Below are 57,002 nucleotides of genomic sequence, written 5' to 3' on the forward strand. Positions count from 1 at the left end.
ATTTCTCAGGCCAATTTGCAGGAGGCCGTCCGCGAGGAAATCATCCAGCATGTGCTGCCTGAAGAGTGGCTCCACAAAGGCACCCAGTATCATATCAACCCCACCGGTCAATTCATTATCGGCGGCCCCATGGGTGACTGCGGGCTCACCGGTCGGAAGATTATCGTGGATACCTATGGCGGCATGGCCCACCACGGTGGCGGCGCCTTCTCCGGCAAAGATCCTTCCAAGGTTGATCGCTCGGCCGCTTACGCCGGGCGTTATGTGGCAAAAAACATTGTCGCTGCCGGGCTGGCCGATCGCTGCGAAATTCAGATCTCCTACGCCATTGGCGTGACTGAACCCACGTCGATCAGCGTCAACAGTTTTGGCACGGGCAAATTGACGGATGACGAAATCGCACTACTGATCCGCGAAAACTTCGATCTGCGACCCCAGGGCCTGATAGAAATGCTCGACCTCAAACGCCCAATTTATCGGCCAACAGCCGCCTACGGCCACTTCGGTCGCGAGCTTGATAATTTTACCTGGGAAAGAACCGATCGGGCTGAAAGCCTGAAACGCGCTCTGTAATTCTCATTTAACAAACAGGAATTCACTATGACAAACATGGCCATCAAGAACGATTACAAGGTTGCGGACATTTCCCTCGCCGAGTGGGGTAACCGCGAAATTTCCATTGCTGAAACCGAGATGCCGGCACTGATGGCACTGCGAGAAAAGTATCGTGCAGAACAGCCCCTCGCTGGCGCAAAAATTCTCGGTTGCATCCATATGACGATTCAGACAGCCGTACTGATCCAGACACTGGAAGCACTGGGAGCCCAGGTGCGCTGGACATCCTGCAATATCTTTTCCACCCAGGATCACGCTGCAGCAGCTGTTGCAGCAAACGGTACACCGGTTTTTGCCTGGAAAGGTGAAACAGAAGAAGAGTACGAATGGTGCCTGGAACAGCAAATCCTCAAGGAGGGTTCCCCCTGGGAAGCGAATATGATTCTGGATGATGGCGGTGATCTCACCGCCATGCTTCATGAAAAGTTTCCCCAGGTGCTCAAGGGTGTGCACGGCGTTACCGAAGAAACCACAACCGGCGTGCATCGTCTCTACGAGATGTTGAAAAAGGGTGAACTGAAAATACCCGCCATCAATGTCAATGACTCCGTGACCAAGTCGAAAAATGACAATAAATACGGGTGTCGCCATAGCCTCAACGATGCGCTGAAACGTGCCACCGACCATTTGCTGTCTGGCAAGAAAGCGCTGGTGATCGGGTACGGTGATGTGGGCAAGGGTTCCGCCCAGTCGCTCCGCCAGGAAGGCATGATCGTCAAGGTTACCGAAATAGACCCGATCTGCGCCATGCAGGCCTGTATGGACGGTTTCGAGGTCGTCTCTCCCTACCTTGAAGGAAATCCCGAGAATGGCGTTAATTCAGCGCTGTTGGCGACAACAGATCTGCTGGTCACCTGTACCGGGAACTACAATGTCTGCGATGCCGATATTCTTCACGCACTGAAGTCCGGCTGCGTGGTTTGTAACATCGGTCATTTTGACAATGAAATCGATACCAGCTACATGCGCAAAAACTGGGCGTGGGAAGAAATCAAACCCCAAGTACACAAGGTTTATCGAGACCGTGGCACCAATGACCATGTGCTGCTGCTCTCTGAGGGGCGACTGGTCAACCTGGGTAATGCCACCGGTCATCCAAGTCGTATCATGGATGGTTCTTTTGCCAATCAGGTTCTGGCCCAAATTCACTTATACCAGCAAAAATTTGCCGACTGCGACCAGCCTACAAGACAGGCGTTGTTGCGCGTCGAGGTATTACCCAAGAAACTGGACGAGGAAGTGGCCACCCATATGGTTTCTGGCTTTGGCGGCGTACTGACAAAACTGAAGCCCACACAAGCCGCCTATATCAATGTGCCCATGGACGGTCCATTCAAGGAAGACAGTTACCGTTATTGATTACTACACCACCACACTTATCATCGCCTCAGGGATTATTGATCAGCCATGAATGATCGACATTTAAGTTTTGAATTTTTTCCACCGAAAACCCCCGAAGGGCGCGAAAAGCTGCGCCTGGTTCACAGCCAGCTGGCCCGATTCAATCCGGAGTTCTTCTCTGTGACCTATGGTGCGGGAGGTTCCACTCGCGACTACACCCGGGATATCGTCCTTGAAATAGCCCAGGCCGGTTCAAATGCCACGCCACACTTATCCTTTGGCGGAGACAGCAAGCAGTCGGTTTTATCCCTGCTGGAAACTTACCGCGAAGCAGGCATACACCGTATCGTAGCCCTGCGTGGTGATTTGCCCTCGGGCATGGGCGGCGCAGCACAACTCATCTATGCCAATGAACTGGTTCAGTTTATTCGTGAACATTTTGGCGATACATTCGAATTGCTTGTGGCGGCCTATCCGGAGATTCATCCCGAGGCCGAAAACTACCAGAAAGACATTTATTGGCTCGGTCAAAAATTTTCGGCAGGGGCGAGCCGCGGTATTACGCAATATTTTTATAACATTGATGCTTATTTTTATTTCCGCGATCAGTGTCTGGCAGCGGGGATTCAGAACCCGATAATCCCCGGTATTATGCCTATCACCAACTATCAGAACCTGATCCGTTTTTCAGATAATTGTGGTGCTGATGTGCCCCGCTGGATTAGACAGCAACTGAAATCCTATGGCACTGACACCACCAGTATTCGCGCTTTTGGGCTTGATGTTGTCACCCGGCTTTGCGAAAAACTCTTGGCGGGCGGTGCACCCGGTTTACATTTTTATACCATGAACCAGGCTGATACCTGCACAGCCTTATGCCGTAATTTGGGATTTCCCATAACAGATGCGTGATATCAGGGTATTCACCAATCAATCTCTGGCAGTAGATACTGAAATAGTGCTTGAGGAAAACAGTGCCCATCATTTAACGGTCGTGCTGCGACTCAAAACGGGCGCAGGGATTGTTCTCTTTAATGGAACCGGAGGGGAATATAACGCCACACTAGGTCAAGCTACCGGTAAACATGCCCGCGCTTTCATCACCGGTTTTACAGACACCAATAGACAATCACCCCTGTATATTTCCCTCGGCATAGGCTTGTCTCGCGGCGACCGCATGGACTGGGTTATTCAAAAAGCAACGGAAGTTGGTGTTGCTGAAATTACTCCGCTTTTTACTGAGCGCACGGAGGTGCGTCTGAGGGGTGATCGCGCTGACAAAAAAATCCGCCACTGGCAAAGGATAGCCATTAATGCCTGTGAGCAATGCTGCAGAAACATCCCCCCCATCATTAATGCCCCGACATCCCCCGGTCTCTGGGCTCAGCCTTTATCTACAGACAAAAAGCTTGTGTTGCATCACCGCAGTGAACAAACCGTTACTGACCTCCGCAGCCAGCAGATTAATAGCACCGCGTTACTGATAGGACCGGAGGGCGGACTCACAGACGCTGAAATTGCATCATCGCTGCAGAGTGGTTTTGAAGCGCTAGCAATAGGTCCTCGCGTCTTGCGGACCGAAACAGCGCCCATCGTCGCAATAACTTTGCTGCAATCCCTTTGGGGAGATTTCCTCTAGAAGCCCACCTGCACCAGCTATGGGATCGCACAGGTATTTACCCGCCTTTCAGATCAGCGAGAAAACGCTGACCAGAAATTCTGATCAGCGTTAGCGACATCGTATTCCAAAGAAACTATAACAAGACAATAAAACGTGAGGCTAATCCCTCGACAGTCCTCAATTGAGTTTTGCCTTTTTCTCTCTGTACAGTGCATCGAAATTGACGGGGGCCAACATTAATGGCGGGAAACCACCTTTCAATAACATGTGATCCACTGTCTCGCGCAGGTAAGGGAACATAATGGCCGGACATGCCGAACCCAATGCCTCTTCAAGGCGTTCATCTGGAAAATTGCTAATTAGAAACAATGCTGCCTGATCGATCACCAAACGAAACGCAACTTGGCCTGCATTGTTTGCCGTAATAGAAATCGACAGAATGACTTCATACCGGTCATCTTCTAATTTTTGGTCTTTTATATCGAGATCCAAAGTCACCTCTGGCTTCCAATCCTCTTTAAACACTGAAGAGGGATTGGGTGCTTCATAATCATTTCTTTTCAGATAAATCTTCTGCATTGAAAAATGTGGAGTCGTTTGCGCTTTCTCATTCTGAGACATAATTTTTCCTCTGTATGTCGTACAGGATACCAGATCACAAAACACACATGCGCAGCCTGTTTATTGCGTCTTCGATATCTTTATGAATGGTCTAACCGGCCCAATACTATTCGGATCGAGTTTCAGGTGGTATGAAAGGAAGTGTGTAAATACATTTGCCCGCCAACCAAGAATCTAACAGTCAGGGCATTTAACATAGAAATTTAGTACTAAAGTTTTTGCATCAGGCATAAAAAAAGGTCCCGGCCAAAGGCCGGGACCCAGCACCATTAGATTTTAGCCGGTGCAGGCATTTCCAACCATTCGAAGAAAGTCTTCAGATCTGGTTCGATGTCATGCATAACAGGATACCAGGGAGTGGGTGCTTCCACGTCGTGCATAATGCCACACGACGGGCAGTAGTACTCACGATATACCTGCCAGCTAGTGTCCGGAGCCATCAGCTCTGGATAAACTTCCTTCATCTTCTCGACGCTGTCGCGCACATAAATCAACGCACCAAGCTTCCAGTTTTTGCTGTAGTGACCGAATTCGTGGCCACAGTCGCACTTGATGATGATTTCCTGGTCTTTGGCTGACTCAACAATATTCAGGTGAGGACCAACAGCCAGAAGGATTTTGTCGTCATAGGAGACATTTTCCTGTAGCACTTCCATGTACAGTTTATAACGATCTTTGTCTTTCGGCATGGACAGCATCAGGTGAACTGTTTCCCAGTCCAAAGTGCCTTTGACCAGGTCACTAACCTGCTTCTTAGTGTAATTAGACATAACTAAACTCTCTTATATTCTGTCAATTCGTCAAGTGATGGAGCGGACCACCGGAGTGGCCGCCCCGTTCATAGGCAGATTAATACCTTATTCTTCTGTCATGATCACTGGGTGGACGTCAGGCAGTTCACCAATTTCCATGGTGTGTCTTGCACCGTACATCGGGGTACCCAGCTCTTCTTCAGGCAGTTCCCAATCTGCAGGAAGATCCCAGAACTCCTTGAACTCGCCAAGGAATTTGGGCGACAGATAGAAGCTTGACGCAAACATCTGCTGAACTTGCAAAGACGCATCTTTATCAATGATCTTGGCGCGCTCTGTTTCCATCCACTCGCGTACTGGGGCACCGCGAGCAATACGCTCTTTGCGGATTTCAGCTTGGCGAGCTTTGGTTTTTGCTGCGTCGAGTGAGTAAACACCTTCGTCATCTTTGGTGAATACTGCACCGTAGATTTTCACAGCAAACTCTTCCAGCAGGAAGTTTTGGTTAAGGTCTTCTTCGATGTCTTTGATTTCGCGATCCAGGGGATCACCAAAACCAGGACCACCGCGCAGATAGTTCAAGTACAGGTCACCATTGTCGTACATGTCTTCAGTGGTGATGCACTGCTTGTCACGCTTAACAGTAGCATTTGGTCCGAGGTGTTTTTCATACTCGCAAAGTGAAGGATCGCGATCCTGTCCAAGCGGCAGAGATTTACCTTCGGCGATACGCTCTTTCAAACCGGTGTTGTGAGCTTCAAAACGGTAGCCGGTAGCTGAAGGATAACCACCCATCAGGCCCCAGTCACTGTTCATGTAGCCATTACCCATGAAGAACATGGTCCAGTCGGCAGAGTTCCATACCATACGCAGGGTTTCATAACCCAAACCACCACGGTACTTACCGTAACCACCGGTGTTGGTTTTGATACGACGACCCAGGTACAGCAATGGTTCAGCCAGTTCCCAGATCTCGATATCACCCATGTCACCTTCGGGGTTCCAGATCGCAGCAGCGTGGTTCAGACCGTCTTTAACAGCACAGGCACCAGTACCACAAGCAGCAGTTTCAAAGCTGTTAACAGCGTGAACTTCGCCGTCCTGGTTTACACCACCGCCTTGCAGCCAGTTACAAGGGTTGGAGTTACCGGCGTTAACTTCTTCCAGGTAACCGCGACCGAAGTAAGTACGGCTGATACCGCGCCACAAGGAGCTCCAGGAAGATACCAGGAAGTGCCATGCGTCAGCGTGAGCTGTACGGCGGTCATCCGGATTGGTCCAGGTGCCTTTGGGCAGACGGAAGGTAGTCGCGTAGCGAGCACCGTCATTGATGCGTTCTGTAGGTACCAGAGACTGGGTCATCATTACCCAGATACCGGAGGTGAACGCAGTGGGGTTGGCGTTATAGGTGTGCCAGCCCCAGCGACTGCAGCCTTCAAAGTCAAGACGCCAGGTGCCATCGCCATTGACAGTGATTTCACAAGGGGCGTGCATGATGGAGTCCATTCTTGCGAAAGTGGACGGTACATGGACATCCGGGTGGTTGTAGGGCACGTCGACAAAAGCAACGGTTCTCACCTTACCAGGTATACACATTGCCTTGATGCGGCTAACCAGACCACGGCGTCCGTCTTCAACCACTTCGTACATGAACTTATCAACAGCTTCTGCGCCTTCTTCTTCGATAACTTCGAGAAGCATCTTGCGGATCATGTGACAACCGGCAATACGGGTTTTCTCATCGAGAATCCAGTATTTGGTCGTGCGAACAGCACGTTGGCTTTCGTGCAGCCAGTCGCGCAGCGGGGTGTCGTTGACACCTGTTTTACGACAGGTGATCTGCAGACCGTCACCAAAACGCTGGATTTGGCCATTGGACATGGAGCCCGGACCCACAGCACCTGTATCGATTACGTGAGTTACGCCACCGACCCAAGCTACCAACAACCCATCATAGAAAATAGGTACGATGGTTGCGATATCACAGGGGTGAACGTTACCAGTTTGGCAATCGTTGTTGGTGAACATGTCGCCATCGGCAATACCGGGGTTGGTTTCCCAGTTGTTCTGGATCATGTATTTGATCGCAGCACCCATGGTACCTACGTGGATGATAATACCAGTAGAGGTGGCAACACAGTCACCGGCCACGTTGTACAGGGTGAAACAAAGTTCACCTTCCTGCTCAACGATAGGCGAAGCAGCAATTTTCTTGGCCACTTCACGTGAGTTAACCAAACCCGCACGAATTTTGGAGAAGATACGCTCGTAACCGATTGGATCTTTTTCCTTGAACTCAAGCTTTTCGAGAGCGTTATAGAAACCAGTTTTGGTTGTACGCTCCAGAACAGCATTACGGTGGTCGTCTAGGGTCAGGCCGTTTTTCAGCAACAGGCCCGGGGTGTTACCCAACGCATTTTTCATAATAGTCATAATTATTCCTCTGTATCTTTTTCGTCTATGTAATCGACGTTAGCAGTTATCTTTAGTAGATGTTTGCTATTTATTCAACTTCGATCAGGTGGAACAGACGGTGTCCATCCAACCAGGTTTCAAAGCCAGTCGGGACTACATATGTGGTCGCATCAGACTCAATTACTGCGGGGCCAGTCACTCTGTTGCCTGGCAGCAGATTTTCCATTTTGTAGAGCTTCGCATCGACCCACTTACGGCCGTAGTAGAACGGACGCGTTCCAGTTATTGCTTCAGCTGGAGGATTCGGGCCGGCATCTGGCTCAGAAGGAATGCTTGGCTTCTTGGTTTCAACAGACCCACGCATGATAGCAGCCGTTACACCAAAACCGAGTTCAGGAGAACGAGCGGCATCGGCATAAACGCGAGCATAGGTTTCATCAAACGTTGCAACCAGTTTATCCCAGTCTTCCGGGGTGCCGATTTGAGTCAGCGGAGAGTTCATTTCCAGGTCGTTCAACTGACCCAGGTACTGCATGCGATAACCGGGCGTGAGAGTAACGTCGTCTTCGGTAAACCCGTTGATTTTGAACTCTTCCATCACCTTGTCGGCCAACTCTTTCCAGGCAGCGCCCAGAGTGTCGACGGCTTCCTGCTTGTCAGCGGTCGTAGAGTCTTTGGTGATACCGATATCTGTACTCTTATCGTAACGGTATTCAAAGTCTGCAGTCGCACAACCAAATGCAGAGAAACCAGCAGCCCAAGCGGGAACGATAGTTTCTTTAAAGCCGAGGCCCATGGTGTAGCCGTAGGCGTGAACCGGGCCACCACCACCGTATGAGAAGCATACGAAATCACTGGGGCTATAACCTTTGGCACTGATCATGGCGCGCAAATGCTGACGCAAGGAAAGGTCAAGCAGCTCAATAACACCCGCTGCAGCATCTTCCAGGGACATACCAAGCGGATCAGCGATCTGGTCTTTCACGCACTGACGCGCACGTGGAACATCCAGCTCCAGAATACCGCCGAGGAAGTTGTCGGGGTTCAGATAACCGAGAATGATGTGACAGTCAGTTACAGACACTGTGTCAACACCACCAGCAGGCCAGCAAGTACCCACGCGATAACCGGCACTATCAGGGCCGAGTTTCAGAGAGTTGCTGTAGGGATCGATACGCACAAAGCTACCGGCACCTGCACCAATAGTATCCATAGATACCAGCGGCAGGGACAGTACCAGACGGGCCATATCGCCATCCTGGTGCATGGACACCTTACCTTTAACAATCAGTGCCATATCAAAACTGGTGCCACCGATGTCAGAACAGGCAACGTTTTCGTAACCGAGCTGCTCAGCCAGGTAACGAGAACCCATAACACCACCGATAGGACCGGATACGAGTGTACGAGCCAGTTCTTTCGCTTTCCAGCTGATGGTGCCGCCGTGGCTAGCCATTACACGTACATCGTACTTGGCGCCGATGTCTTTCATGCGATCGCTGAGGTTAGCCAGAATGGCGCGAGAAGGCTCAGCAGCGTAGGCTTCCAACAACGTGGTGTTGGTACGGTGAGTTTCTTTACGAACCGGGTAGTAATCGACGGAAGCAAATACTGGGATTTTAACGCCCATCTCTTTGGCAACTTCAAGACATACATCGCGAACAGCGCGCTCATGAGTACCATTGAGGTAAGAGCTCAGGAAGCTGATCACAATCGCCTTACAGCCTTGTTCGATCAGCTCACGGGCAGCTTCACGGGCTTCATGCAAACGGACTGGGATTACCACGCCGCCTTTGGAGTCAACACGCTCGGTAACACCGCGAGTGTCATGGATATGGGCCAGAGGCTCATCATAACGGTGAGTGTTGAGGTGAAGACGGTCTTCAAACGCATAACCCAGGTAACACTGGATAGCACGCCCCATGCGGTGGAAGTCTTCAAAGCCTTTACTTACGATCAGACCAGTACGCAGACCCTTGCGGCCGACAACGCGGTTAAGCATCGCAGTACCAGAGAATACGCAGGTGACCATTTGCGGAAAAACCTCTTCAGGGGTTTTGTCCCAGTGAGCCAGTGCGTCAGCACTGGACGTCAGCACTGCATTGGCTTCATCGACGTCACTTTGTGCTTTACCGACGACGAAGGTGCCATCTGCACGCACAAAGAAAGTATCGGTCATCGTGCCACCGGCATCGATACCCAGAACTTCAACGGGATTGGTTAAATCATTCAAGTGTATATCCTCTTATGTTGATTACTTCTACCCCTGCCCACCTTTTTGATCTGCTTCTTATAGTTAACACTACAAATCATTCGGGGACTGAGGTGCCCTCGCATACGACTATAGCAATAGTCGTGCCAATAAAAATTTATTGTTAAATTTTATTATGTTATAAGAAATATCAAATTAATGTTTAGCAACAACTGGTTATAATCGTTCGAATATCAGTCGCCGGCCGGACATTAATCGAACTAGATTAAAACACGGCTTAACAGTTCATGTCTACGATATTGCTGACTATAGTGGGCCACCCGGCCAACAGAAACCAGGGCTTTAGCGTCACCTGGACCATTATTGCAAACCACTTGTAATTGAACGGCTTGAACGTGATTATATTTAATAAGGCCCAAAATCCAGAAACGTCCTATAATCGTACAACGACTATGTATCCATAATAACAACCCGGTGAGATAAGAGTGTCATGAGTTATGAACCGTCCCTTAAGGGATCCACTGCCGTTTCGCACCCGACGCGAGTCGCTTCCGCACGCGAGAAGCTTCTGACAGACGGCAATCTGCCGGACAATACCGTGCGGTCCGTCATCGAAGCCTCATGGCAGCGCTGCGTGACGAGTCAGGTTGATCCGCTAATTGCAAAACGGGCACTGGAACTCAGCGGTGAAGAACTGATGGGTATCAGGCGACAGCACAGGGAACTGCTCTCCGCATCCGAAATCATCATGCGCGAGGCCAAAGAATTACTGGCGGAATCCGGCACCATCATGCACCTTGTGACACCCTCCGGGATGATACTGGATTACGAAGGGGATCCCGACACACTGGAACTGGCCAACAATTACAGTTTAATCCCAGGTGCCAACTGGAACGAGCAGGCAGCGGGAACAAATGCCATTGGTACGGCACTCAACATCGGCGCACCCGTGCAGGTGCACGCCTTTGAACATTTCTGCGAAAACATCAGCCGCTGGACTTGCTCTGCGGCCGTTATTCGCGACCCGTTCGAGAAACGCCTGCTTGGTGCACTGAATATTTCAGGTTTGAAAAACACATTGCATGATTACTGTCTGGCACTGGCCATTTCCGGTGCTCGCAGAATCGAAGGTCAGTTTGCACAACTGAAACTGGCAAAGAGAGATCTTCTGCTCGGCACAACTATTGATCATTTTGCTTCTTCAGGAAATGATGGCGTACTGCTGTTTGATATGGATGGCAAATTGGTTCGCACCAACACTATGGCTGACAAGGTTCTGGCGGCCAGGGGCATAAGAATCAATCTGACGCCATACAACCCCATTCTGACACTTAACAGTGAGGGGGCGTACACTCCCGAACAGGATACCGCACTCAATCAGATAGACCAGCAATGGGTTCAGCCTGTCACCCACCAGGGAGAGCAAATTGGTTACCTGGCCGTCATCCCTCTCCCCGCCCGCTCATCACAGAGAGTATCAGGCAACCCGACAACTATCCCGCCCCCCTCTAAATCCACCGGTTTTTTCCGCCTGGTAGGGCAGAGCGCCCCTTTCCTGAAAGCAGTTCAGCAAGCGAAGCGGGTGGCCAAAGCACCCATACCCGTTCTGCTCCAGGGAGAAACGGGGGTTGGCAAGGAGCTTTTTGCCAGGGCGATGCACGAAGAGGGACCATCCAACACAGGTGAGTTTGTTGCGCTCAACTGTGGCGGACTTTCCAGGGATCTGCTGGCAAGCGAGCTGTTTGGGCACATTGAAGGCGCTTTCACCGGTGCCCGTCGCGGCGGCATGATTGGCAAAATAGAAGCCGCTAACGGCGGCACACTGTTTCTGGATGAGATAGGCGAGATGCCCTTCGACCTCCAGCCAATGTTTCTCCGTGTACTTCAAGAATCAGAGATCTGCCGGGTAGGCGATACCAGACCGCGCAAGGTCAACTTCAGGCTGATCGCCGCCACCAACCGGGATCTGGCTCAGGAAGTGGCGGAAGGTCGCTTCAGGATGGATCTTTACTACCGAATCTCCTCAATGACACTGACGGTGCCGCCATTGCGGGAGCGAACTGGAGATGTCTCACTGCTGGCTCACAATATATTCGCTCACCTGCTGGAGCAACATTCCGGCGACCAGAAACGACTCAGCAAACCACTGCTCGATCTGCTTGAGAAGCACAGCTGGCCGGGCAATATTCGCGAACTGGGCAACCTGATTACCGCCGCTTTCTTTCTCTCCGATCGCGAAGAACTGGGGCCGGAAGACCTCCCCAAGGATTTCCTCGCCGCGAATCTGGAGGGCCATGAAGGCGAAGAAGTGGCCAACCCCCTGGACTTTGCCGAAAAAGAGGTGATTATCCGATCCATTCGGGAACAGGGCGGCAACCTGACAAAGGTGGCCAAACAGCTGAACATTGCGAAGAGCACCCTGTACATCAAACTGAAAAAATACAATATCAAGCGCGCCTGAATAACCTTTTCACAAACTCTCTGTGAAAAACCCTGCCGCTTTGCGTAAAACTCATTAGGGTGCAAACAGGTCCGTTTACCTGGCACCCATATCCTCAAAGGAAAACTCTCTGGCCACCCCCAAGGTGCGAATAGCCAACTGAATCTCTTTGAGAAACAACATCAACGCAACAATTAACAGCACCAGTGCCAACACAAAGAATCCGATAATCAGGCCGCCTATGTGCAACTGCCAGAAACCGCCTACAAACAGACTGACAATTAATACGCAGACCAGCAATCCGGCTGCCGTGCAAAGCCCAATTGACCAGTTGGTGACTTTGGTCCTGCGCCAAAGAAACTTAAGCTCCTGCTGGCAAACCGCTTTCTGTTCGGGGTCACTCAGGCGAATCTCCCGCTGACCCACGAGCCTGGCACGATCAACAATTCGACTTAGCCGGCCGGATATAACATTGAGAAAGCCCGCTATGCCCGCCAGCAGGAATACCGGCGCAACCGCCAATTCAATAATCAATGCCAGATCAGTTATCTCAATCATCGAATTCATCTTTTACTCGCTCCTCGCAATCGATTGCTGGCCCGCGCTGAAATACACCCTGATACGCTCACCCGTGATATAGATCGAGGGCACCAGCAGCAGAGTGACAAAAGTAGCCAACAAAACGCCAAAAGCCAACGAAATTACCATGGGTATCAGGAATTGAGCCTGGGCACTGCGCTCAAACAGTATCGGTGTCAGGCCAAAAAACGTAGTCAGTGATGTCAGCACGATTGGCCGGAAGCGGTCCCTGGCCCCCTGAACAACCGCATCCACTGCATGCCAGCCCTCTTTTTTCAGCTGGTTGATGCGATCAATCAACACAAGATTATCATTGACCACCACCCCGGCGGCGGCCAGCACTCCCATCATTGAGGGCATGCTGATTTCCTTGCCGAACAACAGGTGGCCAATAATGGCTCCGGCAATACCAAACGGTACAGCGCTGAGTACAATAACCGGCTGCCAGTATGATCGGAACTCCACGGCGAGCAAGGTATAAATGGCCAATAGTGCCAGCGCCATCATCTGTAAAAAGCCTATTTCAAAGGCTTTTTGATCTTTCTGTGCGCCGTCAATTTCCAGCGTTAATCCCGGGAACTTCTTCACCAGCTCGGACCAGTGGTCCCGCATAAACACTGCCACGATCTCATCAGCAGAAGCGGCCCCACTAACCAGCTCACCTTCTATCTCGACCATTCGCTTGCGATCACGGCGCTTGATCTCCGTATACCCCGGCACAAACGTGATATCCGCCACAGCATTGAAAGGCAACTCACGACCATCATCCGTCCGGATACGCAACTCATCCAGTGACGATACCCGGGCTCGCTCCGCTTCAGGATAACGAACCATGACTTTGACATCCTCCCGCTCCCGTGGAATGCGCTGAGCCTCGACACCATAAAATGCATTGCGCAACTGTCCGGCAATATCACTCAAACCGACTCCGAGCGTGTCCGCATTGTCTTTAAGACTGATTTCGATTTCTTTGCTCGCTGTACGAAACGAACTGGAGACATTGAAGATCCCGGGGTAATCCAGCAGCAGGGACTCAATTTCCACCGAAGCCAAACGCAACTCATCAATCTGCTTGCCCCTGAGAAGCAAGTTGATCTCCTTGGGCCGCCCCATCAGGGTATATTCAACCCGGTAGTCCTCGACATTTTCAACAGCCCCGATATGTTTCTGCCAGAGCTCAGCCACGGCCTTTGACGAAATCGAGCGGGTTTCGTTACTGGATAACTCCAGAACAACCGAGACGGTGTTTTCCCGACTTTCGGCATAGTGATTTTCAATGACCGAGCGCCCATCCTCGCCAATCAACAGAGGCTCCTGCTTTAACCCCTCTACGCCCCCTTCTATCTGTCGCATAACGGCCAGAGAGCGATCGAAACTGACACCTTCCCGCAGCTCGGCTGATGCCCGCAGGTACTCCCCCTCAACCACCGGGAAAAAAGCGACGCGCAACCAACCGGTAAAGAAAACCCCCAGTATGACAATCAGAACCGCCAGAAACAGCGCCATGGTAATACCGCTGTGACGCAGGCAACTTTCCAACGCCGGCCGGAACTGATGATCCGCAAACTGCTTCATCCACCGGGAAGCCCCGTTTCTCGCCCTCTGCAACCATTTTGCAAACAGCCATGTGGCCTCTTTCTCGGGTTTCAGATGGCGCAGGTGAGCCGGCAAAATCAGGAAGGACTCCAGCAGCGAAAATGTCAGCGCAATAATCGCCACCTTGGGCATTTCTGCCATCAGCTTGCTGGAATCACCAGGTAACAGCAGCATCGGCACAAACACAATGATCGTGGTCAAAACAGCAAAAGTGACCGGCTTTGAAACCGCCAGGGCCCCCAACGAAGCACTGTCATTGCCGCTCAGACCGCGCTCGTGATGCGAGTAGATACTTTCACCCACCACAATGGCGTCATCCACTACGATGCCGAGGATGAGCAGAAAAGCAAATAACGAGACAATATTGACGCTAATTCCCAGGTAGGGCATTAACCACAGGGTGCCCACGTAGCAAATACCAATGCCCGCCGCCACCCAAAAAGCCAGCGCCGGACGTAAAAACAGCACCAGCAGGCCGAACACCAGCAATAACCCGCCGAGAGCATTTTTGGACAGCAGATCAATTCGACTACCCAGGTAAACTGACAAATCGCGCCACACCACCAATTCGACGCCCGGCTGAAGACTGGGCAACTTCTCCGCAACATAAGCTCTGACGGCCTCTGAAGAAGACACAACATCGGGATTGCGGGTATTGAAGAGATTGATAAATACCGCGGGCTTGCCATTGAACATGGATACCAGATCCTGCTCTGCAAAACCGTCGTTAATACGGGCAATATCACCCAACAGAACCTGGGTACCGTCGGTATCCCGCAAGACCACAATGCGTTCAAAATCTTCCCGCTGGTAGGCTTGCCCCCGGGTCTGCAGGACAATGTCGCCCGCTTGCTCACGCACCTCACCGGCGGGCAAATTGACCGATGAACGCCGGATGGCGGCAACAACGTCCTCGAACGTCAGTTGGTAACGGCGCAGTGTTTCCTCGGATATTTCCACGGCGACCTCTTCAGGCCGTGTGCCACCTATTTCCGCCAGAGTGACGCCCGGCAACCCGATGACTTCATCCCGAATGGACTCGGCAAGTCGCTTGAGGTCAGCTTCCGCCATCGGCCCCGCCAGAGCCAGGCTGAGAATCTGGGTTCTTGCCAACACCTCCTTGATCCGTGGTCGCTCGGAATCAACCGGTAAGGTATCAATGGCGTCTACCCGAGATTTCACATCATTGAGCAGCTTCTGGGTATCGTGGCCGTCGGCCACCTCTATCTCAATCCGCCCCATGCCCTGATAGGCAAACGAACGCAGCTCCTCAATACCATCCAGATCATGCACCTGCTCTTCGATGCGAATACAGATCTGCTCTTCAACCTCCCGCGGCCCAGCGCCCGGGTAGGGCACCTCGACCTGAACCACGTCCCTCGGTATTTTCGGAAACATTTCCTTGTCGAGGTCCGGCAAACTGGTCAGGCCACCCACCAGTACCATCAACATCAATAAATTGGCCGCAATGGGATTGCTGACCCACCAATGAATCACCCCCCGACCTGACGTGCTCATGGGAGGTCCGGCGCCGACACAAGCACTGGAGACACCTTCATCCCTTCCACGATATAACCCGGCCTCTCCAGCAGGATCAGCTGCCCCTCCGGTATACCCGTGATCAACAGGCTTTCCTCTAGTACCTGCAGTACCCGAACAGAGCCTGTACGCAACCGGTTTTCCTCATCCAGCACGAGCAGTTGGTCTTTCTCATACAGGGCCTGGCGAGGCACACGAACCACTGCATCAAAGGAGCGGCCCGCCACCTCCGCATTGACAAACAGACCCGCCACCAGAGGTGGCGAATACTGATAGGGATTGGTTACCTCAACAATCCCGTAAATGACTCGACTTCGCGTATCAACCGTGGCATCTGTCCGCACCAGCAGGCCCGGCCAGTTGGCCTGTTGCCCGTTAAACCTCGCCGACAGGGTCACCTGAAGCGGGCTGTCGGCTTCAGGCCTGAGCGGCAGGCTCAAGCGCGACGCCTGACTCGCCGTTAATGGCAGGCGTACCGCCATGGTATGTGTCGCGAAAATCTCTGCCACCTGCGTGCCGGAACTCACATACTGCCCCTGGTTCACCTGTGTCTGGCGTATCAGACCATCAAAGGGCGCGACAATCGTCGTACGCTCCAGATTGATACGGGCCTGCTCGAGATCCGCCCTAGTCCCCGCCAGGGCCGCTTCTGCCGCCTTTAACTGGGGCTCGCGCAGAAACAATGCGTTGCCTTCTCTATTACCCAAATCCCGCCACTCTCGCTTTGCCTGCCTGGCTTGTCCGCGCTCCATGGCAAGGGTTTTCTCTGCCTCGGCGACCCGTGAGGATGCCCGGATGACTTCGATATCGTAATCTCTGGAATCCAGTTGAAGCAGCACCTCGCCTTCACTGAAAAATCCGCCATCGACAAAATTCGCGGAAACAGACATCACCTGCCCCGCAACCTGGGCGGCCAACGCCACTTCAACTTTCGGCTTAACCGTGCCCTGGGTCAGCACACTGACCTGGCGACGCACTGGACGTGCCTTCATAGCAGGGATTTCTGGTGGCACCGGTTCCACCCGGGGCTGCTGGCCTGGCTCAGGTCTGATACCGGCCAGTACGACCACCACCAGAATGGCCACCAGCACAATCACCAGAGGAACAAGCGCTCTTTTTAATCGACCCATGGTCTATTGATCATCCTTCAAATCGGGGAAAGTGACATTATCACAGGATCGCGTGAGATCCCGGCCCTTGCAGCAACTAAACGGGTAGTAATCTGGCGAATATACCCATCACAGCTCAAAACAGCTCCTGTCATCAAAGCTTCTTCAATATGCCATGCCCCGGTCATCTGCGGCCACTAAGTTTCTGACAAAGTTCTGTAATTAAAACTGTGAGGCCAGCTATGCACTATAACGCCATATGGCTATCGGATATTCACCTGGGCTACCGGGACTGCAAGGCAAATTTCTTGCTGGACTTCCTCAATAAAACCCACACCAACCGGCTCTACTTGGTAGGCGATGTGGTCGATTTGTGGGCAATGAAACGCTCTTTTCTCTGGCCACCCAGTCATCACGAGGTGTTGCGCAAAATCATCGATCTGGCGAATAACGGCACCCGGGTGATTTATATACCGGGCAATCACGATGATCTGATGAGAGAAGTGGCTGGCACCGTGCTGCTCAACATCGAGATACACCAGCAATTTGTCCACACCACCCACGAAGGCAAAAAATTACTCTTGCTGCACGGTGATGAGTTCGATCATGCCGTGCTGTGCAACCGGTTTGCGCGCCTGGCGGGGGACGCCGGCTACAGCCTGCTGCTACATTTTAACCGCTGGAGCAACATATTGAGACGTTGGTGGGGGCTGCCCTACTGGTCGCTGGCGCAGTATGTCAAAAACCGGGTCAGAAATGCCCGTGCGGCGATCATCGCTTTTGAAGAAGCCGCGGCCAAGGAAGCCATTCGTCAGGGCGCTGACGGTATTGTCTGCGGGCACATCCACCAACCGGAAATCCGAACGATCGACGGGATTCTCTATTGCAATGATGGCGATTGGGTGGAGAGCTGCACAGCATTGGTTGAACATCGCCAGGGCAAACTCGAGCTGCTTCACTGGGGTGACCTGCAACAGGCGATCAAATGCGATCAGGCGGCCAATGACAGCACGATCAGCGCACCGTATTCACTACCACGGCTCTCCTGAAGGACAACGGCGCCATGGACAATCAGGTCACTGCCTGCGCCAGCGTATTGCGCGCCCCTATCACTGCAGGGTCACTGTTGACCCGCTGTTTCACGACACCCGTCCGCCCCATCGCCAGATAATCAAAACCGGCTTCGGCAACCCGCCTGGGATCAAACAGGTTGCGGCCATCGACAATCATGGGTCGATTCATTTTCTCGGCAAGCGCCACGAAGTCAGGGGCCCAGAAGTGTTTCCATTCTGTACAGATCACCAACGCATCGGCACCTTTCGCCGCAGACTCTTTGGTGCCCACCAGCACCAGGTCGTCGCGATCGCCATAGATGCGCTGACACTCTTCCATGGCACGCGGGTCGTATGCCTGTACCAGGGCGCCATGCTGCCAGAGAGACTCCAGTAGCACCCTGCTCGGGGCCTCGCGCATATCGTCGGTTCGAGGCTTGAATGCCAGCCCCCACACGGCAATGGTTTTCCCCTTCAGGTCACCATTAAAGTAATGATAGAGCTTCTCAAACAACCGCTGTTTCTGCTCGCTGTTGACCTGCTGTACCGCCGACAGCAGGGGGGTGCGGTAACCCACCTTTTCAGCCGTCACCTGCAGGGCACGAACATCCTTTGGAAAACAGGAGCCACCGTAGCCACAACCGGGGTAAATAAAATGGTAGCCAATGCGGGGGTCCGCACCAATGCCCAGACGAACTTTTTCGATATCGGCACCCAGGTATTCGGCAAGATTCGCTATCTCATTGATAAAACTGATTTTGGTGGCCAGCATCGCATTTGCAGCGTATTTGGTCAGTTCCGCTGAGCGCACGTCCATGACCATCAACTTTTCATGATTGCGATTAAACGGCGCATAAAGTTCCCGCATAATGCCGGTAGCCCGCTCGGAACCAGTGCCAAGTACAATCCGGTCCGGCTTCATAAAATCACCGATGGCTGCACCTTCTTTCAGAAACTCGGGGTTTGACACCACGTCAAAGGGTATATCGAGCGCACGATGATGGAGCTTCTTTTCTACCAGGGCCCTTACTTCATCGGCTGTGCCCACGGGCACCGTGGATTTATTGACGATCACGGCAGAGTCCTGCAGATACTCGCCAATGGTATCTGCCACTGACAGCACATGCCGGATGTCCGCCTCACCATCTTCATCACAGGGCGTACCCACGGCGATAAAAATCACTTCACCGTGGGTCACGGCTTCGGCAGCGTCGGTCGTAAATATCAACGATCCCTCCCGTTGCGCCTCTACCAGGTAGTCCTCCAGACCGGGTTCAAAAATAGGGGCTATCCCTCGACGCAACGCATCTATCTTCAGTGCATCCTGATCAATACAGGAAACCTGATGGCCAACATGGGCAAGACACACACTGGTCACCAACCCCACATAGCCTCCACCAAATACCGTCACTCTCATTCCACACACCCCATCATTTGAGTGGATTCATGGTGTGACTGTGGCATGACAGCCTTATGGCATTTTTTTTGGGGTTTTGTGACAGCCCCCGGGCTCTTGCAATGGCGGCAATTCAGTTACACTTAGCTGGCCGTAAACTATCAACTTTCAAACCTTTGCTCTGCCGGGTGCTACTTGCCGGGGAAGACAAGAAAACGATCTTGGCCTGATAAGGAATTTAACTTGCCGCTACTAAAAAACCGTTTGGCCCTGCTGACTGCCGCGACCGGGGAACAGCTCCTGACCGGGATGATCAGGGGTATTGAGAAAGAGAGCCTACGGGTGACACCGGCCGGCAAACTGGCACAGACCCCCCACCCGCCGGCATTGGGGTCTGCGTTGACCCACCCGAAAATCACCACGGATTACTCAGAGGCGTTACTGGAATTCATTACCCCGCCTTCCAGTGATGCCGACCTGGTGCTGCAAACCCTGGAGGATATCCACCGCTTCACTTACCACAGGATTGGCGATGAATTGCTCTGGGCCAACAGTATGCCCTGCCAGCTCAGTGGCGACAGTGATATTCCAGTGGGCTATTACGGCACCTCCAATATCGGCAAAATGAAAAGTGTTTACCGGGTCGGTCTGGGCCACCGCTATGGCCGTCTGATGCAAACGATTGCCGGTATCCACTACAATTTTTCAGCCCCGGATTCACTCTGGGAGATGTTGCGCAAGGCAGAGAATCCCGGCCAGTCGCTGCAGGATTTTAAAACTGAAAACTACTTTGCCCTGATTCGCAATTTCCGCCGCCACTTCTGGTTATTACTCTATCTGTTCGGTGCATCGCCCGGGGTTTGTCGCAGCTTTGTCAGGGGCCGCGAGCATCGCCTGATACCCTTTGGCAAAGATGATCACAGCCTCTACGCACCCGACGCCACCTCACTGAGAATGGGCGATCTGGGTTATCAAAGCACGGCCCAGGAGCAACTGATTGTCTGTTATAACGATCTGCGCAGCTACGTGACCACCCTCCGCGGTGCGCTGGTCAAACCCTATCCGGCGTACGAATCGGTAGGACTCAAAGACCGCCATGGCGAGTACCATCAACTGAGCACCCATTTACTGCAGATTGAAAACGAGTTTTACAGCACCATTCGGCCAAAGCGAACGACCAACACCGGAGAGACACCATTGAGGGCCCTGTGGGAGCGCGGTGTTGAGTATATCGAGGTGCGCTGTATTGACCTGAACCCTTACCAACCACTGGGCATTGATCGTGAGCAGATAGATTTTCTCGATATTTTTCTGCTCACTTGTCTGTTGGCCAACAGTCCGGACACCGATGACCAGGAATACCGAAATATTCTGGATAATCAACGGTGCACGGTTTATCGGGGACGGGATCCTCAGCTCACCCTCCGGGATGGCGGAAGTGACCGATCACTTGTCGAGTGGGCCGAAGCCATATTTGCCGACATGTCACCAGTGGCTGACATGCTGGATGATCACCATGGCGATGACCGTTACCAAAAAACGTTGTTGTCACTCCGCCGCCGGCTGAAGGACCCCTCTCTGACCCCCTCCGCCCGGATGCTGGAGGAAATGGCAGGCACTAACCAGACATTCTTTCGCGTCGCCATGAAATACGCCACCCGGCACCGCGAATACTTTCTGGACACGCCGCTGGACCGGGAGACTGAGGCACACTACCAACAGCTGGCCCGCGATTCCCTGCGACAACAACAGGAGATTGAGCAGCGCGATGACCGAAGTTTTGACCAGTTTCTGGCCGATTATTACCGACAGTATGATTTTCTGCTGTGAACTACCTCGCCCATATCCATCTGGCAGGCCAATGTCCGGAACAGATGATCGGTGGATTACTGGGTGATTTCGTCAAGGGGCCCCTCCGGGGAGATTACCCGCCAGCGATCGAGGCGGGGATTTTACTGCATCGAAAAATAGACGTTTTTACCGACAATCTTCCGCCGGTCCGGACTGCCATCGCTCGCTTCGAACCACCCTACCGGCGTTTTGGCGGAATACTGCTCGACCTCTGCTACGACCACTTTCTGGCCGACAACTGGTCGAGGTATCACCATCGTCCCCTCACAGACTTCTGCCAGGATTTTTACCGCGACCTGTCCGCTTATGCAGAGATTTTACCGGACGGAGCCAAACGTTTCAGTGAAGTGGCGCCCCGGGTAAACTGGCTTGAAAACTACGCACAGTTTCAAAATCTGGAATATATGCTGGAACGCATCGGTCAACGTTTTAAAACACCGGTACCCCTTCACCGGGCTTTCCCGGAACTGCAGCGGGACTACCGGTTATTGTCCAATGAGTTTCACCAGATCTTCCCCCTGTTGATTGAGTTTACTGAAACCCAACGTCTAAAATGAATGGCCTCCTGAAGGGAATAATCCAATGATACCGACGACCAGACAGACCAATCTGGTGATCTTTCTCGGCTGCACGCTGCTGATCCTGATCGCCCTTTACATGCAACACATGATGGGACTGGTTCCCTGTTACCTCTGTGTCACCCAGCGGGTATTCGTCATAGCCACCGGACTTATCGCCCTGCTGGCATTTCTTCATCACCGGCACACACGCTTTTACGGTGCTCTCACCGCCCTCAGCGCACTGGCAGGTGGTTTTTTCTCCGGCAAACAGCTCTGGTTGCAACACCTGCCGGAGGAGCAGGTTCCCGCCTGCGGGCCGCCGGTAGAATACCTGTTTGACGTTTTCAAATTCAGCGATGCGTTGGGCATGCTGCTGCGCGGTGACGGCAACTGTGCCGAGGTACAATGGCTGTTTCTCGGTCTCAGCATTCCCGGTTGGGCTCTGGTTTGTTTTCTCCTGCTGGCTGCGCTGGGTGTGTGGCAAATGGTGCGCCGCCGGTGAACTTGCTGCGCGGACTCGCCGTACTGGTTCTGTTTCAGGGCATTGGTGAGGGGATCAGTCACATCGCCGGGATACCGGTACCCGGCCCGGTAATCGGCATGGTCCTGTTATTTCTGGCACTGCAGTTCAGCCACACGGAAACACCGGCCTGGCTGGGGCGAACGGGCCACTCGCTTATCCGCTGGCTGTCTCTGATGTTCCTGCCCGCCTGCACCGGCCTGTTTTTTCTGCCCGACATTTCCCGGAACCAATGGCTCCCCATCGCCGGGGCCATTGTTCTGGCAACCTTGCTAACATTGCTATTGACTGCCCTGTTGATGCAAAAACTGATGCCCGCTGAGGCCGATCGCCCATGACAGCGTGGCTGGGCACTATCCTGCTATTGGCACTGACCTTTGTTGCTTTCGCTGCCGCTCTCTGGCTGTATCGGCTCAATCGGGGTCGGCCCACCCTACAGGCACTGATGCACCCGCTGGTTACCGGTCCGTTAATGGTAAGTGCCATGCTGGTCGCCACCCATATTGATTACGACCAATACCGGGAGGCCAATCAACTGTTCTTTTTTTTGCTGGGTACCACAACCGTTGCGTTGGCCATCCCGCTGCACCAGCAATTTCATCATATTAGTCGACTGTTCAGGCCGCTAATCATTACGCTGATATTTGGTGCCAGTTTTGCCGTGGCAAGTGCCCTGATCATCGCCTGGTTACTGGGTGGCTCCGTGGAGACACTGATTTCATTGGCACCCAAGTCAGTCACTACACCCATCGCCCTTGGCCTGTCGGAAAAGATTGGCGGTCTGCCGGCACTGACTGCCGGGGTGGTTGTCTTTACCGGCGTGGTGGGGGCGGTGATGGGTCCCCTGATATTTCGTTGGCTGGGCATTACGGATGACCGCATCATCGGCTTTGTCACTGGAATTTGTGCGCACGGGGTCGGGACAACCCGTGCCTTTGAAATCAGCGCCCGTTGCGGCGCTTTCGCCAGCCTGGGACTCGGCATGACAGGCGCGCTGACGGCTTTCAGCCTGCCGTGGCTGGTCATTTTTTTCCTCAATTAGCCCTGACAGCTATTGTGGCCGGGCACGCCCAATGTGTGCTTGCCACACACAGACTGTTTCCCTATGCTTGGTGCATTCCAATAATCACAAGCAGCACTGTTTATGCTAGAGAATTGTAAGTCGGCCCAGGAACGTTGGGGGGGTGTCAGCCAGCTGATCGATCAGTGGCTGGAGGAGCGGCAGGAGATGCTGGTTCGCTTCTGTGCGCTGGGCGAAATCCGCCATTTCAGTAGCGAGGATCCCTCACAGGGCAAGAAGGTCAAAACCTTTTTTGAAATTCTTGTGGACTACACCTCTGCAGGCCACTTTGAAATTTACGATCAGTTGATCCGTGAGGGTAACAGCTATCGGGATAAAGACGCACTGGAGGCCGCCAACGGGCTGCTGGAGACAATTGATGCTACAACAGAGCTGATCCTTGACTTCAATGACAAGTATCTGGAGACCGATGACCTCACCTCTCTGGCAGCGGATCTGTCCACACTGGGAGAAGCCATTGAGTCGCGGCTCGAGGCCGAGGACTGCATGATCGAAGTCCTGCATTCTGCACATCACGATCAATCCCATAAAGACAACTAGCATGCCCGGCCAATGGCATCGGAAAATTTTCGTACGTCATTACCGAATTGACCACCAATAAAAAAGGCCCATGAGGGCCTTTTTTGATTGACCGGACAAAACTGGGCTCGAATTAATCGAGGCCCATCACTTCGACCAGTTCCACTTCAAAAATCAGTGTGGCATTGGGGCCGATCAGTCCAGCTGTGCCATTTGGACCGTAGGCAAGATCGGAGGGTATGTAGAGCTCCCACTTGGCCCCTTCCTGCATTTTCTGCAGTGCTTCAGTCCAACCTGGAATCACCTGTCCGACGTTCAGCTCTATCGCACCACCGTGTTTCTCGGAGGCATCAAACTCAGTACCGTCAACCAGCGTCCCCCGATACTCCACGGAGACCTGATCGTTGGCATCAGGCGATGCGCCCGTACCGGCAGTAATGACCTTGTACTGCAGGCCGGTTTCAGTGGTAATCACACCCTCTTTATTGGCGTTGGCAGCAAGAAAGGCCTTCCCCTCAGCGGCATTTTTCTCTCCTGCTTCTGCCATCTCTGCCTGCTTTTCACCATTTAATGACTGTTGCTTGGCCTGCTGCTCCGCATGGAAGGTTTCAATCACCTCGGCCAGCTCTTCGTTATCAATACGCGGAGGACGATTATCGAGTGCGTCAGCCAGACCCGCGGCGAAGGTTTCGCGGTCCAGCTCAATACCACCCATCGCCAATTGGCCACCCATATCCACACCAATGACATAACTGTACTTCTGTAATTGCGTTTCCAGAACCGGCTCCTGATCTTGATCGCTTGTCTGCTGTGTCTGGGGCTTTTCACTGCAGGCGCCAAGGGCAAAAATGGCCGTCGAAGCCAGCAGTAGATATTTCATTTTCATAATCAGTACCTTGTATGGAAAATCAATTTAAGTGTTATGTTAACGTAAATTCAGCTTTTGAGCTTTGCCGAAACCACCGGCCAAACCAGTGGACTTCCGGAATTTATTGCAACGTCGCCTGTACGGCTCAAGTAAAGATTCAGATTTTGCAGTTGTTGCCTGACACCCAGCTCTCCGCTATCGGCGCTGTCCATTGAGCTGCCGCTTTTTTTCCGCCACCAGTTACACAGCCCATTCTGGACAACTCGCTCGGCCTTGAGTTCAAGTTGCTTAACTTCCAGCGGCCATTCCTGATCGGCGAAGCCCGCGAATTCCGACTGCACAAAACGCCGAACACCACGCAACGGCTCGACGACCTGTTCATTCCAATCTTGAATGACCTCTTCCACCTCATCCAGATCCGCGACAGTTAATACCTGTCCGAAACTGCCGAGCCAGCAACAGAACAGGACCAGATTGACATTGGCGCCGACGTTTTCCTGTAGCTCGAGACACACCCGGGCCACTTCCGGGCGACCGTAGTGAACCAGCGAATAGTCCCAGAAGGGATTGCCCGATAACTGGTTCAAAGCCCACACCTCAAGCCATTGCCAATACTGCGTCCACCAGTTTGTTGATGCCCGTGGCCGCTTCACTGATGCGACCGGCCAGCATATAGGCGGGCGTGGTAACCAACTTGTTCTTTTCATCGATACAGATATCGCCGACACCACAGGTCCGATGCTCGGCACCGGTGGATTCGATGGCTGCAGCAATCTCGGGGTTATCACCCACAGTGCACTTTACTCCAGCACCAAACAGCACACCCGACATCACCGGTGCAATACACATCAACCCAACCGGTTTACCGCTGTTGTGCATGGCATGAATAAAGTTACTGAGCTCCTCGCGGACACTCAACTGCGCACCCTGGACAGCGAAATCGGACAGGTTTTTGGCAGCGCCAAAGCCTCCGGGCAAAATGACCGCATCAAAATCATCGGCATTGGCTTCCGCCAGTTCTTTGATGTCACCTCGGGCCAGTCTTGCCGCTTCCACCAGCACATTGCGGGTCTCACCTTCAGCGACTTCACCCGTCGCGTGATTGATCACATGCAATTGCTCAATATCAGGTGCAAAACACTGAACCTCCGCACCAGCCTGGTCAAGACTCAGCAGGGTAATCACGCTTTCGTAAATTTCTGAGCCGTCATAAACGCCACAGCCGGACAGAACTACTGCCACTCGCTTGCTCATCACTTACCTCCTTCTAATTTCCACGACTCAAATGCATGGATGTATCTCAGTACCAACCGGGAGTATAGGCAGCCATCTGATGGATTCCCACCATCCCCTCCCGGCCTTCAGACTGACTGGAACAGTAAATCCCAAACGCCGTGACCCAGGCGTTCACCGCGCTGCTCAAATTTGGTGGTGGGCCGGTAGTCCGGACGCGGCGCGTAATGGCCGGTCCCGGCCACATTTTCGAGGCCACTGACCGCCTCCATTATCTCCAGCATATGCTCTGCGTAGGGCTGCCAGTCCGTTGCAAAATGCAGCATGCCCCCCAGCTTCAGCTTGTCCCGAAGTTGCTCGACAAATGCCGTCTGGATCAACCGTCGTTTATTGTGCTTCTTCTTGTGCCAGGGATCCGGAAAGTAAATCTGAACACGGTCGAGGCTGTGGCCGGCAATGCAATCGGCCAGAACGTCGTTCGCATCGGCCAGATACACCCGCAGGTTTGGCAACGCCAGTTTGCCGGTATTATTGATCAGGCGCCCCACCCCCGGCGGATGCACCTCAATACCAATAAAATCCTTATCCGGTTCTGTCTGCAGCATGGTCAACAACGAATCGCCCATACCAAAACCAATTTCCAGTACCCGCGGGGCCTCGCGACCAAACGTGGTATCTGCATCCAGTTGGCCCTGGTACAGACTCAGCCCGTAAACGGGCCAGTATTTTTCGAAAGCAGCACGCTGGCCCTCCGTCATCCGGCCGGCCCGCACCACATAACTTCGAATGGACTTCTTTTTAAACTCCGGCCTGATTTCCAACCCTATTCTCCGCTGCCTCTCGCCATGGTAACGAGTCGAATCAGCGCAAAAGACAGCACCACCCAACTTGCCATAAACAACAGCCCACCAAACGGGGTCACCATGCCGAGGGCCGTAAACCCGGTAATCACCAGGGCATAGAGGCTACCCGAGAACAACAGGGTTCCCGCCACCATCAACCAACCGGCCACCTCCAGTAATCGCAATGGCTGACGCAGGGCTGCGACGACGAGAGCCAATAGCGCCAGGGCGTGAAACATCTGATATAACACCGCTGTTTGCCAGACAGCCAGCATCTCGGGGCTCACCGAGCCACGCAATCCGTGGGCTCCGAACGCACCCAGCGCTACGGCCAAAAATCCCGAGATTGCCGCACAGACTGCCAATAGTTTCATTCGTTTCTCCAGAAAAACGCTTTTCAATAAAAAAGCCGCGATTTCCGCGGCTTTTCAGGTATCGACAAAATTATCGATATCAGGCTTCCATGGTCGCCCGCACTTTTTTCATGGCATTTTGCTCCAGCTGACGTACCCGCTCGGCAGAGATACCGTATTTATCCGCCAGGTCGTGCAGCGTGGCTTTATCATCCATCAGCCACCGGCTGTTGATAATATCGCGACTGCGGTCATCGAGCTCGGCGAGCGCCTTGACCATCCGCCCGTGGTTATCTTCCTCACTGTCGGACTGCTCCAGTTGCCAGGCCGGATCTGCGCGGTGATCTTCAAGATACAGTGCCGGGGCCTGGTAGCTACTGTCTTCATCACTGTCTTCCGGCACATCGAAGGCGGTGTCGCGAGCCGACAGTCGCTGTTCCATTTCCAGCACCTGCTTCACATCCACCCCCAGATCCTGGGCAATGGCCTCGGCTTCATTGTTGGTCAGCCAGGCCAGGCGGCGCTTGGCGCTGCGAAGGTTAAAAAATAATTTGCGTTGAGCCTTGGTGGTGGCCACTTTGACAATGCGCCAGTTGCGCAGGACATATTCGTGAATCTCGGCCTTGATCCAGTGGACGGCAAAGGATACCAGACGTACACCCTTCTCGGGATTGTAGCGTTTTACTGCTTTCATCAGACCGACATTGCCTTCCTGGATCAGATCCCCGAGGGGCAGGCCATAACCATTGTAGGAGCGCGCAATGTGCACGACAAAACGCAAATGCGAGAGCACCAGCCGACGGGCAGCGTCGAGGTCTTCACGATAATAGAGGTCTTCAGCGAGAGAGCGCTCCTGCTCCACAGACAACACGGCAATGGAGTTAACACCCTGCATGTACGCAGCGAGATTGGCACCCGGTGCCATCCATTCATAAGCCTGTAACGCTTTCTTCATATCAACCTCTAAAAACCAGGGAGCAGTAGTTTAGCAACTTGTGGTTAGATTTTCATAGTGTAAAAAAGTTGCATTTGCCAGTTTAATCTGTCGCAAGGCTACCCTGGCTCGATACTGGAGAGATGTCTGGCTACCGCCAGCCACGCGCCCACAAGTCCCAGTAGAGCACCCGCTGCCATGAGATAGAGCAGGCCGACCAAACCCAGCCCCTCCAGCTCAAAGACACTTTGATAGAGCGCGGCCAGCCTCGACACCAGCCCGGAAAGGGAAAATAACGCCAAAGCCACCAGCACCCAGGCCAGCACGCCACCAATCAGGCCATACCATACACCGGTGTAAAGAAAAGGCCGGCGGACATAGTTGTCAGTTCCACCCACCAGTTTGACCACGACAATTTCATCCCGGCGATTTTCGATCGCCAGACGGATTGTGTTACCCACGATCAACAGCACCCCCATTGAAAGAGCCAGGGCCAGAGCGAGCGCCAATCGCTCCCCAACAGACAATATTGCCTGCAGGCGTTCCATCCACTTCATATCCAGCCGCACTTCATCCACCCCCGGCAGGGCCATGATTCTTGCCACCAGCGCTTCGCTGGCCACCAGATCCCCCTGAAACCGGTTATCCGGCTGGACCAGCAACACAGCGGGCAGCGGATTCTCCTCCAGCATCTCCAGCACATCGCCAAAACCGGACAACTCGCGAAACTCTGTCAGGGCCTGTGCTCGGGAGATGTAACGGACTGAGCGAATATCGGCGTCCTCCGACAGGTTCTGCCGCAACTGCCCAATCGTTTCGTCTGAGGCGGACTTGTTCAGAAAGAGGGTCAGCTGGGCCGTTGTTTCCACCCGGCTGCCAAGCTGTTCAAGATTGACAATACCGAGGTAAAGCGCAGCCGGTAACCCCAGCGCGATCGCGACAACCAGTGACGTCATCAGGGTCTGGACCGGCTCTGCCAGCAATTTCCTGCTGGTACTGACGAGTAATTGCTGATGATGCTGTAAATAACTTTTCAGCTTGTCAGACCAGCCGACTTGCCCACCACTTGCCCCGCGTCGCGGTTCCTTTATCGGCGGTTTTTTGCCCACCCCGACCTTGCGCTCCGCCGACGGCCTGCGATCCTGTTTCTGCCACCGGTTAGCCGACATGCACAGGCCTCTCATCGCTCGCCAATCTGCCCTGCTGCAGCTGTAGGACACGCAGTCCCATCCTGGAAATCAGATCAATATCATGGGTGGCAATCAGAACGGTGACACCGACCTCGCCAAAATCGCGGAACAGATTCATGATCTCTGATGACAGTTCCGGGTCGAGGTTTCCGGTGGGCTCATCTGCCAGCAGAATGCGGGGTTTGTGTACCACTGCCCGGGCAATACCCACGCGCTGCTGCTCGCCACCGGACAGCGTGATGGGATTTTGTTTTTCCTTGTCGAGCAGGCCCACTTTATCCAGCGCAGCCCTCACCCGGCGACCTACCTCACGGGGCTGATAACCGGAAACCAACAATGGCAGCGCCACGTTATCAAACACCGTTCGGTCAAACAGCAGCTGATGATTCTGAAACACAACACCCACATTGCGCCGGTAGTAGGGAATCTGGCTGCGGTGTAACCGACCGAGGTTTTTACCATTGATCAGCAACTGTCCCTGGCTGGGACGCTCCATCAGCATAACCAATTTTAATACCGTGCTCTTGCCGGCACCGGAATGCCCGGTAAGAAAAGCCATTTCACCGGCATCGAGATTCAACGTCAAACCGCTCAGGGCCTCCTGGCCCGTGGCATAACGTTTACTGACCTTGTCAAAGCAGATCATGGGATTTGGCTTGCCACTCAAGTGTTCTGGTCAAACAATGCCGCCACATATTCCTGAGCCACAAAGGGTTGCAGGTCGTCTATACTCTCACCCAGGCCCACGTACCGAATGGGTACGCCAAAGCGTTTACAGAGGGAAAAGATGATGCCGCCCTTAGCGGTGCCATCCAGCTTGGTCAGCGCCACACCGGTGACGGTAACGGCCTCCTGAAATTGTTGCATCTGATTGAGCGCATTCTGGCCTGTTCCGGCATCCAGCACGAGCAGCACCTCATGGGGAGCACTGTCATCGAGCTTGGCCATCACCCGTTTGACCTTTTTGAGCTCTTCCATCAGATTGCTTTTGTTGTGCAGGCGTCCCGCGGTATCGGCAATCAATATGTCTGTACCCCGGGATTTGGCGGACTGAATCGCATCAAAGATGACCGAGGCGCTGTCCGCTCCGCTCTGTTGGGCAACCACCGGTACGCTGTTGCGGTCACCCCAAGCCTGCAGCTGTTCAACCGCTGCAGCACGGAAGGTATCCCCGGCTGCCAACATCACGGATTTACCCTGATTCTGAAATCGTTTGGCCAGTTTGCCAATGGTCGTGGTCTTGCCGACACCATTGACCCCGATAACCAGAATCACATAGGGCTGATGCGCCCCGGTGATGGACAGCGCCTGCTCACAGGGTTTCAACTTTGCCGCCATCGCGTCTTGCAGTGCGGCAAACAGGGCACGACTGTGGGCCAACTCCCTGCGCTGTACCCGCCCGGCGAGGTCCTGAATAATCTCCACCGTGGATTCAATACCCACATCAGCCTGTAATAACAGGGTTTCAAGCTCTTCCAGCAGGGCATCGTCTATTTCCCGGTCGCCGAGAAACAGATTGCCAAATGTGCGGCCGGTCTTCGACAGGGCGCGACGAAATCGGTCGCCCAGCGTCTCTTTTTGCGTATTTTCCGCAGCCACTGCCATTGATGGCTCGGGCTTAACTTCGGCAGGGGTCTGCTCAGGTTTTTTGGATGAACGAAAACGCTGCAAAAAAGAGCGCTTTTCATTCGCAGACATATCATTTTCCATCTTGCTTGGGTCGGTCACAGTGATCCTGTTTTCTCAGTTGGTATCGGGCGGTGTATGCTATCACTTTAGGGAGTATATAACGTTTGAAAAACCACCCATCTACAGCGACACGTGCTGCGAAGGGGGCTCGCAGTCAGGTCCGTATTATCGGCGGGCGGTGGCGCGGGCGCAAATTACAATTTACCGAAGTGGCGGGTTTACGACCCACCGGCGACCGCATCCGGGAAACCCTGTTCAACTGGCTCACACCATGGCTTGGCGGCGCCAGGTGCCTGGACCTGTTTGCCGGTTCGGGGGCACTGGGAATCGAGGCATTGTCCCGGGGGGCTGCCGAGGTCACGTTGATTGAAAAGCACCCTCAGGCAGCGGAGAACCTGCGTGGCAACTGCGTCCAACTCAAGGCCGACGATGCCAGAATCATTCAGGCAGACACACTCGTCTGGCTGGCGAACAGCTCACCAGACCAGCCCTTCGATATCGTATTTCTCGACCCACCGTTTTCGTCAGACCTGCTGCAACCCTGCTGCGAGCTAATGCAGAAACCCGGGCTGCTGGCAACCGGTAGTCTGATCTACCTGGAAACCGACCGATACCAGCCCCTTCCGGAGATCTCCCCCACGTGGGAATTACTGCGCGAAAAAACCGCCGGACAGGTCAGCTACCGATTGTATCGGGTCAGTTGAGCCCCCCGGACAAAACGTTTACCATGGCGGCCCTTTTCCGAGGCAAACCATCACTGTGAAAACCATTGTTTATCCAGGCACCTTTGATCCCATCACCAACGGACATATCGATCTGGTGGAGCGTGCCAGCAGCCTGTTTCACCATGTGATTGTCGCCATCGCCACCAGCTCAAGAAAGCACCCCATGTTCGACCTCAATGAACGCATTGATCTGGCCAGGCAAGCCCTGTCCCATCTCGACAATGTGGAAGTAAGGGGGTTTGATTACCTGCTGGTTAACTTTGTCAATGATTGTGGTGCAGATGCCATTCTCCGGGGGTTGCGCGCTGTATCGGATTTTGAATACGAATTTCAACTTGCCAACATGAATCGTGCACTGGCACCGGATATTGAAAGTATTTTCCTGACGCCATCGGAGAAGCTTTCCTATATATCCTCTTCACTGGTAAAGGAAATATCCTCTCTGGGTGGGGACATCAACGAATTTGTCCCCCCCTCGGTGAGAGATGCGCTGGTACAAAAATTCTTCAGCAGCTGATCACCGCTGGCAGCGTGGACAATAGACCGTGGAGCGCTGCCCCAACCTGATTTCCCTCAATACCGTTTGACAGCGCAGGCAGGGCAATCCACCACGACCATAGACAAGCAATTGCTGTTTAAAGTAGCCGGGTTTGCCATCACCACCGACAAAATCACGCAAGGTCGTACCACCCTGTTCTATCGCCTTTCCGAGCACCTGACGGACCTGTTCTGCCAGGGATTCCAGGCGCTGCCGGGACACCTTACCGGCAGCCAGCGTCGGTCTGATACCACTGAGAAAAAGTGATTCATTGGCGTAAATATTACCGGCACCCACGACCACCCGGTTATCCATCAGAAAAGCTTTGACCGCAACGCTCCTTCCCCTAGACAACCGATAGAGGTAATCACCATTAAAATCGGGTGCGAAGGGTTCAGGACCCAATTGGCAGAGCCGAGCATGTTGCTCCGGAGGCCCCTCGACCCAGAGTATCGAGCCAAATCGACGCGGGTCGGAATAACGCAGCACGGTGTCGTCTGCAAAGCAGATATCCACGTGATCGTGCTTTGCAGCAGGGGTGTCGACAGTGACGATTCTGAGGCTCCCCGACATACCCAGGTGAATCATCAGGTGGCCCTGCGGAAAGCGAAATAACAGGTACTTGCCACGCTGTCGCCCTTCCAGCAATGGCATTCCGCAAAGTTTTTCTGGCAGCCCCGGTGATACCGGCCAGCGCAGGCGGGACTCCCGCACCACGACCGCCTGAACATCCTTGCCAAGGATATGCGGCACAACTCCCCGCAATGTCACCACCACTTCCGGCAATTCCGGCATAATTCACTCCTGCAAACAGCCCGCGGCTGAAATCTCTGGCATACTTTAAAACAGCTTCGGACAAAGGGCATCAGCCAGCCGGGGCACGACACCATTCAATCCACGTTTCAACAGGTAATCAGCATGGCTATAGGCAGGCGCAAAGTCGCCGAGGAACAGACGGACATCGATATGACGCCGATGCTGGATGTCGTCTTTATTCTGCTGATCTTTTTTGTAGTCACCGCCTCGTTTGTCCGCGAAGCAGGTATTGATATCAACCGCCCCCCAATCAGTGACGAGCCACCACCGGACAGCCAGCCAACTGCTGTTATTTTTCGTATCGCTGAAGACAATACTGTCTGGCTTGAAGGACGGCGTATTGATGTTCGCTCAGTGCGCGCCAACGTCGAAAGAGTCCATGCCGAAAACCCACGGACAAAAGTCATTATTGAAGCGCACCCCCTCGCCAAAACGGAGACCTTTGTATTGATTTCCGATCAGGCCAGAGAGGCGGGGGTATACGACATCGCCCTTGGCACCACAAAATAGCCAGATAAACGTGCGACACAAAAAAGCCCCGGCTGCTGCGGGGCTCGTTCGGTAGAAGCAGGCATCAGTGTCTGCCGGGAGGCGGATTACTTGATTTTCGCTTCTTTGTAGGGGACATGCTTGCGAACCACCGGATCGTACTTGCTGAACTCCAGCTTTTCCGGCTGGGTACGCTTGTTCTTGGTGGTGGTGTAATAGTGTCCGGTGCCGGCACTGGATACCAGTTTGATTTTGTCGCGATTTGACTTGGCCATGGTTAGTCTCCTTAAACCTTAGCGTCGCGCTTGCGGATATCCGCCAGCACTTGGTCGATACCCAGCTTGTCAATAATGCGCATGCCCTTTGAAGAAATGCGCAGTTTGATAAAACGTTTCTCCGCCTCAACCCAAAAACGGTGACTGTGCAGGTTGGGCTCAAACCGGCGACGGGTTCTGTTTTTGGCGTGGGATACATTGTTACCTGTCATCGGTTTTTTGCCGGTGACCTGACATACTTTAGACATTGCTTTGCCTCTGCTATTGGCGCCACCCCATCGGGCGACCGCTTTTGAAACCTGGCCGTTAAACCTGTTGTCCGAGAGACACCCCGAAAGGAGACACCCCGAAAAGAGCCGCGTTTTATACCAGAACGTCTCCCTGAAATCAAATACATTCACAGAATTGATTACCCGAGCTATGGGTCAGATCATTCCCCTCTCGGCGAGGGAAACGGTGTGGCCACCGCCCACAATCACGTGATCCAGCACCCTCACATCCACCAATTGCAGTGCTTCCTGCAGTTGACGGGTAATGCATCGATCGGGGTCACTGGGTTCAGCCACGCCAGACGGGTGGTTGTGCGAGAGAATGACGGCCGCAGCATTGTGATGTAATGCCCGCTTGACCACTTCACGGGGGTGGACATTGGCGCTATTGACGGTACCGAAAAACAGTTTTTCCCAGGCAATCAAACGGTGCTGGTTATCGAGAAACAGTACTCCGAACACTTCCTGATGGCGCTGGCCCAGCTGTGCCAGCAGAAATTCTCCTACACTGGCCGGATTGCTGAACACCTGATCCCGCTGCAGCTTTTCCCCCAGGTGGCGCCTTGCCAGCTCCATCACCGCCTGCAACTGGACAAACTTGGCCTCACCCAGACCGCGGGCACGACAAAATGTGGGCTTGTCGGCGGCGAGCAACTGACCAAGATTGCCAAACTGATGCAGCAGTGATCGCGCCAAATCCACGGCCGATTGCCCGGCACAGCCAGTGCGCAGAAAAATTGCCAGCAATTCGGCATCGGAGAGCGTCTCCGCACCTTTTACCATGAGTTTTTCCCGGGGCCGCTCGCCCTCGGGCCAGTCTCTAATCGACATAACACCTCCCTGTGCTATCAATAATATAGCCCCTGACTACGCAAACCTCCACGGCAATGTTATCTTAACCTTCCGGTGTCATATACAGGATCCACCCGATGCTCTCTCTGGCAAACAAACGCATACTGTTGGGTATAACCGGTGGAATTGCCGCCTACAAAAGTGCCGAGATTGTCCGTCGACTACAGGATGCCGGTGCCGACATACAGGTAGTAATGACCAGTGCGGCCACCGAATTCATTACACCACTCACGCTACAGGCACTCTCCGGACATCGCGTCCACCTGGCTCTACTCGACCCGGAAAGCGAGGCGGCCATGGGCCATATCGAACTGTCCCGTTGGGCCGATGTCATCCTGGTCGCACCGGCCACCGCGGATTTTATGGCCAAACTGGCCAATGGCGAAGGCAGCGACCTGCTCTCCACTATCTGCCTGGCCAGCCGATCGACACTGGCCATTGCACCGTCCATGAACCAGGGTATGTGGCGCCACCCCAGCACCCAATACAATCTGGAGCGATTGCGCGGGCGTGGCGTGCACATTTTTGGCCCAACGGAGGGCAGCCAGGCCTGTGGCGACATCGGGCCAGGCAGAATGACCGAGCCACAGGATATTGTTGAACTCACCGCCGATCTGTTTGAAACCGGCGCACTGACCGGCAGAAAAGTCGTCATCACGGCAGGTCCTACCCGGGAGGCGATTGACCCGGTGCGCTACATCAGCAACCACAGTTCCGGAAAGATGGGTTATGCCCTGGCAGAAGCTGCTGCAGAGGCCGGTGCAGAAACTGTGCTGATCAGCGGCCCGGTTAATCTCAGCCCCCCCGATCGAGTCAAAACCATCCACGTGACCAGCGCCCTGGAGATGTACGAGGCAGCGCTGGCCGAAACGGAGAACTGCCAGCTATTCATCGCCTCAGCGGCTGTGGCTGATTATCGGCCCGCCCGGGTCGCCGAACAGAAAATGAAAAAAACCGCTGATCAGATGACCATTGAACTGGTGAAAAACCCGGATATTGTGAGTGCTGTTGCCGCGCTGCAGAATCGCCCTTTTACGGTGGGCTTTGCCGCGGAAACAACCCAGGTGGAAGATTTCGCCCGCAGCAAGCTGGAACGAAAAAAACTCGATCTGGTCATCGCCAACGATGTCTCCGACCGGACCATTGGTTTTAACAGTGATGACAACGCTGTGCTGGTCGTGGAAATGCAGGGCGCCGAGGCCATCCCCAAAATTAACAAGTCCATTTTGGCGCGGCAGCTAATCGCCAAAATTGCAGACATGCTACCGACCGACTAGACCGATATGACAAACCCCAACTCCCGGCGTCGCACAATAATCCTGAAACTGGCCAAACACCCTGTTTTGAACGGATTTCTGGCACTGCTGTTCTGCACTGCCGCTATCGTTACCTATCTGCTGTACCACCAGATGATGGCCAGTGCCAGGACATCCCTTGCCGCATCGTTTGCCACTGAATATGCCACCAAGCAACGTATATTGGTCGACCACCATATCGATCAGCGGGCGCAGCAACTACTCGCCCTGGCACAGGATGATCTGTTCGTCGAGGCATTGGCTACCGCCGACCAAACCATGCTGTCACGCATGGAACAGCGGATGAAAGACCTGATAGCCGACTTGAATGATGGCTATCTGCTACGCCCCGGGCTGGGCCGCCTCGCGGACTCGAACAACTTCATCGGGCAACAATTATCCCGACAGGTACTGGAAGGCAAACTGCCTGAGCCCGTCGCGGCGAAGGTCAGCGACGAGTGGGAGCTGCTGTTTGCCTTCCCGGTAAAAAACACAGAGGGTGAAATCCTCGGCACATTGCTGGCCATGCTGTCAATGGCGCCGCTCACCCGGGCACTTGCCCGGACGGTCGACCCCTCCCTGGGAACGACCGAACTGTTGCAGAATGTCCCCGGAGCCGGAGCCACACCTTTTCTCACCCTGACCAACAGGTCCAAGGCTGTGAATACCGTCAAACAAGACACCCGTATCGGCACATGGAAACTGCATTTCACTGGCAGCGCGACCTTATTGAAAAAAGCAGCCCCTTCTTACACGGAATTTATGGTGCTGGCAGGTGCCGTGGTGAGCATTACCCTACTCCTGGCCTACCTGGCTATTCGTATCGCCCTTCACCGCGACCATTGGCAGAATTGGCAGAGAAGGAGGAAGCCCGTGTTTGCCAGACCAGCTGCCAACCAGGCGACACCACCTGCCGGCGGGACTATTGATGAGGCTGTTGACGGGGCCACTGATCGGACCAATGACACTGATTCAGCAGCTGAGCCACCGGAACCGGCAACCTACAGCGAAACCGATAGCGACCCTGACAACACAGACGGCAATGACGACATATCTGATATCCCGGCGGTGGTGTTTCGCGATTATGACATCCGGGGCCTGGCTGGCTCACAACTAACCCCGGCGTTCGCCCTCAAGCTTGGCCGGGCGCTGGCTCGCCGGGCAATGCTGGTGGATGAGCACACCTTGGTCACCGGCTATGATGGACGACTGTCCAGCCCGGAATTGATCGAATCACTCGAAGAGGGAATCCGCAGCACGGGCTGTCACGTCATCCATTTGGGAGCAGTGCCCACCCCCCTGCTCAATTTTGCCACCAATCATCTGCAACAGACGGAGTGTGGCGTGATGGTGACTGCCAGCCATAACCCGGCACAATACAACGGATTCAAGATTTTCTTTCAGCACCACGCCCTCTGCGGTACGGAAATTATGGCCCTGCAGACCGAAATGACGGAAGACTACCCCGATAAACCCCATGGCGAGCGTCAGGAACTGGACCTTTCGGTTGATTATATTGAGGCCATTACCGACGACGTGGTTCCCGCCCAGCACATTAAGGTAGTACTGGATGCCGGCAACGGCATAGCCGGTGAACTGGCATCACGGGTACTGGACGCCATCGGCTGCGATGTCATCCCCCTCTACTGCGATGTGGACGGCAGCTTTCCCAATCATGCGCCGGATCCCACCGTGCCGGAAAATCTGACCGATCTTATCTGCCATGTAAAAGACAACCAGGCCGACCTGGGGATTGCGCTGGACGGTGATGGCGACCGGATTGTAGCGGTGTCTGCCAGTGGCAAAATTATCTGGCCAGATGAGTTATTGATGATTTTTGCCCGGGACGTCGTTTCGCGACACCCGGGAACAGACATCGTATTTGATATCAAAAGCACCCGACGCCTCAACACACTGATCAGCAGCTACGGTGGTCGCCCGGTAATGTGGAAAACCGGCCACTCCCACATGTATAACAAAATCATCGAAAGCAAGGCACCGCTTGGCGGGGAATTCAGCGGCCATATTTTCTTCCAGGATCGCTGGTTTGGCTTTGATGACGGCATCTATGCGGCAGCGCGGCTGATTGAAATCATGACCATTCGCGAACAGGACCTGGATGAGATAATGGCCGGCTTTGAGGAACGCTGTTCAACGCCTGAAATACGAATAGAAGTGGATGAACAGGAGAAGTTCACGCTGATTGAAAAACTGCGGGAAAAGGAGGCCTTCCAGGCCGGCAAGATATCCACCATTGACGGAATTCGGGTCGATTTTCCAAAGGCATGGGGATTGGTGCGAGCTTCCAATACCGGCCCGGCACTGACCCTGCGGTTTGAAGCGGAGACCGAGGAATCACTCGAAAAAATCAAATCGCTTTTCCGTCAGCAACTCCGTAGCATAGACGATCGCTTGAGCTTTTGAATGACCACACTGTCAGGAACACACATGTCACTAACGCGAGAGGCCGCCTCCAACACGGCCAGGGTTCTGTCCGAGGCACTACCCTACATCCAGCGCTTCACCGGCAAGACTATTGTCGTCAAATTTGGCGGCAATGCCATGGTGGACGAAAAGCTGAAAGCCAGCTTTGCCCGGGATATTGTGCTGATGAAGCTGGTGGGCATGAACCCGGTGGTGATCCACGGTGGCGGCCCACAAATTGGCGAACTGCTGGCACGGCTGCAAATTGAATCCCACTTTGTCAACGGCATGCGGGTTACCGACAGCAAAACCATGGACGTGGTGGAAATGGTGCTGGGCGGTGGCGTCAACAAGGAAATCGTCAATCTCATTCACCACGCCGGTGGCAAGGCCGTTGGTATTACCGGCAAGGACGGCCAGTTAATCAAGGCCCGCAAACTCAAAGTCAGCCGGCACACACCCGAGATGGAAGCACCGGAAATCATTGATATCGGCCACGTGGGTGAAGTCGAATCGGTGAATACCGGCGTTATCGACATGCTGACTAACAGTGATTTTATTCCGGTAATCGCACCCATCGGGGTCGATAGTGAAGGCAACTCCTACAACATCAATGCCGACCTGGTGGCCGGCAAAATCGCCGAAGTCCTCAAGGCAGAAAAATTGATTCTGCTCACCAACGTCGCGGGCCTGCAGGATAAAAATGGCGAGATTTTGACCGGCCTGTCCACCCGACAGGTGGATGAACTGATCGCAGATGGCACGATCTACGGCGGCATGCTACCGAAAATCCGCTGTGCGCTGGATGCGGTCAAGGGCGGCGCCAGAACAGCCCATATTATTGACGGCCGGGTCAACCATGCCACACTGCTGGAAATCTTTACCGATCTGGGTGTCGGCACGTTGATCACCGATGAAGCCGTAGAGAGCCCCGGATGACAACAACAGCAAAAATTTCCAGAAAACAACACATTCTGCAAGCCCTCGCCGGGATGCTGGAAGCCGCGCCCGGTGGGCGTATCACCACTGCTGCACTGGCCGCAGAGGTCGGTGTATCCGAGGCTGCGCTCTATCGGCACTTCCCGAGTAAAACCCGGATGTATGAGGGCCTGATCGATTTTATCGAGGAGACGCTGTTTACCCGGATGCGCACAATCATTGTCGAAGAACCGGATGCCGCCAGTCGCTGCTACCGCATTTTGACGCTGCTGCTCACGTTTGCCGAACGCAACCCCGGGATCACCCGGTTACTCACGGGCGACGCACTGACCGGTGAGACAGAGCGACTGCACAAGCGGATACAGCAATTATTTGATCGACTGGAAACCCAGCTAAAGCAGATTCTTCGCGAAGCTGAGATATCGGAAAATCTGCGCCCGGCCATCACGGTAACGGCCGCAGCCAACCTGATATTGGCGCTGGCCGAAGGCAGGATCAGTCAGTTTGTGCGCAGCGAATTCACTCGGTTGCCGACGGCGAACTGGCAGGAGCAGTGGTCGGTGGCTGCGACGGTGTTTTTTCGGGATTCAACGCTTTAAAGCGGTTTTTGTAACGCTCATAACGCGCCGCCACCACCTCATATTCCTGCTTGCGCAGCAACAACATATGCTGTGTATCCCCGGTTAACCTCGCGATCTCATCCATTCTTTCCAACAGGTCTTGAGGTAATTTTTTACCGGCCAGCTGATATCGGGCTGCCCTGGTTTTGGCCTTCTCAAGCTGTTCTTCATTTTTGGCCCGGTTGGACTCGATAATCTCTATTTCTCTGGCCAGCTGAGCCAACCGTCGCTCTCCGGCAGCCTCAACCTCGCCAACATCGCTGTAGCTGCGCAATAGAAATTGATCCTCCTTGAGTTGATCCGCCCGGCTTGCCGCGCCAGCTACGGCCCTCTCCTCTTCTTCCACGGGCTGATGCGGCGGGACGGTTTTCACCACCCTGCCGGTGCTACTGAGCACCTCATAGCCTTTGGCGACGTATTCCGGGGGTACTTGGTGGTCAATCACCAGGTTGCCCTCGCTGTTGTGATAGCGGAAAAGATTACCGGCCTCTGCTAACATGGACGCCGAACAAAATAATGCCAACATCAGGCACCAGGTGGATTTGCTGTTATTGATTAAATTGGCCATAGAGACAGTCCGGTTTGTCATCATCACAGGTTCCACCGGAGCCTGAGGACAGTTTTCCCATTTTGGAAACACGATCTGTCGGTTATCATACACTCTCCCAAAATCAGGGGCGATCATGCGAATTATCAGTGTTGCCGTGGACGGTATCCAACAGGCTGCCGCTCAAGGGTTATTCGAGTGGCTGGCCTCCCAGGACGCTCACATAATATGCCTTCAGGATCTCCGGTTGCCGGAACCCGTTCTCAGTTCACGTGCCGATTTTCAGCTCGACGGTTACTTCAGCTATTTTTTTGATGCGCCCCAACCAGAGCAGAATGGTGTCGCCATTTACACCCGGGATATGCCCAAGGCAATGATGTACGGTTTTGGTGCCAACAACGGCGAAGATATGAATGGGCGGTATCTGCAAGCTGACTTTGAGAACGTCAGCATCTGTTCACTGCTGGCCCCCTCCGCCTCCGACGACGACAGTCAACCGCTTAAAGACCGTTTTTTTCGGGACCTTCTGGCCCATTTCAGTAAAATCAGCAGCAAACGCCGCGACTATATTTTTTGTGGCAGCTGGAATATTGCCCATCGCACAATTGACGTGAGCACACCGGATACCTGCCGCGACCTGTCCGGTTTTCTGCCGCATGAGCAACAGTGCCTCAATCAGGTATTCGGGGACATCGGTTACGCCGATGCCTTTCGGCTTTTCAACATGGATGCGGACGAATTCACCTACTGGCCCGCCGGCAAACCCCTTGAGGGGACGGGCTGGCGCACCGACATGCAGATCGTGTCAAAAAACCTCACCACTCGTGTGGAGTATGCTGTGATCTACAAGAACAAGTTATTTTCCAGCCACCTGCCAGTGATTGTAGATTATGATCTGGAGACACTCTGACAGCGGCGGCGAGCAAAACAGCATGCTAACCTTGCGCCAATACACACCCCTCTTTAGACTGCCGAAACACCGGCAAAAGCCAGATACTCGTTGAATCATTGATGCCTGATGTAATTCCGGAAAACTCCGTTGGTATTGTCACACCGCAAGCGATTCACTTCGATGAGCCGCTTGTGCTTGCCTGTGGCCGAACACTCGATAATTACACACTGATGGTGGAAACCTATGGCGAATTGAATGCCGACGGCAGCAATGCCATCCTGATCTGTCACGCTCTCAGTGGCCATCACCACGCCGCCGGGTACCACAGCATGGCCGATCAGCGACCGGGTTGGTGGGACAATCATATCGGGCCGGGAAAACCCTTCGATACCAACCGTTTTTTCATCGTCTGTCCGAACAATATCGGTGGCTGTCACGGTAGCACCGGCCCCATATCCATCAATCCTGATACCGACCAACCCTGGGGGCCTGATTTCCCACCGCTGCGGGTCAGAGACTGGGTGGAAAGTCAGGCGCGGCTGGCGGACAAACTCGGTATCCGTCAGTGGGCCGCCATTGTTGGCGGCAGTCTCGGCGGCATGCAGGTTATGCGCTGGGCTTTGGAATATCCGGACCGGGTGCGTCATGCGGTCGTCATCGCCTCGGCGATGAAACTCAGCGCGCAAAATATTGCCTTTAACGAGATAGCCCGCAACGCCATCAGGTCCGATCCCGAGTTTTGCAACGGGCGCTATCTCGAACAACAGACTCAACCGAGAAACGGCCTGGGTCTGGCACGCATGATCGGCCATGTCACCTATTTGTCGGATGAGCTGATGGGCAATAAATTCGGTCGGGAATTGCGCTCCGGTTCTTTTCAGCGCGGCCAGGATGCGCCCATTGAATTCCAGGTGGAAAGCTACCTGCGTCATCAGGGTGACGCGTTTTCCGGCACTTTCGATGCCAACACTTACCTTCTGATGACCAAAGCACTCGACTATTTCGATCTCGCCCGTGAGTACGATCACAACCCGGTCGAGGCTTTCCGGCACGCCAGCTGCAATTTTCTTGTGGTGTCCTTTTCCAGCGACTGGCGCTTCTCTCCGGAACGGGCCGCAGAAATTGTTGAGGCGCTGATTGCCGCCGATAAAAATGTGGCTTATACCGCCATTGAATCCAACCTCGGACACGATGCATTTCTATTGCCGAACCAGCGTTATGAGCAAGTGCTCACTGCCTATATAAACCGCATAGCAGCTGAGATTTCTTCAAAATGATGATACGCACAGACCTGAACATTATTCAGCAGTGGATCCACCCGACAAGCCGCATTCTGGACCTCGGCTGCGGCGACGGCGAACTGCTGCAGACCCTCGCCAAGACAAAAGGCGTTTGGGGGTATGGGCTGGAAATTGATGCTGATAAAATTACGTCCTGTGTTGCCCGGGGCGTCAATGTGATTGAGGCCGATCTTGACGAAGGTCTGAGCCAGTTTTCCGACAACAGCTTTGACACCGTGGTAATGACCCAGGCCCTTCAGGCGATGCGCTATCCTCACCTGGTCCTGGGAGAAATGTTGCGCGTGGGCAAACAGTGTGTGGTGACATTTCCCAACTTCGGCAACTGGCGCGCTCGCAGCTATCTGCTGTCACGGGGCCGCATGCCGGTCACCAGGCAACTCACCTTCCAGTGGTACGACACGCCCAACATCCACTTTTGTACCGTGAAGGATTTTGAGGCACTCTGTACAGAGAAGCGTATCCGGATACTGCATCGAGAATTTGTCGCAGAGCGACTGCCGGACAGGTACATGAAAGGTATCTGGCCGAATATGTTCAGTGACACCGCCATCTACCATTTGAGCAAGTAGGCCTCTTCATGACAGGTAGCCACAACATGAAAATAACCCGAGCAATCTCGTTATTCCTGCTCATCGCAGGTTTGAGCTTCAGTGCGCTGGCTGACAACCGCCCCTACAAGGAATACGGCGACCTGAAAGTGTTTTTCAGTGCCTTCAACAGCAGCTTTATCCAGCCGGACGTTGCCAGCTCGTACAATATTGTTCGTGGCAAGGATAAAGGTCTGGTGAATATTGCCGTGGTCAAAAATGGCCAAATGGGCGGTCTGCCAGCCGTGGTCAAGGGCACCGTCTCAAATATTTTCGGTCAACAGCAGGTGCTGGAATTCGCCGAAATCCGCGAAGAGAACGTGGTTTACTATCTGGCGCCGTTCCGTTTTGACAAGGAAGACTGGATGACCTTCAAAATTGACGTCAGTCCGGATTCTGACAAGGCGACACATTCGCTGACTTTTCAGCGCAAATTCTATGTCGATGAGTAGCCTGTGACAGCCACCCCAGACTCTCTGTTCCTCGGGCGCGCAATAGCGCACTTACCAGCAACCTTTCTATCATCCAACTCAACATGAAAATTGTTCTCGCCACCGGCAACAAAGGCAAGCTTGCCGAGTTTCAGCACTTGCTTGAATCCCTCCCCTTCGACATTCTGCCGCAATCCGATTTTGAGGTTCCAGAGGCGGTAGAAGATGGCCTGAGCTTTGTGGAAAACGCCCTGATCAAGGCGCGGCATGCCGCCCGCCTCACCGCACTGCCAGCCATCGCAGATGACTCCGGTCTTGAAGTGGACGCACTCAATGGCGCCCCCGGTATATATTCCTCACGATTTTCCGGAGAAAACGCCACCGACCAGCAGAACAACCTGCAGTTGCTGTCACTACTTCAGGAAGTACCCCGTGAGCAACGAACCGCCCGCTTTCATTGCCTGCTGATATTCCTGCGCCACGCGGAAGATCCGACGCCGCTAATTTGCCAGGGCACCTGGGAGGGGTTGATCGGGTTTACCCCGGAGGGTGACAACGGCTTTGGCTACGACCCGCTTTTTTATATTCCCGAGCTGGGCCGCACCTCCGCACAGCTCGGCAAAGATGAGAAAAATCGTATCAGTCACCGGGCCAGGGCCATGGCGCTATTACAGGAACGGCTTGTCAGCCTGTATAACCCATAGCCCCCAAAGCGCTGTCATAACCGGTTAGAATCCATTGTCATACCAAGGCCCATAGGTATCGCTGTGCCCCTTCGCTCCCCACACACGCCCACCAACCGTCAGCTTCACTGGCGCAGCTATCTGCGCACACCGCTGTTTGTCACATGCAGCGCCCTGCGACCGTGGTTACTGGATCGCGGCTCACTCACCGAACGCTTAATCCGGGCGAGCAAAGGGCAGTTTGAAGTAAAAATACTGTTTCAGGGCATGGGGGTGCCCCGACTGTCCGAGCAACGCGCATTGGCGCTGCCGGCCCGGCAACGCGCCCTGATCAGGGAGGTCATCCTGCTGGGTAACCACCAACCCTGGGTCTATGCCCGCAGTATCATTCCGATGAAAACCCTGACCGGGCGATTGCGCAAACTCCGAAAGCTGGACAACCGGCCCCTCGGCGCACTGCTGTTCAGCGACCCCGGCATGGCCCGCGGACCCATTGAGATTTCCAACCTGTCCATGTTCGAACCCTGGCCCTCTTCGGTACCATCCACCTATGGCAGCCCCGTACAGGGACGCCGTTCACTGTTTTGGTTGGACGACAAACCTCTGCTGGTGTCCGAGGTGTTTTTGACAGGTTTTACCCCGTACAATGCAATCCCCTGATTTCGCAACCATGCGGCATTTATGAGCAAAGCATTACAGCGACTCCCCGATTTTGTCCGGCTGATGCGCTTTGACAAGCCTATCGGAACGCTGCTGCTGCTCTGGCCAACGCTCTGGGCGTTATGGCTGGCCGCAGGTGGTGTCCCTTCCGCAAAAAATCTGCTGATCTTTGTGCTGGGCGTGATCCTGATGCGCGCCGCAGGTTGTGTGATCAATGATGTGGCTGACCGGCAGGTGGATGGCCATGTGACGCGAACCCGGCACCGGCCGCTACCCAGCGGTCAGGTCAATACCCGCGAGGCAATGGCGCTGTTTGTTGTGCTCTGCCTGGCCGCCTTTGGCCTGGTGCTGCTGACCAATCCGCTGACCATCAAATTGGCCCTGGTGGGGGTGGCATTGGCGGCCTGTTACCCCTTCATGAAACGTTTTACGCATTTGCCCCAACTGGTGCTGGGTGCCGCCTTTGCCTGGAGCCTGCCCATGGCCTTTGCGGCCGAGAGCAACAGCCTGCCCCGGGAAATGTGGACACTGTACATTGCGGTGGTGCTCTGGACCGTCACCTACGATACCTTTTACGCCATGGTGGATCGGGATGACGATGTGAAGATCGGCATCAAGTCTACCGCCATTCTGTTTGGCGACATGGACATACCCATTACCGCCTGCCTGCAGTGTCTGACACTAATCGCGCTGTTGATGACCGGGATCAATTTTAATCGCGGCAGCTGGTTTTTCCTGTCCCTGCTGGTGGCCGCCCTGCTGTTTCTCTACCAGCAGTATCTGATCCGCCATCGCGAGCGCGATGCCTGCTTCCGGGCTTTTCTCAATAATCATTACGTGGGTGCTATTATTTTTATCGGTCTGGCGGCGGACTATCAGCTCACTGTCGACTAGGTATCGACCGATCATTTGTCGATTGTCATATTTTTGTCATGCTCAGGTCATGTAATGGGTGTCTGGATATCAATGATGAAAAGAATATGAGTGATAAAACTGTACTTGTTGTAGACGATGAAACGGCCATTCGCGACATGATCTGTTCAGCGCTGGATGTGGCCGGATTTGACACCCTGCAGGCTGAGAATGCCCAGCAGGCCCATGCCATGATCATCGACCACAAACCCGACCTGGTGCTGCTTGACTGGATGATGCCCGTCACCAGTGGCATTGAGTTGATCCGCAGGCTGCAACGGGATGACCTGACAAAAAATGTACCGGTCATCATGCTGACCGCCAAAGCCAGTGAGGACAACCTGATCCAGGGCCTCGATGTGGGCGCGGACGACTATATCACCAAACCGTTTTCACCCCGTGCCCTGGTGGCCCGTATCAATGCTGTATTGCGCCGTGCCGAATCGGAGCTGCCCCCGGAACCGATTGAGGTGGATCAACTGCTGTTTGATCCCATCAGTCACCGGGTCACCATCAGTGGCCAACCGGTGTCCATGGGACCCACAGAATTTCGGCTGCTGAGTTTCTTTCTCACGCACCAGGAGCGCGTCTATTCCCGTGATCAGATTCTGGACCATGTGTGGGGCGGCAATGTCTACATGGATGAGCGAACGGTGGATGTGCATATTCGTCGATTGCGCAAGGCAATTTCCCTTGCTGGGCAGGACCGCTTCATACAGACTGTGCGGGGCGCGGGTTACCGCTTTTCCACCAAGGTTTATGAAGAATAGGATCTGCATTGCACAGAGGGCTTAAGGCAGAAATACGGCGGATTGCCCTGCTCACCCTGTTTCTACTGCTAACAGGTTTTTTGTGGGGTCACATCCTCCTCACCCTGCTCCTGGGTGGCGGCCTCTACATGTTGTGGACCTTCGTCCATATCACCCGACTCTACGACTGGCTCGACCAGAGCGCTGAGGGACCACCTCCCGAGGCAATCGGCGTCTGGGGCGACATGACCGATTATCTCTACCGGATGCAACAGCGCAACGAACGCGCCAAACAAAGTCGTCGGCAACTGGCCGAGCGGGTCAAGGATATTACTTCTGCACTGGCGGACGGCATCATCATCCTCACCCCCGACCGGGAACTGGAGTGGTGGAACCCCGCCGCTGAAAAACTGCTTGGCCTCGTCAAACGGGATCGCGGCCAATCCATGACCAACCTGGTTCGCGATCCCCGTTTCGTGGTGTTTATTCAAAGTGACTTACTGCCCCCACCACTGGAACTGAGCTCACCGGAAGACCCCACAAGAACCCTGCTGTTTACCGCCGCAACCTTTGGTGATGGCAACATCATTCTGGTCGTGCAGGACATCACCCGATTGCGCAATCTGGAACAAATGCGACAGGACTTCGTGGCCAATATTTCCCATGAGCTGCGAACACCCCTAACCGTGCTCTCGGGCTATATCGAAACCCTGCAGGACAATGCCGACCAGTTGCCCAAGGGCTGGGCAAAAGCATTGCTGCAGATGGGCCAGCAAACAGAACGCCTCAACGCCCTGGCCAATGATCTGGTGATGTTGTCACAACTGGAATCCAACCGGAAACCCCCCTCGCGGGCACCCATCATGCTGGATCAGCTACTGCAACAGATCGCCGAAGATGCCCGCATGGTAGCTGGTGATAAATGTCGAATCGAAACAGACTGCGCCACCGACACCCCCTTCAAAGGGGAGTACAAGGAACTTTACAGCGCCTTCTCGAATCTCGTATTCAATGCCATCAAGCACAATCCGGCAGGCGTGTCCGTCCAAATACGCTGCTTTCACACCGCATCGGATATTGTGGTGGAAATCAGCGATAACGGTTCCGGTATTGATCCAAAACACCTGCCCCGCCTGACCGAGCGTTTTTATCGGGTCGACCAGAGCCGCGCCACCAGTACCGGCGGCACCGGGTTGGGGCTGGCCATTGTCAAACATGTGTTGATGCGCCACGGCGGATCACTGAAAATCGACAGCACACTGGGGAAAGGTAGCTGCTTCCGCTGCCAGCTGCCCCTGCTAACCTGACAATATATCCAGTCACCTTTTCCAATCCCACAGGGCCAATCCCACAGGAAAAAGATGCAATATCGAGAATTAGGAGCCTCCGGACTGTCTATCAGCGCCATTGGCCTCGGCACCATGACCTGGGGCGAGCAGAATAGTCGGAAAGACGCTTTTCAGCAGCTGGATTGCGCCCTTGATCACGGTATCAACTTTGTGGACACCGCAGAGATGTATCCGGTACCACCCAACGCACAAACCCAGGGCCTGACAGAACAATACCTGGGTGACTGGCTGACCCACTCGGGGCGGCGCCAGGACGTGGTCCTGGCCACCAAAGTGACCGGCGGCGACGGCAACAACAGCGGTTTTGACTATATCAGGGGTGGTCCGCGGCTGAATCGAAAACAGATTTTTCAGGCACTGGACGATTCCCTGCGCCGACTGCAGACCGACTACATTGATTTATACCAGGTGCACTGGCCGGAGCGTCCCGCCAATATTTTTGGCCGCTCCGCTCCGGGTGACTACTCACTGACCGACTACACCCCGATCAATGAAACCTGGCAGGCGTTGAATGACCTGGTTAAGCAGGGCAAGGTCCGTCATATCGGGGTCTCCAATGAGACCCCCTGGGGTCTGATGCAATATCAGGCGGCCTCTGTGGCCGGCCATGGTGCCCCGATTGTCAGCATTCAGAACCCCTACAATCTGTTGAACCGGCAGTTCGAGGTATCGCTGGCGGAATGGTCAATCAATGAACGGATCGGCCTACTCGCATACTCTCCCTTGGCTTTCGGTATGCTGTCGGGCAAATACCTGCAGGGCCGACAACCCGCTAATGGACGGCTGACACTGTTCGAACGGTTTCAGCGCTACAATCACCCCACTGCCTTTCATGCGACCGAGCGCTATGTGGCACTGGCCAGACAGTATGATATTTCACCGGTGCACATGGCACTGGGCTTCATTCACCGGCAACCGTTTGTCGCTTCAACCATTATTGGTGCCACCACGCTGCCACAGCTGCAGGAAAACATCGACAGTCTCGCCACACCCATGAGCGAAGCACTGCTGGCAGACATTGATCTGATTCATCGGGATATCAGCAACCCCGCCCCCTGAGAGGCAGACATTGGACATACGTGTTCTCGACAGCATTGACCAGTGTGACGCCCGGGACTGGGATACGCTGTTCGACAGTGACTACCCTTTCTTACAGCACCGTTTTCTCTCCCTGCTGGAACACTCGGGCAGCGCCTGTACCCAGACGGGCTGGCACCCACAACACCTGTTGCTGAGCCAGGACGAAGTCACCGTTGCTGCACTTCCGCTCTACCGTAAAACACACTCGCGGGGCGAATACGTATTCGATTGGGCCTGGGCGGAGGCCTATCACGGGCACCACCTCGACTATTACCCAAAGCTGCTCAGCGCAGTGCCCTTCACGCCGGCGTGCGGGCCGCGTCTCGGGCTGTTGCCCGGTATCAGTCTGAGCGATATCAGCCCGATCCTGCTGACGGCGATTCAGCAACTGGCGGGGCAGCAGGGTGCCACCGGTTGGCACTTGCTGTTTCCCCAGGCGACATTGTCGGACGCGCTGCAAACGGCAGGGGGGATGTTGCGCAGCGGCGTGCAATATCTCTGGAATAACCGAGATTATCGCGATTTCACCGATTTTACCGACACGTTCTCCTCAAGAAAGCGCAAGAATATCAACCGGGAGCGCCACACCCTCAAGTGCGCAGGCCTGCTTATCGAACGACTCACCGGTGCGCAGATCAGTGCCGACTGGTGGGAGTTCTTCTTCGTGCTCTATCACCGCACCTACCTCAAGCACAGCGGCAACAGCGGCTATCTGACCCAGGCCTTCTTCCACCAACTGGGTCAAACCATGCCCGATCAGGTGATGATGGTCGTCGCCATGGAGGGGGACGAAAAAGTCGCCGCCGCCCTGTTCTTCCACGATCACAATAACCTCTATGGTCGTTACTGGGGGTGCACTCGCGAGTACGACTTCCTGCATTTTGAACTTTGCTACTACCAGGGTATCGAATTTGCCATTGAGCGCGGATTGGGCACGTTCGATGCCGGAGCCCAGGGTGAACACAAAATCAAACGGGGTTTCGAACCCACTGAAAATTGTTCTGTCCACTGGATCAGGCATCCCGACTTTGCCTATGCCATCGGTCGGTTTCTGAAGGAAGAGCGTCAATACGTACTTAACTATATTCAGGAAGCCCGGCGACAGTTACCATACAAATCCGTCGACCAATAAACTCACCCTGTTCCCCCTGTGGAGGACTCTACTCGTGAAAACCCCTGTCTGGTTACTGGTCTTCAGTCTGCTGTTACTGCCCGCTGCCAGTCAGGCATCCAGCAAGCTGGAAATCGACCTGTTTGTGCAGGAAACCCTGGCCGATTTTTACAAGCAATCTCCTGCAGGACGTGAACTGGCCTCCCGCGCCAAGGGCATGCTGGTTTTTCCGAAAATCTACAAGGCCGGTTTCTGGGTCGGAGGGGAATACGGTGAAGGCGCTTTGCGAATTGGCGGCAATACAGTGGGGTATTACAACATTGCCTCGGCGTCACTGGGGCTGCAACTGGGCGTTCAGAAAAAATCCCAGGTCATCCTTTTCATGACCGATGACGCCTTGCAAAAATTCCGCAACAGTCAGGGCTGGGAAGCCGGTGTTGACGGCAGTGTCGCCATTGCCAGCTTCGGCGCCGCAGAAGAAATTGATACCAAAACGTTCCAGCAACCGATTATCGGCTTCGTCTTCTCCAACAAGGGATTGATGTACAACCTGACCATCGAAGGGGCGAAGATAACACCCATTCAGCCCCGTTGATTCGGAATCTTCCGACGCCTACGTCCGCTGCCAGACCAGCAGACGGTTATTTGCCGGCATGGCATGGTCGTCCAGCAATGTCAGCCCGGCCTTATCGGCCAGACGATTAACCGCCTCGAAATCACGGATCCCCCGATACGGGGCATTCTGCTTCAGCATCTGATCGAAGCGGGCATTGCTGTCACTGGTAAATTCACCGCCGTAGTTAAAGGGCCCGTAAATCCCCACATGTGCACCCGGCTGCAACAGCTTTTCCAGCCCGGCAAACAGGCTGATCACCGACTCCCAGGACATGATATGGCAGGTGTTGGCGGTAAAAACCGCATCGGCAGGGGTCACCGGCCAGGGCTGCTGATCAACGTCCAACACCAGCGGACGGCGCAGATTCTCGGCGGGGTGCTCGTCAATCCAGCTGTTGATAGCGTCGTGATTCACCGCCAGGTCGGAGGTTTGCCAGATCAGGTGAGGTAATCGGGGGGCAAAGTACACAGCGTGCTGACCGGTACCACTACCCAGCTCAAGTACGTGACGGGAAGATGCCAGCACCGCCTGTAGCACCTGAAAAATCGGCTGCCGATTATTTTCGCAGGCCTGTGAAAAAGGTTTTGCCATCACCCCTCCTGCTCCGCCACGTCCCGAGTGAAAACCCATTCCCGCGCTGAGGACATGGCAGACTGAAACGCATAGCCACCGAGATCGAACGCCTTGATGCCCTCGGGGTCATCAATACGCTGTTGAATCAGGTAGCGGCTCATCAGCCCACGGGCCTTTTTGGCATAAAAACTGATAATTTTGTATTTACCGTTTTTCCAGTCCTTGAATACCGGTGTGACGATGTCGGCATTCAGCAAACCCGGCTGCACAGATTTGAAATACTCGTTGGAGGCCAGATTTAGCAACACTGGTCGCGACATCGCCGCCAGCTCAGCATTCAAGCCATCGGTAATTTTTCTGCCCCAGAACTGATAGAGATCGGCACCGCGCGGATTGGCCAGGCGGGTTCCCATTTCCAGCCGGTAGGGTTGCATCAGATCCAGTGGCCGCAACAGACCATAGAGTCCCGACAGAATCCGCAGATGCTGTTGCGCCCACTGCAGGTCGGCCTCCGAAAGGCTCTCGGCCGCCAGACCGGTGTAAACATCGCCCTTGAAGGCCAGCAGCGCCTGTTTTGCATTGCTGGGCGTGAATTTCGGCTGCCAGTTGAGATAGCGACCAAAGTTCAGATCACCCAGTTTGGCACTGATACCCATCAACTCCGACACCTGTGGTGGCGAAAGCTGCTGTAACTCGTCGATCAGCGCCTTTGAATCCTCCAGATAAGCGGGCATCGTAAAGTCCGCTGTGGTCGATGGCGTTTCATAATCCAGGGTCTTGGCGGGGGAAATAACAGTCAGCATGGTTTATCCAATGAATGTAATCATTACAGGTTACCATGGTCTATTATACTGAGTTGATCGCAATCTGTTCGTCAGGAGAATTCATGTCCCGGGTCGTCCCACTGTTCTTTTCCACGCTATTGATACTAATGTCACTCAGTGGCTGTTCGGTTAACCCCGTCACTGGCGAAAACCAGTTCTCACTGATGTCGGCAGAGCAGGAAGTGGCGATAGGTGCCAGCAACTATACCCCCTCCCAGCAATCCCAGGGAGGACGCTACATCATTGATCCGGAAGTGCAGGCCTATGTCAGCGGCGTGGGGAAAAAACTGGCCGCCGTCAGTGATCGCCCCGACCTGCCCTACGAATTTGTGGTACTGAACAACTCGGTGCCCAATGCCTGGGCCCTGCCCGGTGGCAAGATCGCCATCAATCGCGGGCTGCTCGTGCAGCTGGAGGATGAGTCTCAACTGGCCGCCGTGCTGGCCCACGAAATTGTCCACGCCGCCGCCCGGCACAGCGCCGCACAAATGACCCGTGGCACCCTGATGAGTATCGGTGCCGCCGCTGTCGGTGTAGCCGGCTCAAACTATGGTCTCGGCGACATGGGTTCACAAGTGGCACAGATGGGCGCCGCTGCCTGGATGGCCAAGTACGGCCGCAGTGCCGAACTGGAGTCCGACGCCTACGGTATGGAATACATGGCCCGCGCCGGATACGACCCCAGTGGGGCAGTCAAGCTGCAGGAGACCTTCGTCAAACTGAGTGAAGGTCGTCAACAGGACTTCCTCAGCGGTTTGTTCGCCAGCCACCCCCCTTCACAGGAGCGGGTTGATGCCAACCGCATCAAGGCCGCGACACTCCCCAAAGGCGTCATCAATCGCGAGTTCTATCAACGCAAAATCGCCCAGCTCAGACGCGACGAACCCGCCTACAAGGCCCAGGAGGCGGCCATGAAAGCCCTCAGTGCCGATAACCCGAAAGCCGCTCTCAGTGAACTGGACAAAGCCATTGCCATTCAGCCCAATGACGGTTATTTCTGGGAATTGCGCGGCCATGCCTGGGCCATGCAGAAAAACATGAGCAATGCCGAACAGGCTTTTACCACTGCCATCGGTAAAAACCCCGACTACTTCAGCCACCATCTGTCCCGGGGCCTGCTGCGTTTTGAGGAGGACAAAAAAACCGCTGCCCGCAGTGATCTGGAAAAGAGTTACCAGCTGCTGCCTACCCCCTATGCCGGTTACTATCTGGGTGAAATTGCACTGGAAAACGGCGACCAGAAAAATGCCATTAATTATTTCCAGTCCGCTGCCCAGGGTGGCGGCGAAATGGCCAAGAAAGCCCAGGCGCGGCTGGCGGTACTGGAGCTGACCACCGCCCCCCACAAATACATCCTCAGCCAGTTGTCCCTGACGGACGATGGCTACCTGCGCGTCACCGTTAAAAACAACAGCCCGGTCACCGTCACCAATGTGAAACTGCAAGTCACCGAGATGGTGAATGCCTTTATTGCCGGTGGCAGCTCCACCATGAATGGGCCGAGGCAGCTATCGCCGGGCCAGCAGGTGTCCATGAAAACCCGCATAGGCCCGTTCAAGGATAGTAATGACGCCGCCCGCTACCGCATACAGGTCTCGTCTGTTGAGGTGGCCGAATAAACAGACACCGGCGCACTAAAACGCTCGGCTCAATGCCTCCACCAGAAACACCAGGGTAGAGGACAGCATCATACGCTTCGGGTTGGGGCCGACCCGCACAACCCAGATCACGGCAACAGCCGACGCCAACCCAAAGAGGAAGGCAGAGGCCAACCCGCTCGATCCCAGCCCAAAGGCCAGCGCCAACAACCCCAGCGAGGTTGCCAGCAGCATCGCTGAAACACGATAGGTAACCGCGGCACCATGGCGCACCGCAAAGCACTGTTTGCCCGCCTGCCGATCTGTTTCGAGCTGCGGCGGCTGGTGGGAAAACAGCAACGCCGTGGCAAAGGCTGCAAACGCGCCCATCCCCAATAGTGAGCTCCAGCCAAACGGCTGTTCCGCGACAAACCACAGGCCGCCAAACACGCCGGGACCATAGCAGAGCGCCGTGGCCCACTCCCCGGCCACCGTGTAAGAAAGCGGACGCTGCCCGGCGTTATACAACACCCCCAGCCCCACAAGGGGCAGGGCAAAAACCAGAATCCACAGCTGCTGGACAAGCAACAACACCAGCAGCCCCAGAGCACCCCCGGCTGTCAGACTGATCAGGCCGTGATAAAAGGCCGTGCGGACACTGCCGTCGTGAATACGCACCCAGGAATCGTACTTGAAGGTGTCGGCGCCCAGCTGCCAGTCCTTGGCATCATTGAGCAGGTTGATACCGTGTTGCAGCAGCACCACGGCCAGGGTCGCCGACCACAGCGCAGTGTGACTGAGCGGCTTTTCCGCCAGCAGCCAGACCGCAACGCCGGGCAGTATCGATACCAGGTAGACAGCAGGGTTGAGCGCCTGCCACCACCTGACAGAGGAGGGTTGCTCTACAAGCTCAACGTTCAAACAGGCTGTCAGACCATCGCCCGGGCTTGCGGTGAACGGAAATTATCCAGGGCCGCCTGAAACCAGTGGGCGTGCTGGCGCTCGGAATCGATCACCTGTTGGTAAACCGCTGCGGTGTCGGCATCCTTCGCCGCCAGCGCCTGGTCGCGGAAACGGGGATAGATATCCTGGTATTCCCGCTCTTCCACCCGAAGCGCCACCTGCAATGCCTTTTCCACCACCCCGTCGGGATTCAGGGCAATCAGCTCGTCGCAATTGCTACGAATAGCTTCCAGGGCGTCGATAGCGCGCTGGGTATCTTCACCCCGTTGCGGCACACCGATATCACTGTACAGGGCCCGCAACCATACCGCGTGCAGTTTCTCCTCACCGGCCACCTTGCGGAACAGGGTCGCCAGCTCCGGATAACCGGCCTTGCTCGCCCAGCGGGCAAACTCGGGGTACATCACCCGGTTTTCGTACTCCTCCACATCCACAAACGATGCCGCCGTCCCGGCCATATCATCAGACTGGCAGGCAGCCGCAAAGCACCCGAAAATCATCTCTTCGCTAATCTCAGCCTTTTCCATTGCTTTTCTCCGTGAAAGTCGTTGGGTTGTTAACAGGGTGTAACTGGAACAGCTACATTAACCCGTAACAGGGACTGACAACACCTTTTGGATCATATTGTGGGTGGATGACCATTGATGACTATTGAGAGTCATCGCAACTAACGCTTCCACATTACAGCACGACCCAATAGCAACGTTAGCCAACAGCGGTAATACCCTCTATTTGTACAACACTCATGGCTTCCGAACGTTCGATAATTTTGACAATGGCGGATTGAATGGTCTCATCCTCCCGGGCATCGCTGACACTGGAAAAACGCTGCTCCTGTATTTCCGCACCCTCTTCCAGGCAGAACTTCACTGACACCCCATCCGCGCAACCAGCGGCCTTGCCAAAATATTCTATGGTAATTTCCGGATAGCCCCGGCGGCTCATTTTGACCCGCTTGGCTATACGTTTTTTGGACTTTTCAAGATTCATAAAATCACCCTTCAGTGGGGAGAGTATAACGCCAGGCGTTGGAGCCGATCGTGGGGTTTTTAATCTGCCCCCCAAATAATCTGTATTAATACGTGCTAACCATTGCTGCTTTGACTGGTTGACGTGTTAGCGCATCAGCCTTTCCGTCAGGAACTGGCTACAGGCTTTAACCCGGGCATTACTGCGCAAATCCCGATGGGTCAGCAGCCACAGGTCCGACTGAAACTCGCGGTCAAGTGAGCCTAACGGGGGCAGCCCGTCGGCGACATCATCAGGCAGTAGTGCAACCCCGAGACCGGCTTTCACCAGGGCCGCCATGCCCATCAACGTATTGGCGCGGGCCACAATGCTGACTGCTGAACAATGCTTCTCCAGCCACTGCATGGGTTTGAGTCGCAATAAAGCTCGCTCCGGGCCAATCACCGGCATGCCACTCAATGTCTTTGCCGTGTAAACCCCGGATTGGCCATGGGCGAATCTTTCCGAACCATATAGCTGCCAGGGCATTGTCATTAATTTTCGACCCACCAGATGCTCCGGAGGGTTATTGGTGGCACGCAAGGCGATATCGGCTTCCATCCGTGAAAGATTGAGATCGTCACTGTCAGCAAGGAGCTCTATCTCAATGCCCGGGTAAAGTGCCCGGAACTCCGCAAGCAAGGGCGGCAGCTGGTAATAGGCAAAACCGTCGGGGCAAGTAATACGCACCTTGCCTTCCAGGGTTTGATCGCCGCCGAGAATCATTCGATCCACATCGTCAATGGCCTCAGCAACCTGCTCCACTCGCACCATCAACAGCTCACCGGCACCGGTCAACTGATAGCGGGCATCCCATCGCTCGAACAGACGCACGCCGAGTTTTTCTTCCAGCCCCTTGATTCGCCGAAATACCGTGGAGTGATTGACGCCCAGTCGCTTGCGGGCACCCGTAAGACTCCCGGTTTCCGCAACCGCCTGAAAATACCGCAGATCATCCCAACTATCCAT

60 protein-coding genes (1 of these 60 running past the window's edge) are annotated in these 57,002 nt (G+C 54.4%); 32 read left to right on the top strand and 28 right to left on the bottom strand.

Translation table 11 applies throughout. The features are described from left to right. The 4 genes in view from metK to QZ516_RS00305 are tightly spaced (at most 48 nt apart) and all read left to right on the top strand, a layout consistent with a single transcriptional unit that may run on beyond the window. Nucleotides 1-573 carry the 3' end of a methionine adenosyltransferase gene (gene metK, locus QZ516_RS00290; RefSeq protein ID WP_297184685.1) on the top strand. 582 nt of this gene lie to the left of the window's left edge, so 573 of the gene's 1,155 nt are visible here — the last part of the coding sequence; its start codon lies off the left edge, out of view; its stop codon occupies nucleotides 571-573. 27 nt (nucleotides 574-600) lie between these two features. After that, nucleotides 601-1,974: an adenosylhomocysteinase gene (gene ahcY, locus QZ516_RS00295; RefSeq protein ID WP_297184687.1), complete on the top strand. Its 1,374-nt coding sequence runs from the start codon at nucleotides 601-603 to the stop codon at nucleotides 1,972-1,974. Between the two features lie 48 nt (nucleotides 1,975-2,022). Further along, a complete protein-coding gene (metF, locus tag QZ516_RS00300; RefSeq protein WP_297184689.1) occupies nucleotides 2,023-2,868 on the top strand; it encodes a methylenetetrahydrofolate reductase [NAD(P)H] in 846 nt (281 codons plus the stop codon). Beyond that, a complete protein-coding gene (locus QZ516_RS00305) occupies nucleotides 2,861-3,595 on the top strand; it encodes a 16S rRNA (uracil(1498)-N(3))-methyltransferase (protein ID WP_297184691.1) in 735 nt (244 codons plus the stop codon). The genes metF and QZ516_RS00305 overlap by 8 nt, the downstream gene beginning before the upstream one ends. A gap of 159 nt (nucleotides 3,596-3,754) precedes the next feature. On the opposite strand, the gene secB is transcribed toward QZ516_RS00305, so the two are convergent. The 4 genes from secB to QZ516_RS00325 form a co-directional block, all read right to left on the bottom strand. Continuing rightward, nucleotides 3,755-4,198 carry a protein-export chaperone SecB gene (gene secB / locus QZ516_RS00310; RefSeq protein WP_297184693.1) on the bottom strand — a complete coding sequence of 148 codons (444 nt, stop codon included), beginning with the start codon at nucleotides 4,196-4,198 and terminating at the stop codon, nucleotides 3,755-3,757. Between the two features lie 269 nt (nucleotides 4,199-4,467). Further along, nucleotides 4,468-4,968 (bottom strand): acetone carboxylase subunit gamma, encoded by a 501-nt coding sequence (locus QZ516_RS00315; protein ID WP_297184695.1) that lies wholly within the window; start codon nucleotides 4,966-4,968, stop codon nucleotides 4,468-4,470. A gap of 87 nt (nucleotides 4,969-5,055) precedes the next feature. Continuing rightward, nucleotides 5,056-7,383: a hydantoinase B/oxoprolinase family protein gene (locus QZ516_RS00320; protein ID WP_297184697.1), complete on the bottom strand. Its 2,328-nt coding sequence runs from the start codon at nucleotides 7,381-7,383 to the stop codon at nucleotides 5,056-5,058. A 70-nt stretch (nucleotides 7,384-7,453) separates the two neighbouring features. Then, nucleotides 7,454-9,598 (bottom strand): hydantoinase/oxoprolinase family protein, encoded by a 2,145-nt coding sequence (locus tag QZ516_RS00325; RefSeq protein WP_297184699.1) that lies wholly within the window; start codon nucleotides 9,596-9,598, stop codon nucleotides 7,454-7,456. 469 nt (nucleotides 9,599-10,067) lie between these two features. Here QZ516_RS00325 and QZ516_RS00330 point away from each other — a divergent pair, with 469 nt between their 5' ends. Beyond that, complete coding sequence (locus QZ516_RS00330; RefSeq protein ID WP_297184701.1) at nucleotides 10,068-12,038, top strand: sigma-54-dependent Fis family transcriptional regulator; 1,971 nt, start codon at nucleotides 10,068-10,070, stop codon at nucleotides 12,036-12,038. A 75-nt stretch (nucleotides 12,039-12,113) separates the two neighbouring features. Here the strand turns inward: QZ516_RS00330 and QZ516_RS00335 are convergent, their stop codons facing one another. The 3 genes from QZ516_RS00335 to QZ516_RS00345 are packed head-to-tail and all read right to left on the bottom strand — an operon-like array spanning nucleotide 12,114 to nucleotide 16,861. Continuing rightward, on the bottom strand, nucleotides 12,114-12,575 hold the full coding sequence (locus QZ516_RS00335; protein ID WP_297184703.1) for a DUF2721 domain-containing protein: 462 nt from the start codon (nucleotides 12,573-12,575) through the stop codon (nucleotides 12,114-12,116). A 12-nt stretch (nucleotides 12,576-12,587) separates the two neighbouring features. Beyond that, complete coding sequence (locus QZ516_RS00340) at nucleotides 12,588-15,710, bottom strand: efflux RND transporter permease subunit (protein WP_297184705.1); 3,123 nt, start codon at nucleotides 15,708-15,710, stop codon at nucleotides 12,588-12,590. Beyond that, nucleotides 15,707-16,861 (bottom strand): efflux RND transporter periplasmic adaptor subunit, encoded by a 1,155-nt coding sequence (locus QZ516_RS00345; RefSeq protein ID WP_297184707.1) that lies wholly within the window; start codon nucleotides 16,859-16,861, stop codon nucleotides 15,707-15,709. Before QZ516_RS00345 ends, QZ516_RS00340 begins: the two co-directional genes overlap by 4 nt. A gap of 221 nt (nucleotides 16,862-17,082) precedes the next feature. On the opposite strand from QZ516_RS00345, the gene QZ516_RS00350 reads away from it, so the two are divergent. Next, nucleotides 17,083-17,889, top strand: coding sequence for a UDP-2,3-diacylglucosamine diphosphatase (locus QZ516_RS00350; protein ID WP_297184709.1), 807 nt, complete (start codon nucleotides 17,083-17,085; stop codon nucleotides 17,887-17,889). Nucleotides 17,890-17,911: 22 nt separating this feature from the next. Here QZ516_RS00350 and QZ516_RS00355 read toward each other — a convergent pair whose 3' ends face one another. Then, complete coding sequence (locus tag QZ516_RS00355) at nucleotides 17,912-19,309, bottom strand: UDP-glucose/GDP-mannose dehydrogenase family protein (protein WP_297184711.1); 1,398 nt, start codon at nucleotides 19,307-19,309, stop codon at nucleotides 17,912-17,914. A 222-nt stretch (nucleotides 19,310-19,531) separates the two neighbouring features. Here QZ516_RS00355 and gshA point away from each other — a divergent pair, with 222 nt between their 5' ends. From gshA to rsd, 6 genes are all read left to right on the top strand, one after another. Further along, nucleotides 19,532-21,118 carry a glutamate--cysteine ligase gene (gene gshA / locus QZ516_RS00360; RefSeq protein ID WP_297184713.1) on the top strand — a complete coding sequence of 529 codons (1,587 nt, stop codon included), beginning with the start codon at nucleotides 19,532-19,534 and terminating at the stop codon, nucleotides 21,116-21,118. Then, on the top strand, nucleotides 21,115-21,696 hold the full coding sequence (locus QZ516_RS00365; protein ID WP_297184715.1) for an ACP phosphodiesterase: 582 nt from the start codon (nucleotides 21,115-21,117) through the stop codon (nucleotides 21,694-21,696). Before gshA ends, QZ516_RS00365 begins: the two co-directional genes overlap by 4 nt. A gap of 25 nt (nucleotides 21,697-21,721) precedes the next feature. Beyond that, nucleotides 21,722-22,201 (top strand): disulfide bond formation protein B, encoded by a 480-nt coding sequence (locus QZ516_RS00370; protein WP_297184717.1) that lies wholly within the window; start codon nucleotides 21,722-21,724, stop codon nucleotides 22,199-22,201. Beyond that, complete coding sequence (locus QZ516_RS00375) at nucleotides 22,198-22,557, top strand: CidA/LrgA family protein (RefSeq protein ID WP_297184719.1); 360 nt, start codon at nucleotides 22,198-22,200, stop codon at nucleotides 22,555-22,557. Before QZ516_RS00370 ends, QZ516_RS00375 begins: the two co-directional genes overlap by 4 nt. Continuing rightward, on the top strand, nucleotides 22,554-23,261 hold the full coding sequence (locus QZ516_RS00380) for an LrgB family protein (RefSeq protein ID WP_297184721.1): 708 nt from the start codon (nucleotides 22,554-22,556) through the stop codon (nucleotides 23,259-23,261). The genes QZ516_RS00375 and QZ516_RS00380 overlap by 4 nt, the downstream gene beginning before the upstream one ends. 102 nt (nucleotides 23,262-23,363) lie before the next feature. Further along, on the top strand, nucleotides 23,364-23,840 hold the full coding sequence (gene rsd, locus QZ516_RS00385) for a sigma D regulator (protein WP_297184723.1): 477 nt from the start codon (nucleotides 23,364-23,366) through the stop codon (nucleotides 23,838-23,840). Between the two features lie 112 nt (nucleotides 23,841-23,952). Here the strand turns inward: rsd and QZ516_RS00390 are convergent, their stop codons facing one another. From QZ516_RS00390 to ftsY, 9 genes are all read right to left on the bottom strand, one after another. Continuing rightward, on the bottom strand, nucleotides 23,953-24,705 hold the full coding sequence (locus tag QZ516_RS00390; RefSeq protein WP_297184724.1) for an FKBP-type peptidyl-prolyl cis-trans isomerase: 753 nt from the start codon (nucleotides 24,703-24,705) through the stop codon (nucleotides 23,953-23,955). Nucleotides 24,706-24,755: 50 nt separating this feature from the next. Beyond that, on the bottom strand, nucleotides 24,756-25,274 hold the full coding sequence (locus QZ516_RS00395; RefSeq protein ID WP_297184726.1) for a TIGR02444 family protein: 519 nt from the start codon (nucleotides 25,272-25,274) through the stop codon (nucleotides 24,756-24,758). Nucleotides 25,275-25,284: 10 nt separating this feature from the next. Then, nucleotides 25,285-25,941, bottom strand: a complete 657-nt coding sequence (gene elbB / locus QZ516_RS00400; protein ID WP_297184728.1) for an isoprenoid biosynthesis glyoxalase ElbB — start codon at nucleotides 25,939-25,941, stop codon at nucleotides 25,285-25,287. Between the two features lie 107 nt (nucleotides 25,942-26,048). Next, nucleotides 26,049-26,735, bottom strand: coding sequence for a tRNA (guanosine(46)-N7)-methyltransferase TrmB (gene trmB / locus QZ516_RS00405; protein WP_297185504.1), 687 nt, complete (start codon nucleotides 26,733-26,735; stop codon nucleotides 26,049-26,051). An 8-nt stretch (nucleotides 26,736-26,743) separates the two neighbouring features. Further along, a complete protein-coding gene (locus QZ516_RS00410; RefSeq protein ID WP_297184730.1) occupies nucleotides 26,744-27,136 on the bottom strand; it encodes a DUF423 domain-containing protein in 393 nt (130 codons plus the stop codon). Between the two features lie 79 nt (nucleotides 27,137-27,215). Then, a complete protein-coding gene (gene rpoH / locus QZ516_RS00415) occupies nucleotides 27,216-28,070 on the bottom strand; it encodes an RNA polymerase sigma factor RpoH (RefSeq protein WP_297184732.1) in 855 nt (284 codons plus the stop codon). A 98-nt stretch (nucleotides 28,071-28,168) separates the two neighbouring features. Further along, nucleotides 28,169-29,218, bottom strand: a complete 1,050-nt coding sequence (gene ftsX, locus QZ516_RS00420) for a permease-like cell division protein FtsX (RefSeq protein WP_297184733.1) — start codon at nucleotides 29,216-29,218, stop codon at nucleotides 28,169-28,171. Beyond that, on the bottom strand, nucleotides 29,208-29,885 hold the full coding sequence (gene ftsE, locus QZ516_RS00425; protein ID WP_297184735.1) for a cell division ATP-binding protein FtsE: 678 nt from the start codon (nucleotides 29,883-29,885) through the stop codon (nucleotides 29,208-29,210). Before ftsE ends, ftsX begins: the two co-directional genes overlap by 11 nt. Nucleotides 29,886-29,902: 17 nt before the next feature. Further along, complete coding sequence (gene ftsY, locus QZ516_RS00430) at nucleotides 29,903-30,937, bottom strand: signal recognition particle-docking protein FtsY (protein ID WP_297184737.1); 1,035 nt, start codon at nucleotides 30,935-30,937, stop codon at nucleotides 29,903-29,905. Nucleotides 30,938-31,032: 95 nt separating this feature from the next. Between ftsY and rsmD the strand changes: the two genes are divergently transcribed. Both rsmD and coaD read left to right on the top strand, forming a co-directional pair. Then, entirely contained in the window at nucleotides 31,033-31,632 is a 600-nt protein-coding gene (gene rsmD, locus QZ516_RS00435; RefSeq protein ID WP_297184739.1) for a 16S rRNA (guanine(966)-N(2))-methyltransferase RsmD, read from the top strand. 55 nt (nucleotides 31,633-31,687) lie between these two features. Further along, on the top strand, nucleotides 31,688-32,170 hold the full coding sequence (gene coaD, locus QZ516_RS00440) for a pantetheine-phosphate adenylyltransferase (RefSeq protein ID WP_297184740.1): 483 nt from the start codon (nucleotides 31,688-31,690) through the stop codon (nucleotides 32,168-32,170). Here the strand turns inward: coaD and mutM are convergent, their stop codons facing one another. Further along, nucleotides 32,171-32,986, bottom strand: a complete 816-nt coding sequence (mutM, locus tag QZ516_RS00445) for a bifunctional DNA-formamidopyrimidine glycosylase/DNA-(apurinic or apyrimidinic site) lyase (RefSeq protein WP_297184742.1) — start codon at nucleotides 32,984-32,986, stop codon at nucleotides 32,171-32,173. Between the two features lie 123 nt (nucleotides 32,987-33,109). Between mutM and QZ516_RS00450 the strand changes: the two genes are divergently transcribed. After that, nucleotides 33,110-33,517, top strand: a complete 408-nt coding sequence (locus QZ516_RS00450; protein ID WP_297184744.1) for a biopolymer transporter ExbD — start codon at nucleotides 33,110-33,112, stop codon at nucleotides 33,515-33,517. Between the two features lie 86 nt (nucleotides 33,518-33,603). Here QZ516_RS00450 and rpmG read toward each other — a convergent pair whose 3' ends face one another. From rpmG to radC, 3 genes are all read right to left on the bottom strand, one after another. Next, complete coding sequence (gene rpmG, locus QZ516_RS00455) at nucleotides 33,604-33,771, bottom strand: 50S ribosomal protein L33 (protein WP_036858763.1); 168 nt, start codon at nucleotides 33,769-33,771, stop codon at nucleotides 33,604-33,606. A gap of 11 nt (nucleotides 33,772-33,782) precedes the next feature. Continuing rightward, complete coding sequence (gene rpmB, locus QZ516_RS00460) at nucleotides 33,783-34,019, bottom strand: 50S ribosomal protein L28 (protein WP_036858764.1); 237 nt, start codon at nucleotides 34,017-34,019, stop codon at nucleotides 33,783-33,785. Nucleotides 34,020-34,196: 177 nt separating this feature from the next. Continuing rightward, nucleotides 34,197-34,871 carry a DNA repair protein RadC gene (radC, locus tag QZ516_RS00465; RefSeq protein ID WP_297184747.1) on the bottom strand — a complete coding sequence of 225 codons (675 nt, stop codon included), beginning with the start codon at nucleotides 34,869-34,871 and terminating at the stop codon, nucleotides 34,197-34,199. Between the two features lie 98 nt (nucleotides 34,872-34,969). Between radC and coaBC the strand changes: the two genes are divergently transcribed. From coaBC to slmA, 4 genes are read left to right on the top strand one after another with little or no spacing between them, the layout of a single operon-like run. Beyond that, nucleotides 34,970-36,169: a bifunctional phosphopantothenoylcysteine decarboxylase/phosphopantothenate--cysteine ligase CoaBC gene (gene coaBC, locus QZ516_RS00470; protein ID WP_297184749.1), complete on the top strand. Its 1,200-nt coding sequence runs from the start codon at nucleotides 34,970-34,972 to the stop codon at nucleotides 36,167-36,169. A gap of 6 nt (nucleotides 36,170-36,175) precedes the next feature. Beyond that, nucleotides 36,176-38,611 (top strand): phosphomannomutase/phosphoglucomutase, encoded by a 2,436-nt coding sequence (locus QZ516_RS00475; protein WP_297184751.1) that lies wholly within the window; start codon nucleotides 36,176-36,178, stop codon nucleotides 38,609-38,611. Between the two features lie 24 nt (nucleotides 38,612-38,635). Beyond that, nucleotides 38,636-39,550, top strand: a complete 915-nt coding sequence (argB, locus tag QZ516_RS00480; protein ID WP_297184753.1) for an acetylglutamate kinase — start codon at nucleotides 38,636-38,638, stop codon at nucleotides 39,548-39,550. Then, on the top strand, nucleotides 39,547-40,149 hold the full coding sequence (gene slmA, locus QZ516_RS00485) for a nucleoid occlusion factor SlmA (RefSeq protein ID WP_297184755.1): 603 nt from the start codon (nucleotides 39,547-39,549) through the stop codon (nucleotides 40,147-40,149). The genes argB and slmA overlap by 4 nt, the downstream gene beginning before the upstream one ends. On the opposite strand, the gene QZ516_RS00490 is transcribed toward slmA, so the two are convergent. Further along, nucleotides 40,070-40,738, bottom strand: coding sequence for a hypothetical protein (locus QZ516_RS00490; RefSeq protein ID WP_297184757.1), 669 nt, complete (start codon nucleotides 40,736-40,738; stop codon nucleotides 40,070-40,072). The genes slmA and QZ516_RS00490 overlap by 80 nt on opposite strands. 115 nt (nucleotides 40,739-40,853) lie before the next feature. Between QZ516_RS00490 and QZ516_RS00495 the strand changes: the two genes are divergently transcribed. From QZ516_RS00495 to QZ516_RS00550, 12 genes are all read left to right on the top strand, one after another. Next, nucleotides 40,854-41,627, top strand: coding sequence for an exodeoxyribonuclease III (locus QZ516_RS00495; protein ID WP_297184759.1), 774 nt, complete (start codon nucleotides 40,854-40,856; stop codon nucleotides 41,625-41,627). A 101-nt stretch (nucleotides 41,628-41,728) separates the two neighbouring features. Beyond that, complete coding sequence (locus QZ516_RS00500) at nucleotides 41,729-42,886, top strand: homoserine O-acetyltransferase (protein WP_297184761.1); 1,158 nt, start codon at nucleotides 41,729-41,731, stop codon at nucleotides 42,884-42,886. Nucleotides 42,887-42,888: 2 nt separating this feature from the next. Next, nucleotides 42,889-43,479, top strand: a complete 591-nt coding sequence (gene metW, locus QZ516_RS00505) for a methionine biosynthesis protein MetW (protein WP_297185506.1) — start codon at nucleotides 42,889-42,891, stop codon at nucleotides 43,477-43,479. Between the two features lie 26 nt (nucleotides 43,480-43,505). Beyond that, nucleotides 43,506-43,949 (top strand): DUF4426 domain-containing protein, encoded by a 444-nt coding sequence (locus QZ516_RS00510; protein WP_297184763.1) that lies wholly within the window; start codon nucleotides 43,506-43,508, stop codon nucleotides 43,947-43,949. An 83-nt stretch (nucleotides 43,950-44,032) separates the two neighbouring features. Continuing rightward, complete coding sequence (gene rdgB, locus QZ516_RS00515; protein ID WP_297184765.1) at nucleotides 44,033-44,632, top strand: RdgB/HAM1 family non-canonical purine NTP pyrophosphatase; 600 nt, start codon at nucleotides 44,033-44,035, stop codon at nucleotides 44,630-44,632. 63 nt (nucleotides 44,633-44,695) lie between these two features. Further along, nucleotides 44,696-45,271 (top strand): chorismate lyase, encoded by a 576-nt coding sequence (locus QZ516_RS00520; protein ID WP_297184767.1) that lies wholly within the window; start codon nucleotides 44,696-44,698, stop codon nucleotides 45,269-45,271. A gap of 21 nt (nucleotides 45,272-45,292) precedes the next feature. Further along, nucleotides 45,293-46,165 carry a 4-hydroxybenzoate octaprenyltransferase gene (ubiA, locus tag QZ516_RS00525; protein WP_297184769.1) on the top strand — a complete coding sequence of 291 codons (873 nt, stop codon included), beginning with the start codon at nucleotides 45,293-45,295 and terminating at the stop codon, nucleotides 46,163-46,165. 86 nt (nucleotides 46,166-46,251) lie between these two features. After that, nucleotides 46,252-46,953: a phosphate regulon transcriptional regulator PhoB gene (phoB, locus tag QZ516_RS00530; RefSeq protein WP_297184771.1), complete on the top strand. Its 702-nt coding sequence runs from the start codon at nucleotides 46,252-46,254 to the stop codon at nucleotides 46,951-46,953. Nucleotides 46,954-46,961: 8 nt separating this feature from the next. Next, complete coding sequence (phoR, locus tag QZ516_RS00535; protein WP_297184773.1) at nucleotides 46,962-48,239, top strand: phosphate regulon sensor histidine kinase PhoR; 1,278 nt, start codon at nucleotides 46,962-46,964, stop codon at nucleotides 48,237-48,239. 54 nt (nucleotides 48,240-48,293) lie between these two features. Beyond that, nucleotides 48,294-49,340, top strand: coding sequence for an NADP(H)-dependent aldo-keto reductase (locus QZ516_RS00540; RefSeq protein ID WP_297184775.1), 1,047 nt, complete (start codon nucleotides 48,294-48,296; stop codon nucleotides 49,338-49,340). Nucleotides 49,341-49,350: 10 nt separating this feature from the next. Beyond that, nucleotides 49,351-50,493: a GNAT family N-acetyltransferase gene (locus tag QZ516_RS00545; RefSeq protein ID WP_297184777.1), complete on the top strand. Its 1,143-nt coding sequence runs from the start codon at nucleotides 49,351-49,353 to the stop codon at nucleotides 50,491-50,493. A 34-nt stretch (nucleotides 50,494-50,527) separates the two neighbouring features. Continuing rightward, on the top strand, nucleotides 50,528-51,067 hold the full coding sequence (locus tag QZ516_RS00550; protein ID WP_297184778.1) for a YSC84-related protein: 540 nt from the start codon (nucleotides 50,528-50,530) through the stop codon (nucleotides 51,065-51,067). Between the two features lie 18 nt (nucleotides 51,068-51,085). Here the strand turns inward: QZ516_RS00550 and QZ516_RS00555 are convergent, their stop codons facing one another. Further along, on the bottom strand, nucleotides 51,086-51,682 hold the full coding sequence (locus QZ516_RS00555) for a DUF938 domain-containing protein (protein ID WP_365332451.1): 597 nt from the start codon (nucleotides 51,680-51,682) through the stop codon (nucleotides 51,086-51,088). Beyond that, a complete protein-coding gene (yaaA, locus tag QZ516_RS00560) occupies nucleotides 51,679-52,464 on the bottom strand; it encodes a peroxide stress protein YaaA (protein WP_297184782.1) in 786 nt (261 codons plus the stop codon). Before yaaA ends, QZ516_RS00555 begins: the two co-directional genes overlap by 4 nt. Before the next feature lie 83 nt (nucleotides 52,465-52,547). Here yaaA and QZ516_RS00565 point away from each other — a divergent pair, with 83 nt between their 5' ends. Then, nucleotides 52,548-54,104, top strand: a complete 1,557-nt coding sequence (locus QZ516_RS00565; protein ID WP_297184784.1) for a M48 family metalloprotease — start codon at nucleotides 52,548-52,550, stop codon at nucleotides 54,102-54,104. A 15-nt stretch (nucleotides 54,105-54,119) separates the two neighbouring features. On the opposite strand, the gene QZ516_RS00570 is transcribed toward QZ516_RS00565, so the two are convergent. From QZ516_RS00570 to QZ516_RS00585, 4 genes are all read right to left on the bottom strand, one after another. After that, nucleotides 54,120-54,983 (bottom strand): UbiA family prenyltransferase, encoded by an 864-nt coding sequence (locus tag QZ516_RS00570; protein ID WP_297184786.1) that lies wholly within the window; start codon nucleotides 54,981-54,983, stop codon nucleotides 54,120-54,122. Nucleotides 54,984-54,991: 8 nt separating this feature from the next. Further along, nucleotides 54,992-55,552 carry a ferritin family protein gene (locus tag QZ516_RS00575; RefSeq protein WP_297184787.1) on the bottom strand — a complete coding sequence of 187 codons (561 nt, stop codon included), beginning with the start codon at nucleotides 55,550-55,552 and terminating at the stop codon, nucleotides 54,992-54,994. Nucleotides 55,553-55,730: 178 nt separating this feature from the next. Further along, entirely contained in the window at nucleotides 55,731-56,015 is a 285-nt protein-coding gene (locus tag QZ516_RS00580) for a hypothetical protein (RefSeq protein ID WP_297184789.1), read from the bottom strand. 126 nt (nucleotides 56,016-56,141) lie between these two features. Beyond that, nucleotides 56,142-57,002 carry a LysR family transcriptional regulator gene (locus QZ516_RS00585; protein ID WP_297184791.1) on the bottom strand — a complete coding sequence of 287 codons (861 nt, stop codon included), beginning with the start codon at nucleotides 57,000-57,002 and terminating at the stop codon, nucleotides 56,142-56,144.

It is taken from the genome of uncultured Porticoccus sp., from assembly GCF_913061305.1.
GTDB lineage: Bacteria > Pseudomonadota > Gammaproteobacteria > Pseudomonadales > Porticoccaceae > Porticoccus.

Bases quoted from the DNA above. Each gene is read 5' to 3' on its own strand.
- ahcY (WP_297184687.1), top strand. From the start codon at position 601: ATGACAAACATGGCCATCAAGAACGATTACAAGGTTGCGGACATTTCC.
- metF (WP_297184689.1), top strand. From the start codon at position 2,023: ATGAATGATCGACATTTAAGTTTTGAATTTTTTCCACCGAAAACCCCC.
- QZ516_RS00305 (WP_297184691.1), top strand. From the start codon at position 2,861: ATGCGTGATATCAGGGTATTCACCAATCAATCTCTGGCAGTAGATACT.
- secB (WP_297184693.1), bottom strand. From the start codon at position 4,198: ATGTCTCAGAATGAGAAAGCGCAAACGACTCCACATTTTTCAATGCAG.
- QZ516_RS00315 (WP_297184695.1), bottom strand. From the start codon at position 4,968: ATGTCTAATTACACTAAGAAGCAGGTTAGTGACCTGGTCAAAGGCACT.
- QZ516_RS00320 (WP_297184697.1), bottom strand. From the start codon at position 7,383: ATGACTATTATGAAAAATGCGTTGGGTAACACCCCGGGCCTGTTGCTG.
- QZ516_RS00330 (WP_297184701.1), top strand. From the start codon at position 10,068: ATGAGTTATGAACCGTCCCTTAAGGGATCCACTGCCGTTTCGCACCCG.
- QZ516_RS00335 (WP_297184703.1), bottom strand. From the start codon at position 12,575: ATGATTGAGATAACTGATCTGGCATTGATTATTGAATTGGCGGTTGCG.
- QZ516_RS00340 (WP_297184705.1), bottom strand. From the start codon at position 15,710: ATGAGCACGTCAGGTCGGGGGGTGATTCATTGGTGGGTCAGCAATCCC.
- QZ516_RS00345 (WP_297184707.1), bottom strand. From the start codon at position 16,861: ATGGGTCGATTAAAAAGAGCGCTTGTTCCTCTGGTGATTGTGCTGGTG.
- QZ516_RS00350 (WP_297184709.1), top strand. From the start codon at position 17,083: ATGCACTATAACGCCATATGGCTATCGGATATTCACCTGGGCTACCGG.
- QZ516_RS00355 (WP_297184711.1), bottom strand. From the start codon at position 19,309: ATGAGAGTGACGGTATTTGGTGGAGGCTATGTGGGGTTGGTGACCAGT.
- QZ516_RS00370 (WP_297184717.1), top strand. From the start codon at position 21,722: ATGATACCGACGACCAGACAGACCAATCTGGTGATCTTTCTCGGCTGC.
- QZ516_RS00380 (WP_297184721.1), top strand. From the start codon at position 22,554: ATGACAGCGTGGCTGGGCACTATCCTGCTATTGGCACTGACCTTTGTT.
- rsd (WP_297184723.1), top strand. From the start codon at position 23,364: ATGCTAGAGAATTGTAAGTCGGCCCAGGAACGTTGGGGGGGTGTCAGC.
- QZ516_RS00390 (WP_297184724.1), bottom strand. From the start codon at position 24,705: ATGAAAATGAAATATCTACTGCTGGCTTCGACGGCCATTTTTGCCCTT.
- elbB (WP_297184728.1), bottom strand. From the start codon at position 25,941: ATGAGCAAGCGAGTGGCAGTAGTTCTGTCCGGCTGTGGCGTTTATGAC.
- QZ516_RS00410 (WP_297184730.1), bottom strand. From the start codon at position 27,136: ATGAAACTATTGGCAGTCTGTGCGGCAATCTCGGGATTTTTGGCCGTA.
- rpoH (WP_297184732.1), bottom strand. From the start codon at position 28,070: ATGAAGAAAGCGTTACAGGCTTATGAATGGATGGCACCGGGTGCCAAT.
- ftsX (WP_297184733.1), bottom strand. From the start codon at position 29,218: ATGTCGGCTAACCGGTGGCAGAAACAGGATCGCAGGCCGTCGGCGGAG.
- ftsE (WP_297184735.1), bottom strand. From the start codon at position 29,885: ATGATCTGCTTTGACAAGGTCAGTAAACGTTATGCCACGGGCCAGGAG.
- ftsY (WP_297184737.1), bottom strand. From the start codon at position 30,937: ATGTCTGCGAATGAAAAGCGCTCTTTTTTGCAGCGTTTTCGTTCATCC.
- mutM (WP_297184742.1), bottom strand. From the start codon at position 32,986: ATGCCGGAATTGCCGGAAGTGGTGGTGACATTGCGGGGAGTTGTGCCG.
- QZ516_RS00450 (WP_297184744.1), top strand. From the start codon at position 33,110: ATGGCTATAGGCAGGCGCAAAGTCGCCGAGGAACAGACGGACATCGAT.
- rpmG (WP_036858763.1), bottom strand. From the start codon at position 33,771: ATGGCCAAGTCAAATCGCGACAAAATCAAACTGGTATCCAGTGCCGGC.
- rpmB (WP_036858764.1), bottom strand. From the start codon at position 34,019: ATGTCTAAAGTATGTCAGGTCACCGGCAAAAAACCGATGACAGGTAAC.
- radC (WP_297184747.1), bottom strand. From the start codon at position 34,871: ATGTCGATTAGAGACTGGCCCGAGGGCGAGCGGCCCCGGGAAAAACTC.
- coaBC (WP_297184749.1), top strand. From the start codon at position 34,970: ATGCTCTCTCTGGCAAACAAACGCATACTGTTGGGTATAACCGGTGGA.
- QZ516_RS00475 (WP_297184751.1), top strand. From the start codon at position 36,176: ATGACAAACCCCAACTCCCGGCGTCGCACAATAATCCTGAAACTGGCC.
- argB (WP_297184753.1), top strand. From the start codon at position 38,636: ATGTCACTAACGCGAGAGGCCGCCTCCAACACGGCCAGGGTTCTGTCC.
- slmA (WP_297184755.1), top strand. From the start codon at position 39,547: ATGACAACAACAGCAAAAATTTCCAGAAAACAACACATTCTGCAAGCC.
- QZ516_RS00490 (WP_297184757.1), bottom strand. From the start codon at position 40,738: ATGGCCAATTTAATCAATAACAGCAAATCCACCTGGTGCCTGATGTTG.
- QZ516_RS00495 (WP_297184759.1), top strand. From the start codon at position 40,854: ATGCGAATTATCAGTGTTGCCGTGGACGGTATCCAACAGGCTGCCGCT.
- QZ516_RS00500 (WP_297184761.1), top strand. From the start codon at position 41,729: ATGCCTGATGTAATTCCGGAAAACTCCGTTGGTATTGTCACACCGCAA.
- QZ516_RS00510 (WP_297184763.1), top strand. From the start codon at position 43,506: ATGAAAATAACCCGAGCAATCTCGTTATTCCTGCTCATCGCAGGTTTG.
- rdgB (WP_297184765.1), top strand. From the start codon at position 44,033: ATGAAAATTGTTCTCGCCACCGGCAACAAAGGCAAGCTTGCCGAGTTT.
- ubiA (WP_297184769.1), top strand. From the start codon at position 45,293: ATGAGCAAAGCATTACAGCGACTCCCCGATTTTGTCCGGCTGATGCGC.
- phoB (WP_297184771.1), top strand. From the start codon at position 46,252: ATGAGTGATAAAACTGTACTTGTTGTAGACGATGAAACGGCCATTCGC.
- QZ516_RS00540 (WP_297184775.1), top strand. From the start codon at position 48,294: ATGCAATATCGAGAATTAGGAGCCTCCGGACTGTCTATCAGCGCCATT.
- yaaA (WP_297184782.1), bottom strand. From the start codon at position 52,464: ATGCTGACTGTTATTTCCCCCGCCAAGACCCTGGATTATGAAACGCCA.
- QZ516_RS00565 (WP_297184784.1), top strand. From the start codon at position 52,548: ATGTCCCGGGTCGTCCCACTGTTCTTTTCCACGCTATTGATACTAATG.
- QZ516_RS00575 (WP_297184787.1), bottom strand. From the start codon at position 55,552: ATGGAAAAGGCTGAGATTAGCGAAGAGATGATTTTCGGGTGCTTTGCG.
- QZ516_RS00580 (WP_297184789.1), bottom strand. From the start codon at position 56,015: ATGAATCTTGAAAAGTCCAAAAAACGTATAGCCAAGCGGGTCAAAATG.
- QZ516_RS00585 (WP_297184791.1), bottom strand. From the start codon at position 57,002: ATGGATAGTTGGGATGATCTGCGGTATTTTCAGGCGGTTGCGGAAACC.